The organism is Nitratireductor pacificus pht-3B (genome assembly GCF_000300335.1).
In the GTDB taxonomy this organism is placed as follows: Bacteria; Pseudomonadota; Alphaproteobacteria; order Rhizobiales; family Rhizobiaceae; genus Nitratireductor; species Nitratireductor pacificus.
Genome location: NZ_AMRM01000004.1, coordinates 55855 through 110341, shown reverse-complemented (window position 1 = coordinate 110341; position 54487 = coordinate 55855). Strand labels below are relative to the sequence as shown.

Sequence of the window (54487 nt, the reverse complement as noted above, 5' to 3'; positions counted from 1 at the left end):
GCCCATCATCAGCAGGGTCGGCCCCTTGCGGTAATCGACCGTGCGGTAATCGACCGAGCCTTCGAGATGCGTGCCGACCATGCGCCCCGCATAGCCGCGCCGCCAGGCGAGGAACGCCTCCGGACTGGCGCGGACGATCGGCACGGCGAAGATCGAGCCCATCGTGGCGCGCACCGTCTCGATGGAGAACGAGTCCGTGCAGTCACCGACGAGGATGACGCCCTTGGCGCCCACCGCATCGGCGGTGCGCAGGATGGTTCCGAGATTGCCGGGATCGCGCACCCGGTCGAGCGCCACCCAGACATCGGCGTCAGCCGGCCTGACCGCGTCGAGCGGGAGCGTCTTCTGCTCGAACACGCCGACGACCATCTGCGGGTTGTCGCGCCGAGTCACCGCCGAAAGAACTTTCTCGCTGACCACGAGCACCAGGCCGCCGGCGGCGACGGTGCGGGCGGCCAACCTTTCCACCGCGTCGTTGCCGCGGCCGGCCTTGGCGTAGAGCAGCGTGCGGATCGTCCAGCCGGCCTCGAAGGCATCGATGACCAGCTTCAGACCCTCGGTCATGAAGAGATGCTCACGGTCGCGGAATTTCTTCAGCGCCAGGGCGCGGATATCCTTGATGATCGGATTGGTCAGGCTGGTGACTTCCTTCACCTGCCCCGGCGCCCGCCGCTCTCTTTCATGCCCGCTCATGTGGCCACCCAGCGCGAGAACAGGGAGGTCGACAGCGCGCGGCCCGCCGACTGCTCGCGGATCACCAGCTCGCCCGATTCCACGCAGCCGCCCATGCCGGCGAAGGTGTCGCGCATCAGCGCGTGGATGGCGAAAAAGGACGCCCGGATGGAATAGGCGGTGAGCACCACGGCCAGCGGCTTCGGCGTCAGGATCGAGCGGCAGAGATTTGCCAGATAGGGCAGGTCTTCGAACAGCTGCCAGACCTCGCCCTTGGGTCCACGCCCGTAGGCCGGCGGGTCGAACAGGACGATGTCATAGGCATTGCCGCGCCGTTCCTCGCGCTCGGCGAATTTTACCGCATCCTCGCAGATCCAGCGGATCGGCCTGTCCGAAAGGCCGGCCATCTCCTGGTTCTCGCGCGCCCAGCCGATCGCCTTCTTCGACGCGTCCACATGAGTCACCTCGGCGCCGGCGCGCGCCGCGACGAGCGAGGCAAGACCGGTATAGCCAAACAGGTTCAGGACCTTGACGGGGCGCCCCGCCCCGCGCACCAGCGTTTCCATATGCGACCAGTGCGTCGCCTGCTCTGGGAAAACCCCGACATGGCGGAAAGAGGTGAAGCGGCCGAGATAGTCGATCCCGTCATGGCGCATCGGCCAGGTTTCGCCGAGCGGTTCGCGCGGGAAGCGCCAGCGGCCCATGCCTTCCTCGTCCGTGTCGCCGGTGAAGACGGCATCCGCTTCGTTCCATTCGAGCGGGCCCAGCGCCGGCTGCCAGATGGCCTGGCCCTCGGGCCGGACGATGCGATAGGGACCGTACTGCTCCAGCTTGCGCCCCGCGCCGGAATCGATCAGCGCATAGTCCTCATTGGGCAGCACTTCGAGAATGACCGGAAGGCGCTCGTCGGGCAGCTTTCCGGCACGGCGCGGCGGCGCCGGGCGCGCGCTCTGCTCGGCCTGCCGCTGCGGCTTCTCGCGCGGCTCCGGCGATCTTCGGGGTTCGCGCCGGTCATTCCGGTGCTTGGCGCGCGCAGGCTTCAATCGGGTCTCCGGGGTCCTAGACCCGTCCACCGTTCACGGAAACGCTGAACGGGTCAATCTCGTTGTTTTTCCGCGTTTATGCAGACGTCAGGTGATTCCACCTGACTGCAAAACGCCATAGCCAATCCGGTGTCATCGCCCGCGCTTCTGCCACAGGCCACGCCGGCAGGCAACACGCCTCACGTGCGGCTGCACCGCTCGTAAACGGCGATGCCGGCCGCCAGATCCTCGATCGCCGCCCCGACCGACTTGAACAGCGTGATCTCGTCCGCGCTTTTGCGGCCCGGCTTCTCGCCGCGCGTCAGCTCGTAGAGATCGCCCCTGATATCCTCTTCCTTCAGCGCACCCGACTTGAGTGCCTGCACGATGTCGCCCGCTTCCTTGACCGCCGCGGCGCGCGTATCGACGAACACGGCCGCGCGGGCGACGGCCTCGTCATCGCTCTCGCGCATCGTCGGCGTGAAGGCGCCGATGAGGTCCACATGCGTTCCGGGCTTCAGGACGGCGCCGCGCACCAGCGGCGTCGAGGACAAGGTGGCGCAGGAAACGATGTCGGCCTCCGCGACCGCCCGGTCGAGATCGTCCACGGCTGCGGCATCCATGCCTTCGTCGCGCAGCGCCGCCGCGACCTTGACCGCATTCTCCGGAGAACGGTTCCAGATGCGGACGGTGCGGATGGGACGAACCGCGGAATGGGCGCGCGCGAGCAGCGGCGCCAGCGCGCCGGCGCCGACGATCAGCAGCCGCGAGGCGTCCTCGCGCGCCAGATACGAGGCGGCGAGCCCCGAAGCGCAGGCTGTGCGCCAGACCGTCAGGCTCTGGCCATCGATCAACGCCAGCGGCTCGCCCGTCTGGCCGTTCATCAGCAGATAGACCGCCATCACCGCCGGCTTGCCGATGGCGTTGTTGTCCGGCGAAACCGTCGCGATCTTGACGCCGACATAGCCGTTCTCCCCGCTCGAGACGGTGGAGAAGTCGCTCCAGGCGGGCATCAGGAGCAGCGTCGAATCGCTGCCTTCAGGCCGTTCAACCGTATGATGATGCCGCACGGGCTGCACCGCGCCCTTGCGGAAGGCCGTGCGCAGCGTTTCGACCAGATCCGCCGAAGTCAGACAGGCATCGACCTGGGCCGCCGAGATATTCAGCATCAGTAACCTCTATCGTTCTGGGGGATCTTTGACCGGAATGATCGCTTCATGGAAACGCCGGGCGGTTCGCCGGCGCTGTAACACTTTGAAATGATGCACGTTCGTTGTCTTTCAAATGAATTCATTTGAAAGCGACATGCATCAGGAAGAATGCGGCAGTTGCGGCATGCCGCCGGCGCGGGCGGGCGCTTCGCGCAGCTTGTCGACTTCCTTCTTCCGTTCGCGCGCGATGCGCCGGTAGCGCCCCTGGCGCAGCCAGGTGGCCATGCTGCCGATGACGATGCCCAGACCGAGCGCGGCGAAAAGATAGATGAACAGCGGCCACTCGATGGTGAGAAGCGGATTGCCGGGATTGAAGGGATCGAGCGTGAAAGGCGCGGCGCCCCGGTTGGCGACCGCCAGGGCGATGATGATCACGGCCAGCGGCACGAGAACGACGACAAGAAGAATGCGATTGGCCATTGGGCGTCCATTGCTGGATTGGTCATCCCCGCAGGGATGCTATTTCTCGAGGTTGAGCCGCTCGCGCAATTCCTTGCCGGTCTTGAAGAACGGCACCCACTTCTCCTCGACCTCGACCGATTCACCGGTGCGCGGGTTGCGCCCGACGCGAGCCGGGCGGTTCTTGACCGAAAAGGCGCCGAATCCCCTCAGTTCGACACGATTGCCGTCCGCTAACGCATCCGAGATCTCCTCGAAGATCGCGTTGACGATGTTTTCCACGTCACGGAGATAGAGATGCGGATTGCGGTTGGCGATTGTCTGCACGAGTTCCGACTTGATCATGGATTCTGTTTCCGCCGCTGGATTGGACTTGTTCCCGTCGCCCTGATTGCCTGGCACTTGGATGATTTTGCTTGGTTTTTCAGTCAGGCTAATTGTTATTTTCAGGTTGCCAGACCGATAGCAGACCGTCAAGGAACATGCGATCCGCGCCGAGTTCGCGAAGGATGTCGGCGGCGTTCAGCGGGGAACCGAAAAGGCGCGACGCCATCTCGGGGAGGAAGAAGCCGCCGCCGATCTGGCTTTCCTTCCATTCGACGATTTCCAGCCTGTCGCTGACGCCCTTCGACACCAGCCAGGCCTTCGCCTCGCGCTCGCCGCCCAGTTCATCGACCAGCTTGCGTGTCGCCGCCTGACGTCCGGTGTAGACCGCGCCGTCGGCCAGCTTCAGCACTTCCTCGCGCGACAGGGGACGCCGCTCCGCGACCAGATCGACGAACCAGTCATAGCTGTCGAGGATCATCGAGCGGATCATGGCGCGCTCCTCCTCCGTCGTCGGGTTGAACGGCGAAGGCTCCGCCTTCATGGGCGACGACTTCACCTCTTCCAGCTTGATGCCGAGCTTGTCCATCAGGCCGGTGACATCGGGGAACTGGAACAGGACGCCGATGGAACCGACGATGGACGACTGGCGGGCGACGATGTGGTCGGCCGCGCTGGCGATCATATAGCCAGCGGAGGCAGCGAGCGTGCCCACCTGCGCCACCACCGGCTTTTCGGCCGCGACGCGGCGGATTTCCTCATAGATCGCCTCGCCGCCGGCGGTGGTCCCGCCGGGCGAATCGATCGTGACGATCAGGCCCTTCACCGAAGGCGCCTTGCGGATGCGGTCGAGCCGCTCCAGCAATGCGTCGTCCTCGAGGATCGTGCCGGTGATCTTCACCTGAGCGATGTGGTCCGACGAGACATCGACCGAGCCGCCCAGCAGACGCTGCGTCGCGAAGGCGATGGCGAGCACGATCACCGCCAGCGCGACGACGCGCCAGAAGGTCAGCTTTCGCCTGAGACGTCGCCGGTCGATCAGGTCATCCGCTCGAATGGACATATCCGCCTCGCTTGCAACGGGAATGATGATTGTGGACCAGCGCCTTGTAGTCGAAACGGCATTTAGGGGCTACCGCCTTTGTGCAAGAATCCGGTCCGGCAGGCCCAGGTTGCATGAAATGCACGAAATGCGCGCCAAAGCGCGGCAAACCGCGCCTAAATCATTGTCGTTAATCAAAAAATAGCCATATTGGGGTGAAAATCAAACAGCGATGGCGTACTGAGGGTCTGGAATTTTCCCGCCACGCATACCAGGTTTATCGTCGGCGAACGCTTGCTGACGCCATGGGCTTCGTGTTTTCGAACCGGCAGCGACGCCGATGGCGCTCATCGCATGTTTGATCTGGCCTCGCCATGGTGCCCGGCCCCGAATGAGCGGAACTGCAGTATGAGCCATCCAGTCACCGGTGATGCCCAGGGGCGCGGCGACGACGCCCGAAGCCAGGCGATCCGTGGTAGCGAGCGCGACGACGCCGCCTTTGCGCGCGCCGCGCGCCACTCGGACCGCGTGCGGCTCCTGAAATTCCTGCTGCCGGCATTGGCGGCCGTCATCAGCATCGCTTTCGTCGGGTATTCCTTCTTCGCATCGGCGCCGCGCGGCGCGGTCGATCTTGCTTCCGCCTCGATCGAGGGGGGCTCGCTCGTCATGTCCAGCCCGGAGCTGAACGGTTTCACCAACGACGACCTGCCCTACAAGATGACCGCCGAGCGCGCACGGCAGAAGATCGGCGGCCAGGACATCATCGAGCTCGAGGGCATCCGCGCGCATGTGCCGGTGGACAAGGAGACCTTCGCCACCATCGAGGCGGCGGACGGGGTCTACAACCGTGGCGAGAACCGCCTCGACATCGACAGCCCCATCTCCCTGAAAACCACCTCCGGCATCACAGCCATCCTTCAGTCGGCGCAGATCGACATCGAGGGCAGCAGCCTCGAATCGTCGAAGCCGGTGGAGATCGAACTTGACGGGACGCGCATTGCAGCCGATTCATTCGCCGCAAGCGAAGGTGGAAAAGTGTTCGTTTTCGACAAGCGCGTGCGTGTGACCATCGATCCGTCGCAGGTCCGACAGACCGCGCGGTCTGCCAATCAGGGCAATTAAGGGGAATATGATGCGCATCAACCAGCTCTCCCGGGCGCTTCTCGGACTGGGCCTTCTGGCCGGCCTTCCGGCAGCAGCCCTTGCCCAGGACGCGCAGAGTCGCCTGACCGGCCTGCAGCTTTCCGGAGACCAGCCCATCCAGATCGAGAGCGAGAGACTGGAAGTGCGCGAAGGGGAGAGCGTCGCCGTGTTCTCCGGCAATGTCTCCGTGGTGCAGGGGGCGACCCTGCTGAAGGCCGGCACGATGACCGTCTACTACCTCAAGGACGGCGGCTCGGCAGCCACCGGCAGCGCCAATATCGACCGGCTGGAAGTGGCGGGCAACGTCTATCTCAAGTCCGAGAAGCAGGTGGCGACCGGCGACCGCGGGACCTTCAACATGAAGACCGAGGTCCTCGAGCTTTCCGGCAAGGAAGTCGTCCTTTCGGAGGGCGAGAACGTGATCGTCGGCTGCAAGCTGACCGTGCAGATGAAGAGCGGGCTGGCGAAGCTCGACGGGTGCAAGGGCGGCGGTTCCGGCGGGCGCGTCAAGATGCTGCTGACCCCAGGCTCCCAGAACAATCGGTAAGCGGCCTTGATTTCCAGAAAACGCAAGCAGCCGACCGCAAAGCCGGCGGCCGAGAACCCGGCCAACGGCACGGCAAACGGCAATGGCCGCACCTACAAGGGCACGCTCATCGCGCGCGGCCTGACCAAGGCCTACAAGGGCCGTCAGGTGGTCAGCGGCGTCTCGATCGGCGTGCGCGCCGGCGAGGCCGTCGGCCTCCTGGGTCCCAACGGCGCCGGCAAGACCACATGCTTCTACATGGTCACCGGCCTGGTGCCGGTCGACCAGGGCACGATCCACATCGACGGCCATGACGTGACGTCGATGCCGATGTATCGCCGCGCGCGGCTGGGCATCGGCTATCTGCCGCAGGAGGCGTCGATCTTTCGCGGCCTGAGCGTCGAGCAGAACATCCGCGCCATCCTCGAAGTGGTGGAGCCGAGCCGCAAGGAGCGCGAGAAGAACCTCGATTCCCTGCTCGAGGAGTTCAACATCAGCCATTTGCGCAAGTCGCCCTCGGTGGCGCTTTCGGGCGGCGAGCGGCGGCGGCTGGAGATCGCCCGGGCCCTTGCCAGCCGGCCAAACTTCATGCTGCTCGACGAGCCGTTCGCAGGCATCGACCCGATCGCCGTCACCGACATCCAGCAGCTGGTGCGGCATCTCACGGCGCGCGGCATCGGCGTCCTGATCACCGACCACAATGTGCGCGAGACGCTCGGTCTGATCGACCGCGCCTACATCATCCATGCCGGCCAGGTGCTGACCCATGGCCGGCCCAACGACATCGTCGGCAATGCCGATGTGCGCCGTCTCTACCTGGGCGAAGGTTTTACCCTTTAGGCAAAAGCGGCGCCCGGCTGGCCCCTACGGCCAGTCGCCTGCAGCAGGCGGCGGTAACGGTTTTCTCCCATAGCGCTTGACAAGCAAAAGTCGGGCCAATTGAATCCAGCCCTGTTCCGGCATTGCCCGCCGGATGAAAGGGGCCTTTTCGCCGATGGTGCTTGCGCCGAAACTCCACCTGCGTCAGACGCAATCGCTGGTCATGACGCCGCAATTGCTGCAGTCGATCCGGCTGCTGCAGATGACGCATCTGGAGCTGACGCATTTCCTCGACAGCGAGATCGAGCGCAATCCGCTCCTCGAACGGCAGGAAGACGGCGACCGGGCCGGCGAATGGCGCGAGCAGGAAGCCACCGGAAAGACGGGAAACGATAGCCCGGCGGACAATACCGCCGAAGCCATCTCCGGCAAGCTCGACGCCTCCCTGGAGAATCTCTTTCCCGACGATCCGGGAACCCATGATCGGATCGGCCCCGATCTTTCCGCGCAGTGGAAATCCGCCGGCGGCAACGGCCTGCAGGCCGCGGGCGGCGGTTCCTATGACCTCGAGGACACGACGGCCGCGGCCCGCACGCTGCGCGACCATGTCAACGAGCAGATCGCGCTGGCTTTCACCGACCCGGCGCAGGTTCTGATCGCGCACGAACTGGCGGAGGGGCTGGACGAGGCCGGCTACATGCTGGCAGATCTCGACGAGATCGCAGAGCGCATCGGCGCCGCGCGGCCCCAGATGGACGCCGTTCTGGCGACCTGCCAGACCCTCGACCCGCCCGGACTGTTCGCCCGCAATCTGGCCGAGTGCCTCGCGCTGCAGCTCATCGCGCGCGACCGGTACGACCCGGCGATGCGGGCGATGGTCGACAATCTCGACCTCCTGGCGAAACGCGACTTCCAGGCGCTCGGGAGGCTGTGCGGCGTCGACGCGGAGGATCTGGCCGACATGCTTGCGGAGATCCGCACGCTGGACCCCAAGCCCGGCATGGCCTTCTCCACCGGCACCGCCGATCCGGTCGTGCCCGATGTGATCGTCAAGGCGGCGAGCGACGGCGGCTGGTCTGTCGAACTGAACCCGGAGACCCTCCCCCGTGTGCTGGTGAACGAAGCCTATTACGCGCGGGTTTCGACGCAGACGCGCGACGACGACCGGCATTTCCTGACCGAGTGCCTGCAGAACGCCAACTGGCTGGCGCGCAGCCTCGACCAGCGGGCCAAGACGATCCTCAAGGTGGCCTCGGAAATCGTCCGGCAGCAGGACGCGTTCCTGGTCGGCGGCGTCAGCCATCTGCGGCCGCTCAACCTGCGCACCGTGGCGGACGCCATCGGCATGCACGAATCCACCGTCAGCCGGGTGACGGTCAACAAATACGTGATGACGCCGCGCGGTACGTTCGAGCTGCGCTACTTCTTCTCGTCGGCCCTGGCCTCGGCGTCGGGCGGCGACGCGCACTCCTCGGAGGCGGTGCGCGGGCGCATCCGCCAGCTGATCGACGAGGAGCGGCCTGACGCCGTCCTTTCGGATGATGCGCTTGTGGATATGTTGCGTGGGGAAGGCATCGACATTGCCCGGCGCACCGTCGCCAAGTACCGGGAAGCACTCAACATTCCGTCGTCGGTGCAACGCCGCCGCGAGAAGAAGATGCTGGCCGCAGCCGCGCGTGGCGGACGCAGCGCCGCGTGATCCGGCCGGCCTGTCGATTGACAAGCACAGCCGAACTCACTAGAAGCCCGCCGGCATAAGGCTTTGAGCCGAAACGGGCCCGAACAGGGGTCGCTGGCGCTGAACATCGGAAAAGGAAAACGCGGCCGAAACGAACATCACAATCCGCCGCGGCACCTTGTACATGCAAGCCACACGTATAAACTCACACCGTTCGATGTCTGATCAGGAAAGGTCTGTTTTCAGATGAGCTTACGCATTTCCGGGAAGCACATGGACATCGGCGAGACGTTTCGCTCGCGCATCGAGGAGCGGATCGGTGAGGCCGTCGACAAGTATTTCGATGGCGGGTTTGCCGGCCGCGTTACCGTAGAGAAGGCAGGATCCCGTTATTCCGCCGATTGCATGGTCCATCTCGACACCGGGATGGTGCTGCAGGGGACCGGCGAGGCACAGGATCCGCAGTTCGCATTCGACGCCGCCGCAGAGCGGATCGAGAAGCGGCTGCGCCGCTACAAGCGCCGGCTGAAGTCGCACAGCCCCGGCCAGGGCGCCAACCCGATGGACATCGCCTACCGCGTCATGGCGGCGGTTGCCGACGACGAGGACGAGGTGCCCGAGGATTACGCGCCGACCGTGGTCGCCGAATCGACCATGGCCCTCAGCACGATGTCCGTCGCCTCCGCGGTCATGGAACTCGATACCAAGGACAATCCGGTTTTTGTCTTTCGCAATGCGGCCAACAACGAGGTGAACATCGTTTACCGACGCGCCGACGGCAATATCGGCTGGATCGACCCTTCCGCGGTAGCGCACGCATAGGTTCCGAGCCGGGTCACCACCGGTGAAAGCCGGTGGTAAGACAAGAGCAGAGGATGCATAGACATGGATCTGAGCGATCTGATCGAGCCAAAGGCAATCGTGCCGGCTTTGAAAGCGAATTCCAAAAAGCAGCTGTTGCAACTCCTGGCCGAGAAAGCGGCCAGCGTTACCGGGCTGCCCGAGCGGGAGATCTTCGACACGATCCTGCAGCGCGAGCGGCTTGGGTCCACGGGCGTCGGCAATGGCATCGCCATTCCGCACGGAAAACTGCCCGGGATCGAGCGCATCACCGGCGTTTTCGCCCGGCTTGAGACACCGGTGGACTTCGAAGCGATCGACGACCAGCCGGTCGACCTGATCTTCCTGCTGCTGGCGCCGGAAGGTGCCGGAGCCGACCATTTGAAGGCCCTTTCGCGCATCGCCCGCGTGCTGCGCGACGCCGATACGATGGCCAAGATCCGCGGCACGAAGGATGCCGCGGCAATCCACAGCTTCCTCGCGGAAACGCCGGCTTCCAACGCCGCCTGAAGGGCTTCGCGCTCAGGCCGGAATGGCCTCCTGCGTGACCATGACATCGATCGCCGAGAACGGCCCTGCCGGGTCGTTGCCGCGCCGGATGTGCATGCGGCGGGCAGCCAGATCCATGGCAATGGTGCAGACCGTTCCCTTACGACCGAGAAAGCCGGTGCTGTCCGCATAGGGCGCGAGGATGGCGTGCTTGTCATGTTGCCGGTCCGACAGCACCTCCTTGAGGCGATCAAGGCCGGCCGGCGTGCCGGGCGCGGTCAGCGTTCGGATGCGCGAGAGGCGCGCCGAGGAGTTTTCCAGAAGCTCCGGATCGACCGGCGCGATGCAGGTCAGATAATGGTTGGTATGCGTCGTGGCGTGAACGCCCGGTTTCAGACGCCGCGCGACATCCCCCTCGTACTCTATGTTGATGCCCCGCCCGTCGCTGCCGGCGATCAGGAGATTGAGCGAGCGGCCGACGCCCGCGCGGGCAAGAACATCCTCCACATCCTCCCATGAACGCGCCTCCAGCAAGGCGCGCAGTAGGACGTGCGAGGGCAGGCCGAGTGTCGGCTTGGGGGTCGGCAGGAAGTTCAGGCAGACGGCGAAACCGGCATCGTTGAGGCCGATCTTCGCCAGGATGCCGGGTTCGGTCATGGTCAGGAAACGGCGTCCCTGCTCGTCCTCGCTGCGGATCAGCACCACCAGCGCCTCGAGCGGCTCGGCCCAGTCCCAGTTTTGCCCCACATGTGGCGTGCCGGTGTAGTGGACCGCCGTGCATTCGCCGGCGGACAGCGCCGACAGGAGTTCGCTACGCGCGTTGAGCGCGTAGATCCAGCGCGGATCCACATCGGCGCCGAAGGCGATGCCTTCGATTTCATCGCAAAGCCGCCCATCGAAGGCCGCGATGCCGGTGCGATAGCGGTCGGCAACAGCAAAGATCTCCGCTTCCGGCCGGGCGAAATAGGCCTGATAGATGGAGACGGTGCGCGCGATGCGATCCGCGAAGGCCGCGCCGATCTGCTCGCCGCGACGGCGCGAGCTTCCCCGGACGTCGAGAAGTGGAAATTCCGCGTTGCTGCTGGTCATGGCTCGCTCCCGGACAGGATGACGCCGCTTCTTGCGTTCATCCGTCCTCGCCGCGATGCCGGGCGGTGTCAAGGTCCAGCGGCGGGACCTTGACCGGCCAGAAGCCTCTGGCGCGAGGCGGGCGGCGGGATGCGCCCGGAGCCGTTCATCGCTTCCCGCATTCATGCGGACGCCGGGTGATCCCGCCCGGTTGCAAGTGCTTTAATGCAGGCTGACCGTCTCCAGATCGTTCTGGAAGGCGCCGGCCAGCGCCGCGTCGCGCGCATCGGCGAGCAGGATCGGCTGGCCGTTGGCGGCGAACAGCGCCCATAAGCGCGTGCCCGGCGTCAGGTCGGGCATGCCCGGGAACTTGCCCTGCAGATCCTCGGCATCCATTTCGCGCATGTAGGCGACGGCGCCCTCGCCGATATGGGCGAGCTGCTGCCGGGTGATGGCGATCTTGCGTTCGTGCTCGGTCATGTCAGCCTCCTTAGCGCGGGTGTTTCATCCAGAAACCTGCCCGCTGAAGAGCCCAGGTTCCGGCCGGGTCAGCCCGTCCGGTTTCCTCCCGAATAAGACCAGTGTGTTAGTCTTTCACGGAAATGTTTATTTTTTGTACCAGCCGTTCCGGTTCCGGCCTGTCGAGATCGATGGAGAGAAGTCCGTTCTTCAGGTCGGCGGAGATCACCCGCATGCCCTCGGCCAGCACGAAGATGCGCTGGAACTGGCGCGCCGCGATGCCGCGGTGCAGGTATTCCCGCTCGACTTCCTCGCCCTGCCGGCCACGGATGACGAGCTGGTTTTCCTCGGTCGTCACATCCAGGTCCTCGGCGCTGAAGCCTGCCACGGCCAGCGTGATACGCAGGGTCTCGCCACGGCCCTCGACGGCTCTGATCCGCTCAATGTTGTAGGGCGGGTAGCCATCGCCCGATTTGGCGATCCGCTCGAGGGTCTTCTCCATGCTGTCGAACCCGAGAAGGAGCGGATTCGAGAAAGGCGTCATACGCGTCATTTTCGTGTGTCCTCAAAGAGCGACGTGGATGGAAGAAAACCCTTGCGGCATTCCCTTCGACTTCTCTGATATGGTTGCTAACAATATCTCTTTCAAGCATTTCAGGGGGCCACCGCATGACGGCAGCGCGCAAGATCATCATCGACACGGATCCGGGCCAGGACGACGCCTTGGCCATATTACTGGCGCTGGCAAGCCCGGAACTCGAGGTCGTCGGCATCACCGCCGTTGCCGGAAACGTGCCCCTTGCGCTGACCGAGAAGAACGCCCGTAAGATCTGCGAGCTGGCGGGACGACCCGACACGCCGGTGTTCGCCGGCGCGGAGCGGCCTCTGCTGCGCGATCTGGTGACGGCGGAGCATGTCCATGGCCGCACCGGCCTCGACGGACCCGACCTGCCGGAGCCACGGATGGCGCTGCAGGAGCAATGTGCGGTCGATTTCATCGTCGAGACGCTGATGGCGCATGACGAGGACGAAATCACGCTCTGCCCGCTGGGGCCGCTCACCAACATCGCATTGGCGCTGATCCGCGAGCCGCGCATCGCGCCGCGCATCCGCGAGATCGTGCTGATGGGCGGCGGCTTCTTCGAAGGCGGCAATGTCACGCCCGCCGCCGAATTCAACATCTATGTCGACCCCCACGCGGCCGAAGTGGTGCTGCGTTCCGGCGTGCCGATCGTGATGATGCCGCTCGATGTCACGCACAAGGCGCTGACGACGCGCAAACGCGTCGAGGCGCTGCGTGACATCGGCACACCGGTCTGTCTGGCGGCGGCGATGCTGCTCGATTTCTTCGAGCGCTTCGACGAGGAGAAATACGGCACGGATGGCGGGCCGCTGCACGACCCCTGCGTCATCGCCTATCTGCTGCAGCCCGACCTGTTCCGCGGGCGCACCTGCAACGTGACCGTCGAGACCGGCTCGGAACTGACGATGGGCATGACGGTGATGGACTGGTGGCGCGTGACCGAACGGCCGCAGAACGCGCTCGTCATGCGCGATATCGACGCCGACGGGTTCTTCGCCCTGCTCACAGAGCGGCTCGCGCGGCTCTGATCAGCGGGCCCGCGACAGCGCAATCCACAAGCCGCCGCCCATGAGGAAACCACCGCCGATGCGGGCGATCTGGCGCATGCGGCGCGGCGTCAGGCGCTGGCCGATGCTGCCCGAGGCGACGGCGTAGCCGCCGTCCGAAGCCGCCGAGAACAGCAGAGCCGTCACCCCCATGATGGCGATCTGCACGGCATGATTGGCGGCGGGATCGATGAACTGGGGCAGGAGCGCGCCGAAGAACAGAAGCTGCTTGGGATTGCCCATCGAGACCAGAAAGCCCTGCATGAAGAAGCCGCCGCGCGGCGCGGCGCGCTGCTGCCCCTCCGCCACGCCTTCGCCGCTCGCCCGGATCATCTTCCAGCCGAGCCAGCAGAGATAGGCCGCACCGATGAGCTTGACCCATTCGAACCAGTGGCCCGCCACCTCGATCAGGGAGGTCAGGCCGATACCGGCGATGGCGATCATGATCGTCAGGGAGACAAGCGTCCCGGCCACATTGAGCAATCCCGCGCGCATGCCGTGGCGCATTCCGTTGGCGACGATCAGCATGTTGGTCGGCCCCGGAACCACCGTCGCCACAAGGCAGACGACGAAGAAGGCGGTGTAGGTCTCAAGCGACATCGGCATTTCCTCCACGCTTATAGTGTTTGCAGTCAGGTGGAATCACGTGACGTCCGCATAAATGCGGAAAAAACAAACAGGTAGAGCGTCCTTGTGCGTCCAAATGGACGCACAAGGACGCTCTAGAATGCACGCCGCCACCGGCGCGTCCAGCCCTCACGCGAGGGCGGCATCGACCTCCGCCTTCAGGGGAATGGCAGGCTGCGCGCCCGGTTTCAGGCAGGCGAGCGCACCGGCCGCCGCGGCGCGGCGCATGGCCTCTTCCAGCCCGAACCCCTCGGCCAGGCCGGCGGCGAGATAGCCGCAGAACGTATCGCCGGCCCCGACCGTGTCGACCGGCGTGACCTGAATCGTCGGAACGGTCAGGAAACCGTCCGGCGTCGCCGCCCAGGCACCGTCCGGGCCGAGCGTCACGATCATCACCCGGCCCGTTCTGCGGGCAAAGTCCTGCATCCGCGCGCGCCGGTCCGCGCCGTCGAGTTGCAGGAGCCCCGCATAGAGATCGAACTCGGTCTCGTTGGCGATGACATAGTCCGCCCTTCCCAGAAGGGCGGCCGCGTCGGGCCGGTAGGGCGCGGTGTTGAGCAGCGAGAAGGCGCGCGCTTTGGCGGCCGCATCGAGCGCCGCCTCGACGGTCTCAATGGGAATCTCCAGCTGCAGAAGCAGATGATCGCCCCCGGCAAGACCCGCGTCCGCCACGTCGGCAGGCCGGACTTCGGCATTGGCGCCCGAAATGACGGCGATGACGTTCTCCCCTGCCCGCTCGACCAGGATATGCGCCGTGCCGGTGGCGCTCCGCGCCGTGCGGACCGCCGAAAGATCGACCCCGTCCTCCTTCAGGAGGGCCAGCGCCTCGTCTGCGTAGGGATCGTTTCCAGCCGCCCCGACCATCCGGGTCCGCGCGCCGGCGCGGCGGGCCGCCAGCGCCTGATTTGCGCCCTTGCCGCCCGGCGCGGTGACAAAACTGTCGCCGGGCACGGTCTCTCCGGGCCTCGGCAGGCGTTCGACGGTGGCGATCAGATCGAGATTGATGGAACCGACGACGACGATCAAGGCAGTCTCCCACGCTGTTGGCGTGGGAAACTATCTGCTGGATCAGCGCTTCGCCAGCCTCAAACGGCCTGCGAGAGCTGGCCGGCCTCCCAACCGAGGATGGCGCGCTTGCGCGTCAGGCCCCAGTGATAGCCGGTGAGCGCCCCGGACTTGCCGACCGCGCGATGGCAGGGCACGACGAAGGAAACCGGGTTGGCGCCCACGGCGGCGCCCACGGCGCGCGATGCGGTCGGGTTGCCTATGTCGGCGGCGATGTCGGAATAGGCGCAGGCCTTGCCCATGGGAATTTTCAAGAGCGCGTCCCAGACGCGGACCTGGAAATCCGTGCCGATCAGCACCACGCGCAGCGGCTCCTCGGAGCGCCAGCGGCTCGGGTCAAACACCCGCGCGGCATAGGGCGCGGTCGCGCCGATATCCTCGATGAACTCAGCATTCGGCCAGCGCGAGGCCATGTCCTCGAAGGCGGCCCGTTCGCCGCCGGGATCGCAGAAGGCGAGCCCCGCAAGGCCGCGATCGGTGACCATCACCAGCGCCATTCCGAAAGGCGAGATGTGGATGCCGTGGCGAATGACGAGACCGGCGCCCCGCGCCTTGTACTCACCGGGCGAGATCGCCTCGTGGGTGACGAAAAGGTCGTGCAGGCGGCCGGGACCGGACATGCCAAGCTCGAAGGCGGTGTCGAGCAGGGGCAGGCCGGAATCGAGCAGCCGGCGCGCATGGTCGAGCGTCACCGCCTGCAGGAACGCCTTCGGCGACAGGCCGGCCCAGCGCGTGAAGAGCTTCTGCAGGCCGGTCGGCGTGTCACCCACTTCGGCGGCTATCTCCTCCAGCGAAGGCTGGTCGCGATAGTCGAGGCTGATCTTCTCGATCACGCGACGAACGATCTCGTAGTCGCCGCCCTCCGGCGTGACGTCGCGCAGCATCCGGGCTGTCTGCATGTTCATGGTTCTCGCTCCTGGCGCCTCTTCCCTTAGGAGCGGCGCGCATTCCGTTCATTCTTGGCATGAACATGCCCCGCCCGGCGGCGCCAAACCACCCGATTCCTGCCGAGTTCAGCGTCCTTTCGCGGTCGCCAGCGCACGGCCGAAAGCCGTCGCGAAACGCTCCCGGTCATCGGGGTTGAGGAAGCTGCCGAGCGATACGCTGCGGTCGCGCATTTCCACCGCCATGCCGGTAATGCCGATCTCATCGTGGCGGCTGACACGGAAACGCGTCCAGAACGGGTTGAAACTGTGCTCTTCGGCGCGGCCGGAGGCCGGCACCTTGCAGATGTCGAGGCTGGTGCGCGACAGGCGCACCTCCTCCCGGACCCGCGCGGCGCGGTAGTTCAGCCGGAACGCGATGTAGATCGCCAGCACGTCGAGGCCGAAGAAGCAGAACACCGGCCATGCGCCCATCCTGAGGAACACCGCGCCGAGCGTCAGCCAGACCAGCAGCAGGACACCCATGAGCAGCGCGAACCCCCGTCCGCTCAGCGAGCGATAGGGCTTGAGCAGCGCCTGGAACAGGGGCGCATCGCCAAAGTCGGGCGCGATCGTGTTTGTTTCGGCCATGAAGACGATTATAGAAGACGCATGGAAAAGCCCAAGAGCAAAATCGCCGCGCCACGCCGCAGGCCGGCCCGTCCGGCCAAGTGGAAAACGGCCTATACGCCGGAGGAAATTCACGAGATCTTCCGCCGTTTTTCGGTGCAGCGGCCGGAACCGCGCGGCGAGCTGGAACATGTCAACGCCTTCACGCTGCTCGTCGCCGTGGTGCTTTCGGCGCAGGCGACCGATGCCGGCGTCAACAAGGCGACGCGCGCCCTGTTCAAGATTGCCGACACGCCGGAGAAGATGCTGGCGCTCGGCGAGGCGGAGGTGGGCAACCACATCCGCACCATCGGCCTGTGGCGCAACAAGGCGAAGAACGTCATCGCACTCAGCGAGGCGCTGATCCACGATCACGGATCGGAGGTGCCCGGCAACCGCGAGGCGCTGGTGACCCTGCCGGGCGTCGGCCGCAAGACGGCCAATGTGGTGCTCAACATGGCCTTCGGCCAGCCGACCATGGCGGTGGACACGCATATTCTGCGCATCGGCAACCGGCTGGGACTGGCGCCGGGCAAGACGCCGGAGCAGGTGGAGGACACGCTCGTCCACATCATCCCGCCGGAGTTCATGCGCCATGCGCATCACTGGCTGATCCTGCACGGCCGCTATGTCTGCAAGGCGCGCAAGCCGGACTGCCCGGCCTGCGTCATCGCCGATATCTGCAAGTCGGCGGAGAAGACCAGCGAGATGCCCGCGCCGCTGGTCGAGATTGTCGAGGCCGCACAGTAGCGGCGGCGCCTTGTTTGCCCAGGGTCAGCGCGGCGCCGTTTCCCCGTCCTTCTGCGAAATCATCTTGTGCAGATGCACCATCATCGCCGCCGCGAACAGCGGCGTCAGCAGGTTGAGCAGCGGCACGGCCAAGAAACCGGCGATCACCAGCCCCGCCAGGAAGATCGTGCCGGCATGGCGCCGGCGCAGCGCCTTGGCCTCCATCTCCGGGCGGAAGCGCATGGCCGCGAACTCGAAGAACTCGCGGCCGAGCAGATAGCCGTTGACCAGAAAGAAGGCGAGGATGTTGACGCCCGGTACCAGCAACAGGAAAAGCGCGACGATGTTGCCCAGAATGACCACCCCGAAGAATTTCAGCGACATGGCGATGGCCGGAAGCAGGGGCAAGGGCTTGCCGGGCGGATCGTCCGGATAATCCTCCTTCTCGACCACCGCCGCCACGTCGTCGAGGAAAAGGCCGGCGATGACGGCGGTCACTGGGCCGATCAGCAGGGCAAGGCCGACGGCGAGGCCGAGGCCGGCGGCGATGGCCGCCACGAAGCTCAGCCAGCCCACCCAGGACGGGAGATCCGGGAAGAACGCGTCGAGCCATGGCAGGGCGAAATATTCGAACACTTCCTTGAAGCCGAACCAGACGCCGGCCAGCACCAGCAGGGTCAGGCCCAGCGTCTTGAAGAAGACGGCGCGGAACTCGCGCGAGAAGAGGCGGCTCATGGCCGCGCGGGCGGCGTCAAGGATCATGCGGTCGTTCTGCCCTTATCTGCGGCATCGTTGCCGTCTCGACATAGGAAGCAGCGGCGGCATGCGCAACCCGGCGCTGCGACGCTGAATGCTTGCAAATCCCGCCCAAACCGCTAAACCGCGCCAGACCGAACGAAAATCCTCCCCGAACATCCGACCCTGCATATCTGGAGACCCGATCTTGAGCGAATATGACGTGCTGTGCATCGGCAACGCCATTGTCGACATCATCGCCCGCTGCGACGAAGCGTTCCTCGAGGACAACAACATCATCCGCGGCGCGATGAACCTGATCGACGTCGACCGCGCCACGCTGCTTTACGAGCGCATGGGGCAGGCCATCGAGGCCTCCGGCGGCAGCGCCGGTAACACGGCGGCGGGCATCGCCAGCTTCGGCGGCAGGGCCGCCTATTTCGGCAAGGTCAGCAATGACACGCTCGGCGGCATCTTCACGCACGACATCCGGGCACAAGGCGTCGCCTTCGACACCCGGCCGCTCGACGGCAATCCGCCCACGGCACGGTCGATGATCTTCGTCACGCCGGACGGCGAGCGTTCGATGAACACCTATCTCGGCGCTTGCGTCGAGCTGGGGCCGGAGGACGTCGAGGAGGAGAAGGCCAAAGGGGCCAAGGTCTCCTATTTCGAGGGCTATCTGTGGGATCCGCCGCGCGCCAAGGAGGCTATCCGCATGACGGCGGATGCCGCGCACGCCGCAGGGCGCGAAGTGGCGATGTCGCTCTCCGACCCGTTCTGCGTCGACCGCTACCGCGACGAGTTCCTCGAACTGCTGCGCTCGGGCCGCGTCAACATCGTCTTCGCCAACGAACACGAACTGCTGTCGCTCTACCAGACATCCTCGTTCGAGAGCGCGCTTGACGCCATCCGGAAGGATTGCCGCCTGGCCGCCGTGACCCGCTCGGAGCGCGGCTCCATCGTCGTCAGGGGCGAGGAAACCGTCCCGGTGGACGCGATCACGATCGACGAGGTGGTCGATACGACCGGCGCGGGCGATCTCTATGCGGCAGGGTTCCTCTATGGCTACACCAGCGGGCGCAGCCTTGCCGATTGCGGACGGCTCGGCTCCCTTGCCGCCGGTCTCGTCATCCAGCAGATCGGCCCTCGCCCGCAGAAGAACCTGCGCTACGAAGCCGAGCAGGCGGGCCTGCTATAATTCTTCCGGCGGACGTCCCGGTCGCGATCTGTAGCGCGGGAAGGTCCAGCCGAACTTCAGCGCCCCGCCACGCACAAGGAACGCGGCCGCAATGGAGATCAGCGCGGCCAGCGTCCCATCAAGGCCGGAAATGTCGGCGACGGTGAAGACCCCGGCGCCGACCAGCGCCGCCGTCACATAGACTTCCGGACGCAACAGCACCGAGGGTTCGCCGGTCAGGACATCGCGCAGCACGCCGCCGAACGTCGCCGTCAGCATGCCCGTCACCAGCGCGATGGTCGCGGAGCCGGTGGCGGCAAGCCCCTTTGCCGCTCCCAGCACCGAATAGGCCGAAAGCCCGGCAGCATCGAGCCACAGGAGCAGCCGGTAGCGGTATTCCACCAGCGGTGCGGCGAAATAGACGATGATCGCCACCGCCGCGCAGACGATGATGTAGGTGGGGTTCCAGATCCAGAAGACGGGTGCATCCAGCACCAGGTCGCGCAGCGTGCCGCCGCCCATGCCGGTGATGCCGGCCAAGAAGATGAAGCCGATGATATCGAGTTCCTTGCGCGAGGCGGCGAGCGCACCCGTCGCCGCGAACACGGCCACGCCGGCATAGTCGAGAAGCTGGATCGGGTTCATCGGGTCCTCCGGCATTCTGGATAGCCGAAGGGTGCCGGTATGGGAAGCGGGGCCGCATTGCGCGCCCCGCATCGATGGTCAGGCGTCGCGTTCGGCCTGCGGGTTGGGCGGACCGGGCTCTGCGGTGGCCTCGCCGTTCTTCACGGCCGCCATCTTCGGGCCGCCCTTGGCGACACCGACCATGGCCGGGCGCAGGACGCGCTCGCCGATGACGTAGCCGCGCTGTACCACCTGAACGACGGTGCTCTCGGGCACGCTCGGGTCCGGCACCTCGAACATGGCCTGGTGGAAATGCGGATCGAAGCGCTCGCCCTGCGGGTCGATCTGCTTGACGCCGTGACGCTCGAGCGTCGACAGCATCGAGCGCTCCGTCATCTCGACACCCTCAACCAGCGCGACGAGGCCCGCATCGCCGCTCGCCTGCGCATCGGACGGCACGGCGTCCAGCGCGCGGCGCAGATTATCCGAGACGGTCAGCATGTCGCGCGCGAAGCCGGCGATCGAATAGCTGCGCGCCTCGACCACATCGCGAGCGGTGCGTTTGCGCAGGTTCTCCATCTCGGCGGCGATGCGCAGGGCGCGGTCCTTCAGTTCCTCGTTTTCCTTCGCCAGCCGCAGGAGGACGTCTTCTTCCGAAACGGCCTCGCCGTCACCGGCTGCGGGCATCACGATGTCCTGCTCCTCGGTCGGCTCATTCAGGGGCGCGTCGTTGTCCTTGGCATGATTGGTCATTGCGGTCCGTCTGTGATTTCACGATTGTTCGATGTTTGCGCCCGATATCGAGCTTCGGGGCCGCAAAATCAAGAGGCGAGGCCGACACCGCCCACCGGCTCGGTGCGCGTGCTGGAATCGAAACCGGCGATCAGCGGCCGCGCCTCGGCGATGGCGGCCTGCACGGCGGGAAGCGACAGCGATGCCCGGTGGCTTTCCTCGCGGTCCCAGACCTCGGTGATCCAGATCGCGTCGGCATCCTCCGGATCGCGGGCGATGATGTAGCTGAGGCAGCCGGGCATCGCCTCCGTGCCCTGCGCGAGGATGTCGAGCAGCGCATCGCGTTTGCCCGGCTGGGCGCGCATCTTGCCGATTAGGCCAAACATGGTTCCTCCACTATGAAACGGTCCTCTATCTGAGCAGTCGGCCGACGATCTGGGCGGTGTAGTCGACCATCGGCACAATGCGCGCATAGTTGAGCCGCGTCGGACCGATGACGCCGAGCGCGCCGATGACGCGCGATTCCTGATCGCGGTAGGGTGCCACCACCAGCGACGAGCCGGACAGCGAGAACAGCCGGTTCTCGGAACCGATGAAGATGCGCACGCCCGGCCCTTCCTCGGCCACGTCGAGAAGCTGGATCAGGCCTTCCTTGGTCTCCAGATCCTCGAACAGGCGGCGCAGCAGCTCCAGGTCGGCCTCGGCGGTCAGGTTCTCGAGGAGATTGGCCCGGCCGCGAACGATCAGGCGGGCGGGTTGGCCGCTCTCGGCACCGGCCCAGACGGCCAGCCCCTTCTCGACCAGTTCCTCCGACAGCGTGTCGAGCGCGGCGCGCGTCTCCTCGCGCAGCCGGGCGATCTCGGAGCGCGCCTCGGTCAGCGTGCGGCCGCGGATATGCGCGTTGAGGAAGTTCGACGCCTCGTGCAGTTGCGAGACCGTCACGCCGGCAGGAAGGTCGACGACGCGGTTCTCCACATCGCCATTCTGCGAAACGAGAACGGCTAGCCCCTTGCGTGGCTCGAGCTGGACGAACTCGATATGCTTCAGCGCTGCCTCGGACTTGGCGGCCAGCACGACGCCGGCGCCGCGCGACAGGCCGGAGAGAAGCTGGCTCGCTTCCGTCAGCATGTGGTCGAGCGACTGGCCGCTGCTCGACGCCTTGACTTGGGTGTCGATCATGCGCCGCTCGTCGTCGGAGAGATCGCCGATCTCCATGAAGGCGTCGACGAAGAAGCGCAGCCCCTGCTGGGTCGGCAGGCGGCCGGCCGAGATGTGCGGCGCGTAGATGAGGCCGAGATGCTCCAGGTCGCTCATGACGTTGCGGATCGTCGCCGGTGAAAGCTGGGTCGGCAGGATGCGGGAGAGGTTGCGCGAGCCGAGCGGCTCGCCGTCGCGCAGGTAGGATTCAACGATGAACCGGAAGATCTCGCGGGAGCGGGCGTCCAGCGAGCGCATGGCCTGTTCCTGAAACTCTTTGTCGAAGACGGGCTTCGTCATGGCATACCTCTACCCCGGAATATAAGCGGCGTGCGGGGGAACACAACTCTTCCGGAACCGTTGCGCACACGCTGTTTTTCTTTGCTTTCGGGGTGTGCGAAAGCTACAAGCCGCCAACCATCAAGCGACATCGGAGAGAACCAGCCCATGCGACCATCGAAACGGGAACCGGACGAAATGCGCGCCGTCAGCTTCGAGCGGGGCATTTCCAAGCATGCGGAAGGTTCCTGCCTGGTGCGCTTCGGCGACACGCATGTGCTGTGCACGGCGAGCCTCGAGGAACGCGTTCCGCCATGGCTGCGCAATTCCGGCAAGGGCTGGGTGACGGCGGAATACGGCATGCTGCCGCGCTCGACCGGCGACCGCATGCGCCGCGAGGCCTCCTCCGGCAAGCAGGGCGGCCGCACGCTGGAAATCCAGCGCCTGATCGGCCGCTCGCTGCGCGCGGTGATCGACCTGCAGGCGCTGGGCGAACGGCAGATCACCGTCGACTGCGACGTGATCCAGGCCGATGGCGGCACCCGCACGGCGGCCATTACCGGCGGCTTCATCGCCCTCAGCGACTGTCTGTCGTGGATGGAAGCGCGGCAGATGATCAGCCGCGACAAGGTGCTGAAAGACCATGTGGCGGCCATCTCCTGCGGCATCAGCGGCGGCACCCCGGTACTCGACCTGGACTATGTGGAGGACTCGGCGGCGGAGACCGACGCGAATTTCGTGATGACCGGCAAGGGCGGCATCGTCGAGATCCAGGGCACGGCGGAGAGCGAGCCGTTCTCGGAAGAGGAATTCGCCGCCCTGATGGGACTGGCGCGCAAGGGCATCACGCGCTTGGTGGAACTGCAGAAGCTGGCGATCTCCTGACGCTTTCGCCGGCCGGCGGAATCGCCTAGCTTCGCCAGACGCGGAGCGGATAGCGGCATGACGATGCAACCTTCGGCCCTTCTCGAAGCGGCGCTCTATGTCCGTGACCTGGACGAGGCCGAGCGCTTCTACGGCGGCACGCTCGGCCTGAAGCGCATCGCGAAGGCCGAGGGCCGGCATGTGTTCTTCCAGTGCGGGTCCTGCGTTGTGCTGCTCTTCAACGCCGAGGCCACAAAAACGCCGCCGGAGCCGGGCGCCAATCTGCCCGTGCCGCCGCACGGTGCCCATGGCGAGGGGCATCTGTGCTTCGCTGCGACCGGCGAGGAGATTGCGCGCTGGAGGGCGCATCTGGAGAATGCCGGCATCGCCATCGAGGCCGATTTCGAGTGGCCGAACGGCGGCCGGTCGATCTATTTCCGCGATCCTTCCGGCAACTCGCTGGAATTCGCCGAACCACGCATCTGGGGCCTGACGTCCAGGAACTGACCGGAGACCGAATTGAGACCGATCGACAACAAGACCTTCGTGCTTGCCAGCCACAACAAGGGCAAGCTGCGCGAATTTTCCGACCTGCTCCGCCCGTTCGGCTACGCCGTCCGGTCCGCCGCCGAGCTGGGTCTCGCCGAACCGGAGGAAACCGGCACCACCTTCGAGGAGAACGCCTATATCAAGGCCCATGCCGCCGCCCAGGCGACGGGCCTGCCGGCGCTGTCCGACGATTCCGGCCTGTGCGTCGATGCGCTGGACGGCGCGCCGGGCGTCTACACCGCCGACTGGGCGACCACGGAAGACGGCAGCCGCGACTTCATGATGGCCATGGAGAAGACCGAAGCGCTCCTGCGGGAAAAGGGCGCGAATGCGCCGGAAAGGCGCACCGGCCGCTTCGTCGCCACGCTGTGCCTGTGCTTCCCCGACGGCGAGGCCGAGTATTTCCGCGGCGAGGCGGAAGGCCATCTGGTCTGGCCGCCTCGCGGAACGGACGGGTTCGGCTACGATCCCGTTTTCCAGCCCGAAGGGTTCGACGTGACGTTCGGCGAGATGACGGCGGAAGAGAAACACGGCTGGAAGCCCGGCGACGAGGAAGCGCTGTCGCATCGCGCCCGTGCCTTCCAGAAATTCGCCCGTGCCAGGCTGGGGGTTGCGTGAACGCCGATGGCGACAGGACGCCGGGGTTCGGCGTCTACCTGCATTGGCCGTTCTGCGCAGCCAAGTGCCCCTATTGCGACTTCAACAGCCATGTGCGCCACCAGCCGGTGGACCAGCCGCGCTTCGCCGCCGCCTTCCGGCGCGAGATGGCGACGATGCGCGAACGCACCGGCCCGCGCACGGTGACGAGCATATTCCTCGGCGGCGGCACCCCGTCGCTGATGGAACCCGGCACGGTCGGCGGGCTGCTGGATGCGGTTGCGGAACACTGGGACGTGCCCGACGGGATCGAGGTGACGCTGGAGGCCAATCCCAGCTCGGTCGAGGCGGACCGGTTCCGCGGCTATCGCGCCGCCGGCGTCAACCGGGTGTCGCTCGGCGTTCAGGCGCTGAACGACCGCGACCTGAAGTTTCTCGGACGGCGGCACAACGTGGCGGAGGCGCTGAAGGCGATCGAGCTGGCCCGGTCCACCTTTCCGCGCCTGTCGTTCGACCTGATCTATGCCCGCCCCGGGCAGGACGAGGCGGCATGGGCCGCCGAGCTGGAACAGGCGATCGACCATGCCGCCGACCATCTGTCGCTGTACCAGCTGACCATCGAGGACGGCACCCGCTTCCAGCTCCTGCACGAGGCCGGCAAGTTCGTCATGCCCGATGCCGACCACGCCGCGCGGCTCTACGAGATCACCCATGCGGTGACCGAAGCGCGCGGCCTGCCCGCCTACGAGATTTCGAACCATGCGCGCCCCGGCGCGGAAAGCCGACACAATCTCGTCTACTGGCGGTATGGCGAGTATGTGGGCGTCGGCCCCGGCGCGCACGGACGCTTCGTGCAGGACGGGCGCAGGCACGTCACCTTCACCGAGAAGATGCCGGAAGGCTGGCTCGACCTGGTCGAGGCGAAGGGGCATGGCGTCACGGGCGGCGAGATCCTGACCCGCAGCGAGGAAGCCGACGAACTCCTGCTGATGGGCCTGCGGTTGACCGAGGGGATCGACCTGCCGCGCTATGAAGCGCTGTCGGGCCGGCCGCTGTCAGGACGCCGCATCATGGATCTGCAGGACGAGGGGCTTGTCGAGCCGATCGGCAACACCCACCTGCGCGCCACGGCGCGCGGCATGATCGTGCTCGACGCCGTGGTCGCCGACCTGGCGCGCTGACAACAACGCCTGAGCGTTCACCCGACAACAAGCGCTTCAACTGCCGCCGGCAAACCGCGTCGGCGCCGGATCGATGATCTGCGCTGCGCCGTTCCTCACCTCGTAGACCGCATAGCCCCGTTCGGTCGCTCCGTCGCGCGAGAAGCGGAAGACGCCCGTGTAGCCGGAGAAACCGACGGGATTTTCGATGGCGTTGCGCGGGATGCCGCCGGCGCCCTTGGCAATGTTGGCGACGAGAATCACCGTGTCGTAGGCAAGCGCGGATGTCAGCGACGGCTCCGCGCCGAAGCGCGCCTGGTAGCGCTGCCTGTAGCCGGCGACGCGCCCCTGATCCGTGTCGGCGAACCAGGCCCCCTGCAGGCCGGGATCGCCAAGATTGGCCGTGGTCCACTGGCCGGTTCCCAGCAGCTTCTTCTGCGAAAGGTCGATGCCGGATTCGGTCATGGTGGAGACGATGGTCGCCGGGCTGGTGCCGCCGTCGGGAATGAACACGGCATCCGCCGCGCGGACCGCGTCAGCCACGCTGCCAACCGCTTCATAGACGGAGGCATTGTCATAGGCGTAGCGCGCCACGGCGGTCAGGTCGCCACCGGCCGACAACAGGGTCCGGCGGGCCTCTGCCTCGGCGATGTCGCCGGCCGGCCCGTTGGGCAGGATGGCGACGACGCTGCGCACGCCCTGCCCTGTGGCATAGCGCAGGGTCCTCTCCACGACGCCCTGCGGCAGGAAGGCGTTCAGATAGACGCCAGGGGCAGCCGCGGCACGGTCCGAGGAGAAGGCGATCATCGGGATCCCGGCGGAGGAGAGCGCCGGTGTGGCGGCGCGGACATTCGCCGAGAAGAGCGGCCCCAGGACCGCGGCCGATCCCTCCGCTACCGCCTGCGCGGCGGCGGCACCCGCGCCCTCCTGCGTGCCGGACGTATCCTTGATGACGAGTTCGAGCGCCTCGGGACCGACGTCGCCCATGGCGAGAACCGCCGCGTTCTTCAGTTCGGCGGCGATGCGCGCTGCGTTGCCCTCGCCCGACAGCGGCAGGAGCAACGCGACGCGGGTGGCGCCGGAGCCGACGATCTCGCCTGTCGCGGGCAGGCGCGGTCCGGGCGCGGCGGGCTGTGGCGCGAGCGTCTGCTGGCTATCCGACGCCGGAAGTCCGTAGGGCACATCGCCGCCGACGCAGCCGCCAATGCCAAGAAGCCCCGAAAGCACAGCCGCCAGGGCAACCTTCCGGCGGCCAGCCGAATTCCAAACGCTCATCTGCCGCATCATCCTTAACTTTGCGCGCGACTTTGCAACCGCTATGCCGGCATGTCAAAGAGATGTGCGAACAAGGACGGTCTGGCTTATGGAAAACCCGCGCGGAGAGAAGAGTTTCGTCGTCGGCGCGGCGCGCATCGGTGCCGGCCCGCTGGAACCCGGCCTCTATCTGGTGGCGACGCCCATCGGCAATCTCTCCGACATCACCCTGCGCGCGCTGGAGGTGCTGGCGGCGGCTGATATCCTCGCCTGCGAGGACACACGCACCTCGCGCGTTCTCACCGCCCGCTACGGCATCAGCCGCGCCATGACCGCCTATCACGAGCACAATGCGCGCGAGGCCGGGCCGCGCCTGCTGGCGGCCATCGAGGCAGGGCAGAGCGTTGCACTCATCTCAGATGCCGGCACTCCGCTTGTCTCCGACCCGGGCTACCGCCTGGTGGAGCAGGCGGCGGAAAAGGGTCTCCGCGTGGTCCCCGTGCCCGGTCCGTCGGCCGTGCTGGCGGCGCTCTCCGCCTCGGGCCTGCCGACAGACGCGTTCCTGTTTGCCGGCTTTCTTCCGGTGAAGGACGGCCAGCGGCGCAGGCGCCTCGATACCTACCGGCAGACGCCGGCCACGCTGATCTTCTTCGAATCGCCGCGCCGGCTGACCGAAAGCCTTGCCGCGATGGCGGAGGTTTTGGGCGGGGAACGGCAGGCTTGCGTGGCGCGCGAGATCACCAAGGCGTTCGAGGAGATGCGGCGTGCCACGCTCGCAGACCTGGCCGCGCATTATGCCAAAGCCGGCGCTCCGAAGGGCGAAATCGTCGTCTGCATCGCGCCTCCCGGCGCGCCGGAAGAGGCGAGCGCCGAGGACACCGACCGCCTGCTTCTGTCGCTGGCCGCCGAGATGCCGGCGGCCAAGGCCGCCGGCGAGGCGGCGCGCATGACCGGCGGGCGCAAGTCCGATCTCTACCAGCGCCTGCTCGCGCTGAAAGAGAAGAGCGATGCCGGCTAAGGAGCGGCTCAAGGCCTATCGACGTGGGCATCGCGGCGAATGGCTCGCCGCCCTCGCCCTCATACTCAAGGGCTACCGCATCGTCGCGCGGCGTCACCGAACGAGGCTCGGCGAGATCGACCTGATCGCAAGGCGCGGCGATCTCGTCGCCATCGTCGAGGTGAAGGCAAGGCCGACGCTGGAGCAGGCGATGGAGGCCGTCGGCCTCGCCGCGCAGATCCGCATCGCGCATGCCGCCGACCTTTGGCTTGCCCGCCAGCCGGACTATGCGCGCTTGTCGCTGCGCTTCGACCTGATCGCGGTGCTGCCGCGCCGATGGCCGGTGCATGTGGAGAACGCATTTTCCGGAGGCCGGTAGCCCCTCCGGGTCCTACCGCCGGCTCACCCGCATCGGCAGGCCGCCCTGCGGCTGTGTCGTCAGCTTCTGCACCGGCCACGGTCTGGTCTCCGGCAGCGTGTCGAACCGGTAGCGCCCAAGCAGGACGGCAAGCGCGATCACCGCTTCCTGCATGGCGAACGTGGCGCCGATGCAGACCCGCGGCCCAGCGCCGAAGGGCAGGTACTGATAGCGATCCAGCCGGTCGCGGTTCTCCGGGTGGAAGCGCTCGGGCATGAAGGCTTCCGGGTTCTCCCAGAGCCTGCGGTGGCGATGCACGGTCCAGGGCATGACGAGAACCTGCGCGCCCTTGCGGATGGTGAAATCCCCGTAGCGGTCTTCCGCCAGCGCCTCGCGGTTGATCGACGGCGCCGGCGGGTAGAGCCGCATGGCCTCCTCGAAGGCGGCGCGCGTGAAGGGCATCGCGTCGAGCCATTTCACCGGGTCCGGCTCGCGCGCCAGCACGGCATCGATCTCGGCCTCGATCCGCTCGCGCTCCCACGGCGCTTCGGCAAGACAATAGATGGTCCAGCCCAGCGCGCGGGCCGTCGTCTCATGGCCGGCGCCGATGAAGGTGATCAGATTGTCCTCGATCTCCTGACGCGTGAGGCCGTCAGGTCCCTCGGCGCGCAGGAGCAGGGTGAGGAAATCCTCGGGCACATCGTCGTCGCCCTCCATCCGCCGCCGGCGCATGTCCATGGTCTCGGAGACGATGTTGCGGAAGAAGGCGAGCGAGTTGCGGCCGAGCAGCCGCATGATGCGCGGCAGCCAGTCTGGCGCGCCGAGCAGGTCGAGCGGATCGACGCGGCCCATGGTCTCGAACAGGCGATCAACCTGATGCGCGAAATTGCCGGGATCCCCGGCGATCTCATCTGAAAACAGCGTTTCGGCGAGGATGTCGAAGGTCAGCAGCGTCATGTCGCGCGAGACATCGACCGGTGCGGCCTGCTCCGCGTAGCGGCCGGCGAAGGCTTCCGTCCGCGCTAGCATCGGGACGGCAAAACCGGCGATGTGGCGTGGCGTGAAGACCGGAGCCATGGCCTTGCGCGAGCGGCGCCAGACCTCACCCTCGGCCGTCAGCAGGCCGTCGCGCAGGATCGGCCGCAGGATCTTCTGGCGCACGCGCGCCATCTTGTAGTTCCTGGCATTGTCGACCAGCACGTGGCGGATGAGGCCCGGATCGTTAGCGATGACAAGCGGGCCGCCTATGCCACCCTCGATGGAGATCCACGGCTCGTTGTAGGAAGGCTCGCCCCACAGTTCGAGCGGGTTGCGGTAGACGATCCGCATCATCTGCAGGGTGGAGGGCGGCTTCGTTCGCGGACGCGGCGCAGGCGGTACGAAGGGCGCGGGAATGGTCTCCATCGGACATCCTTTCGCGCTCAATCTAGGGTCTGTCGAACCTTCCTTCAATTCCGGCCTTCAATTCCGGCCTTCAGTTCCGGCAACGTGATCGACGGGAGGGGAACCACCCGGCGGCTGGCGCATTATCAAGCCACCTAGGCCCAATCGAAACAATCCGGAGTGCACTCCGCCCAGATGCGGAAGGAACAGTCATGAATTGGAATCAGATCGAAGGAAACTGGGAGCAGTTCAAGGGCAAGCTGCAGCAGCAGTGGGGCAAGCTCACCAATGACGACCTGGACGTGGTGCGCGGCAACCGCAAGGAACTCGCAGGAAAGCTGCAGGAGCGCTACGGCAAGGCCCAGGAAGACGCCGAACGCGAAATCGACGACTGGCTGGCCCGCCACTAGATCGCCGCGCGTGCCTCCGGGCGCGCAAAGGACGATCTGGATCATCGATGGAGCATCGGCCGGGAAAGGCCGTAACCGGCTTTTCGCCTTCCGATGCGAATGAAGAAAGCCCCGCCTCGCGCGGGGCTTTCTCGTCAGGGTTCCCGGTCAGTGGTTCTCGTGCGCTTCGCCCGAGCCGCCGACCGCGACGATGTTGTAGGGCATGCCCTCGACCGCGATCGAGCGCTCCGCCGCGAATGCCTTGGCGTCCACCACATGGATCGTGCTTTTCAGCGGATCCGTCACCATGATGTCATCGCCGGCCACGGCGATGCGCGGGCGCGGCAGCGACCAGTGACCGTCCATCGAATAAGGCTCCGTCAGCGCCAGCGAACGGTCGACCTCGCCGGCAAGGACGTTGATGCGGTTGAGCTTGCCGTCTTCGGTGAAGACATAGGCGAATTTCGGCCGAACCGGGTCCACCACGAAGTCGACGCGCCGCGTGGGAAGCTCGATCAGACGGAACGCCTGGTCGTCTTCCGGGTCGATCAGCACCACGGCGGACGGGCCGAAATTGCCGAGGAAATACTGCAGCGCCTTGCCGCCGCGAAGCGTGGACACCTTCGTGTCGTCGGGCAGGTCGTCCGCATAGGGCAGGTGCGTGATCTCCGGCACCGCGCTGCGGCCACCCTTGACCAGCAACAGGCCGGTGTCGCAGGCGATGGCGGTCAGGTCGCCGGAGGTCGCCTCGCCGTGCAGGCCGGGGCAGGCCGCCACATCGCCGACGGGGTTGCCCTTGGCGTCGAGAATGCGAACGCCTTCGGGAAGTTCCTTCGGATCGACGCTGTTGGGCACGGTGATCAGGGCATGCGCGCCGAAGGGAATCGCGACGCCATGATGCGGCGCGCTGGTCCTGAGTTCACGGACGTCTGGCTTGCCGTCGCCGACCGCCTTTTCGGAAACCACGCGGGCTACCCCTTCGCCGTCGAAGAAGAGCGCCACTTCGCCGTGATGAGCGACGAAATGCACCGGGCGATCGCCGTCAACGGACCCGTCGAGGGCCTTCGGCGCCGCGACGTCGATATCGGCGTGGTCGCCATGATCGTCGAAACGGATGCCGGAGGAAAAGGCCGTGACGGTGTTCGCGTCGCGCTGCACGGCAAAGACCGTGCGCCCGGTCTCGGTGGCATAGATGCGCGCCGGCGCCTTCAGGGAATAGGTTTCAAGCGTCTCGCCCTTCCCGGCATCCAGCACGCGAAGCACCGGGGCGGTGTGGTCCGCGACGAACAGCCTCCACGCTTCCTTCTCGTCGGCCGCAGCCGTCTGCATCGCGGCCAGGATCAGGCCGGCGCTGCAAAGCAGGGTCTTGGTTCGCATGATCATTCTCTCCTTTATGTGCTAACGTAACAATCTGAACTGAAAATGTGCCGCGCCTTCCGTCCACCTTTCGGAAGGGAGGCGGGCCGGGCGCGAAGAATGCCGCCCGGCCAGGCGCGGGATCGCGCTGTTCATCCCCTGGCCGACAGGCAGTCCTTCAGCGAAGTGGCCATGTTGCGGATCAGGTCGAAATAGAGTTCCGGCCCATCGGCGAGATCGGCGCCCAGCGGGTCGAGAACGCCGGACCGCGCATCGGTCCCCTCCGTCACGACGCTGATCAGGCGCGGCTCGAACTGCGGCTCGGCGAACACGCAGGCGGCATCGAGCGATTTCACCTTGGTGCGGATCTCGTCGACGCGCTGCGCGCCGGGAATCACTTCCGGGCTGACGGTGATCGAGCCGGCCGCGGCAAGGCCGAAGCGCCGCTCGAAATACTGATAGGCGTCGTGGAAGACGATGAACGGACGCTCCTTGACCGGCGCCAGTTCCGCAGTGACCTCTTCCTGTAGCGCATCGAGCTTTTCGCCCAGCCTGGCCGCATTGGCCGCATAGGTCGCGGCGTTCTCCGGATCGGCTTCCGACAGTGCCTCGACGATGGGACCGACCATCAGCCTGGCGTTCTGCGGATCCAGCCACAAATGCATGTCAGGCCCGTGATCGTGCCCATGATCGTGATCGTGATGCGCCGCTTCTTCATGCCCGTGCGCCTCGCCGGCGTGATCGTCCTCGTCGCCGTGCGAATGCGCCTCGAAGGCGCCGCCCTCGCGCATCTCCAGCAGGTCGAGGCCGTCCGTTTCGCCGAGGGTGACCAGCCTGGCTTCGCCAGCCAGCGTTTCCAGCGGCTTTGCCAGAAACACCTCCATTCCGGGGCCGACCCAGAAAACCACATTGGCGCCTGCCAGCATCCGTGCCTGGGAGGGACGCATCGAATACGTATGTGGCGAGCCGGAGCCTTGCAGGATTAGCTCCGGCTCGCCGACGCCCTCCATCACCGCCGCCACCAGGGAGTGGACAGGCTTGATGGACGTGACGACCCCTTCCGCCGCCCCGGCGGCAGCGCCTGTCAATGCCAGCAGAGAAACGGCAAGGGACAGGCTACGCAGAGATTTCATCGTTGATTTCCTCTTGTTGCGAACACGCAGGACAGGCGGGGCGCGACTGGCGCCGGCCCGGTCGTTGCCAGGCCGGCGCCAACGCATTATATGTTATGACATTACATCAATTGCGTTATGCTATAACGTGTGCCATATGCGTTGGCAAGCTGGAAAAATCAGATGCCTGAAAATCACGCTCACTCCTCTTCCCGAACCACCACGCCGCTTGTCGAGATGCACAATGCCGGCGTTTTCCGCGCCGGGCGCTGGCTGGTGCGCGGGGTCGATCTCTCCGTCCGGCGCGGCGAGATCGTGACGCTGATCGGCCCGAACGGTTCGGGCAAGAGCACCACCGCCAAGACGGCAATCGGCGTCATCAGGCCGGATGAGGGGCATGTCCATCGCGCGCCGCGCCTCAGGGTCGGCTACGTGCCGCAGAAGGTGGCGCTCGACTGGACGCTGCCGCTCAGCGTGGCGCGGCTGATGACGCTGACCGGCCCGGCAGAGCCGGCGGCCATGCGCGCCGCCCTCGAAGCCGCCGGCGTGGCGCATCTCGCCGACCGGCAGGTACAGGGCCTTTCCGGCGGCGAGTTCCAGCGGGCACTGCTCGCCCGCGCGCTGCTGCGCGAACCGGATCTGCTGGTCCTAGATGAGCCGGTGCAGGGCGTCGACTTCACCGGCGAGGTGGCGCTTTACGAACTGATCCGCGACATTCGCGACCGCACGGGCTGCGGCATTCTGATGATCTCGCACGACCTGCACATCGTCATGGCCGACACCGATACCGTGATCTGCCTGAACGGCCATGTCTGTTGCCGCGGCGAACCGCAGAGCGTGATGGGCAGCCCGGAGTACCGGAAGCTGTTCGGCGCGCGCGCCGCCGAGGCGCTGGCGCTCTATCGGCACCATCACGACCACACCCATCTGGCCGATGGACGGGTGCAGCACGCCGACGGCTCCATCACGGAGCACTGCCATGCCGAGGACGGGCACCACCACCATTCCCACGACGCCGTGACGGGAGAGCCCGATGCTCGATGACTTCTTCATCCGCGCCCTTCTGGCCGGCGTCGGCCTGGCGCTGGTCACGGGGCCGCTCGGCTGCTTCGTCGTCTGGCGGCGCATGGCCTATTTCGGCGATACGATGGCGCACTCGGCGCTGCTCGGGGTCGCGCTGGCGCTGGTGCTCGAGATCAACCTGATGATCGGCGTGTTCCTCGTCGCCGCCCTGGCGTCGCTCGCGCTGCTCGTCCTGGAGCGGCGCGGCGCGCTGTCCACCGACGCCCTGCTCGGCATTCTGTCGCACTCGACGCTGGCGCTCGGCCTCGTCATGGTGGCGTTCATGACCTGGGTGCGGGTCGACCTGATGGGCTTCCTGTTCGGCGACATCCTCGCCGTCTCGCGGCTCGACATCGCCATCGTCTACGGCGGCGGCGCTGCCGTTCTGGCGCTGCTCGTGCTGCTCTGGCGCCCGCTCCTGGCCGCCACGGTCAATGCCGACATCGCCCGGGCGGAAGGCCTGAACCCGGAACGCTCGCGCCTCATCTTCATGCTGCTGATGGCTGCGGTGATCGCCATCGCGATGAAGATCGTCGGCATCCTGCTGATCACCGCCCTGCTGATCATCCCGGCGGCCACGGCACGGCGCTTCGCAAACGGGCCGGAAATGATGGCCGTTCTTGCCGGCGCGATCGGAGCCGCTTCGGTGGTCGCCGGCCTGGGGGGGTCGCTCCGCTTCGACACGCCCTCCGGCCCGTCCATCGTCGTGGCGGCGCTGGCTCTTTTCGTCCTCAGCCTTGTTCGCCTTCCCCTGCCCCGGCACGGGGAAACCGCCCCGCCAACGGAGGAACGGTCATGACCGCCGATCTCACCCGCAACCAGAACCTGGTGATGAAGACCCTGTCGGGCGCCGAGGGGCCACTCAGCGCCTATACGATCCTCGACCGGTTGCGCGACGACGGGCTGCGCGCGCCGCTGCAGGTCTACCGCGCGCTCGACAAGCTGTTGGAGATGGGGCTGGTCCATAGGCTGGAGAGCCTCAACGCCTTCGTCGCCTGCGCGCATCCGCACTGCCACGAGCAGGAACTGATCGCCTTCGCGATCTGCGATGGCTGCGGCAAGGTCGAGGAATTCTCCGACGACGTCGTCAAGGAACGGCTGGACGGCTGGGCGACCTCCCACAGGTTCAGGGCAGCCAAGACGACCATCGAGATCAGGGGCGATTGCGGCGGCTGCACCGACAGGAGCTGACCGTGACTTTCGCAATCAAGGCCGACATTCCGGATCCGTCGGCGCCTGTACTGACCTTCACCGCGCAGAAGACGATGTATGGCGGAAAGCACATTGCCGAAGGCGACGAGATCTTCCTCTTCGCCAGCGAGAACGAAGGCGGACCGGGCCTCGTTGCATGCGGCGTGGTCATCGCCGCGGAAGCGGTCGCCAGACTGCCCTCCGTCGCCCGCCAGACGCCCCGGGTCAGCATCTCCGTGCGCTGCACGGCGCGGGCGGAAAAGGCGCTCGGGCGGCGCGAGCTGAAGCCGTTCATGGACTGGCAGGACGGCCGACCGGAAACCGAGCTCAACTTCAAGTTCTACCGGCAGGCGACCGACAAGATCGTCGGCCTCTCCGACGAAGCCGCCGCCTATCTGCGCACCTTGTTCTAGGCCCGCTCAAGGTTTCACAGGAACGCTGAACGGACCTATCTCCTTATTGTACCGCGTTTATGCGGGCCATCAGGTGCTTCCACCTGACTGCAAAATGCTATCGACCTGGTCGAACCGCACCCCGTTCGACAGGACGCCGAAGCGGATCAGGCGGCTGTCGGCGACGGCGGCCTGCCGGTGCGCCATCGCCTCCCGGTAGCCCGGGTCGCACAGCATCTCGGTGAAGGCCTCGGGGCTCGGATATCCCGCGATGAAGCAGATGTCCCAGGTCTCGTCGGCGGGGCCGATCATCGACAGTTCGAACCTGCCGCGCCAGCAGATGCGGCCACCCGCCCGGGCGAAGGCCCGCGCGCTCAGGCGCCCGTAGGCTTCGTAGGCCTCCTGGCCGCTGACCGTCCGCCCATCGGGATAGCGTGCCTGCGGGTGGAGTCTGATCAGGTTGAGCATGTGGACAGGACCGGCGCGCCCGTCGGCGCGAAAGGCGGCGAAGGTCTCCTTCGAGAAGGTGGTGTAGGCGTCAGGCATCCTGCACCTCCGCGGCAGCGGCCGACCCGCCGGTCCATGCATGGGAATAGTTCGGTCTGCGCCGGGCAATCCATGCGTCCAGCCCCTCGCGCAGGTCCGGCGTCGGCACCATGCGGGCGAACTGTTCCCCCTCGACCGCGAGGCCTTCCGTGATGCTCATGTTGACGCCGCGCGTGACGGCAGTGAGGATGGCGCCCGCGGCGAGCGAGGAATGACGCATGATGCGGTCGGCGAGATCGAGAGACGCGGCGATCAGATCGCCATGCGGCACCACCTGGTTGACCAGCCCGATCTCATGCGCCCGCTGCGGCGAGAACGCGTCACCGGTCAGGAGCATCTCGAGGGCGCGCTTGCGTCCGGCGAGGCGCGGCAGCCGCTGCGTGCCGCCAAAGGTGGGCGGCATGCCCAGGTTGATCTCCGGCTTGGCGAACAGGGCGCGCTCGCTGGCGATCGCCAGCGGCACGGCCTCCGTGATCTCGCAGCCGCCGCCGAAGGCGAGACCGTTCACGGCGGCGATGACCGGCTTCCGGTAGGCTTCCAGCCTTGCCGTCAAGCCCTGCCCGCGGCCCACGAAATCGCGCAGGGCGGTCTCCGGACCCCGCGCCACGCTCCGCGAGAACTCATGGATGTCGCCGCCCGCGGAAAAGGCGCGTTCGCCGGCCCCGGTAAGAATGATGACCCGAGCGGTCCCGTCGGTCTCCAGAGCGTCAAGACGCGCCGTCAGGCGGTCGATCAGCGCATAGTTCAGGGCATTCAGCTTCCCGGGCCGGTTCAGGGTCAGAACCACGACGGCGCCGGCCCGCTCGCGGTGGCAAAGTACGAGATCGGTCACATCCTTGTCCTTTCGTTGCTCGGGTCGAAGGATGGCGGGTCCCGGCCATTGTGTATATACACTAGTCGGTATACATGGAGGAATGACCAGAGCCGCAAGCACCACGCGCGATCGCATCGTCTCGGCAGCCGCCGCGCTGTTCTACGGCGAGGGCGTGAGGCGCGTGAGCGTCGACGCCGTCGCCGAAAAGGCCGGCGTCACCAAGCGAACGCTCTATTACCATTTCGCGAGCAAGGACGATCTGGTCGCCGCCTATCTGGATGGGCGCGACCAGCCGAGCCTCGCCCTGTTCAGGCGCTGGTTCGCGGAAGCGGAGGGCGACGCCGCAGACCGGGTTCGCGCGGTCTTCGCCAATCTCGCGCGCTCGGCCAGCCACCGGAAATGGAAAGGCTGCGGTTTCCTGCGCACGACGGCGGAGCTGGCGAGCTTGCCCGGCCATCCGGCGGTCCAGGTGGCGCGCCGTCACAAGAAAGCCGTGGAAGACTGGCTTGCGGACGCATTTGCACAGGCGGGCCTCGCCGGCGAGCCGGCCGCACTTGCACGACATGTCATGCTCCTGCTGGAGGGTTCGTTCGCCCTCGTCCTGCTGCACCGGGATCCGCGCTATATGGAGGCCGCCGGCGAAGCGGCGGCAGGGCTGGTGCGGGCGGCAATGCGAGAGCCGGGACCCTCCTGACGGGTTTTGCGGCTTGCCGGCAGGAAACGGGTGGTTTCGGCCGCCATGCTTCCTAGGATGCGCGCTGTTTCGCCGGGAAAGCCCAGATGACACATATCAGCAGACTGACCCTGTCGGCTTATGGGATGAACATCGCCGACCAGATCGCGCTCGTCGCGGTTCCGATCATCGCCGCCACCGTGTTCGGCGCCTCCGCCGCCGCCATCGGCGTTCTCGTCGCCTGCCAGTCGATGGCCCATCTCGTCGGGTCGCTGCCGTTCGGTCTGTTGGTCGACCGCCTCCAGCTGCGCAGCCTCGTCATCCTGTCGGCGCTGATGTCGATGGCCGGTTTCGGCGGTGCTGCCCTGGCCATCCCGGCAGGCAGCCTCACGCTGTTCGGCGCGTTCATCGCCACCGCCGGGCTTGGGATCGTGCTGTTCGGCCTCGCGAGCCTCTCCATTCTCCCCCTGCTCACCGACAGGACCGGCCTGGCGAAAGCCAATGCCCAATTGTCGCTGCCGCGCTCGGTCGCGTCGTTCTTCGTGCCCCTTGGCCTCGGCGCCGTGCTCTCCGTGCAGACCTCGGGCATGGCGTTCTGGGCCGCTGCGGGCTTCTCTCTGCTCGCTCTTGCCGTGCTGCTGAAACTGCCGCGCTTTGATCGGCCGCCGGCCAATCCCGATTCCATTCTCAAGCGGCTGATCGAGGGTGGGACCTATGTGGCGCGCAGCAAGATGCTTCGGCCGATCTCCCTTTGCGCCATCTTCTGGAATCTCGCCTTCGCTATCCTGATGGTGCTCATGGTGCCGGTGATCGTACAGGTCTATCGCGCGGATCCGGCCATTTTCGCGCAGATCATGGCCGCCTTCGGTCTTGCGGCGATCCTCGGAACATGGGTGGTCGCGCGCCTGCCCGCCACGATGCCGCCAAGCATCGTCCTCCTGTTCGGGCCGGGATCCTCCGTGATTGCGGCCGCCATGCTTCCCATCGCCCGCGAGGGGGCGACGCTCCCCCTGCTCCACGCCGCCTTCTTCCTGATGGGGTTCGGCCCTTCCATGTGGCTGGTCACGCAGAACACGGTTCGCCAGCTCGCGACGCCGGCGGCCATGCTCGGCCGGATCAACGCCGTCATCCAGACGGCGATCTACGGCGTTCGCCCTCTTGGCGCCTTCGCCGGCGGCGCCATCGGCAGCTACGTGTCGCTCGAAGCCGGGTTATGGGTGGTCATCGGGCTGTACGGTGCGTCGTTCCTCGCCGCGGCCTGCAGCGCGCTGCGCTCGGTTTCGCGCTGGGAGGATATCACGGTGTAGCCGCGCATGAGGACTCCGCCGACGCGCGCCTACCCCTCCTTCGTCAGGTGATTGTTCCGCAGCCGGGTCACGGCGTTGCCATGCGCGTCAAACCCTTCGTAGCGGGCGAAACGCAGCGTGTGCGGCGCCATTTCGGCATAGCCCTGCGCCGTCACATGGCCGATCGACGTGGTCTTCATGAAATCATGGACGCCGAGCGGCGAGTGGGCGCGCGCCATGCCCGACGTGGGCAGCACGGCGTTCGGCCCCATCGCGTAATTCGCCATCGACCCCGGGGCATACTCGCCGAGCAGAATCTCGGAGGCGTTGCGCACTTTCGACAGATACTCGAACGGCGTCTTCGACAGGATCTGCAGGTGCTCCGGAGCGTAGTCGTTGATGAACGCGAAGGCCTGTTCCGGGGTGTCGGCGAGCACGATGCCGCCGCTGGTTCCCCCGAGCACGTCCGACGAATAGCGCACGCGCTCGGCGTTCATCTCCGCCCAGAATTTCGGCAGCGCCGCGCGCGCCTTCTCGGCCACATCGCGCGACCAGGTCACCAGGAAGTTCGAGCTGTCGCTGCCATGCTCGGCCTCGATCAGCAGGTCGAGCGCGGCGATCTCCGGATCGGCGGTCTCGTCGGCAAGAACGATGCACTCGGTCGGGCCGGCGGGCAGGCGCGAGGCGATCTGGCCCTGCAGCAGCCGCTTCGCCGCCGCGATCCACGGGCTGCCCGGCCCTTCGAACCTGGCGCAGCGCGGCACGGTCGCCGTGCCGTAGGCGGCGGCCGCCACGGCTTGCCCGCCGCCGGCCTTGTAGACATGCCTGACCCCGGAAATCCTCGCGGCGACCAGCGTGGCGGCATCGACCTTGCCGTCGGGTCCGGGCGGGGTGAGCACGATGGGCAGCGGCACGCCGGCCACGACCGCGGGGATCGCGGTCATCAACGTCATCGACGGAAACGTGCCCTTGCCGCGCGGTGAATAGAGCGCCACGCTGTCGACGGGCGTCGCCCGCTCGCCGACCAGAACGCCGGGGCGGATTTCCTTCATCCACATCTCCTGCGGACGCTGCGCCTCGTGGAAGCGGCGGATGTTGTCGGCGCAATATTCGAGCGTCTCGATCATCTCGCGGTCCAGGCTGTCGAAGGCCGCGTCGAAATCGGCTTCCGTCGCGGCGATCTCGCCGACATCGACCGGTGCCTTGTCGAACAGGCGGGCGAAGCGCGACAGCGCCACGTCACCCTCCTCACGCACCGCCTCGATGATCGGCGCGACGTTCTCGAGGAAATGGGTGAGGTCGTCCTCCGTGCGCGTGAGCAGCGTCTTGCGCTCCGCATCGGACAGTTTCGACAGTTCGTGCCAGGCTACGCGGTTCGACATTTCCACCCACCAGTCTCAAGAGTGCGTTTCCGGTGGCACGTATAGATGATTTTCGCCCGAGGCATAGCCCCCGGAGCGGGCCGGCGGCACGGGCCAATCAGCGCAGCATGCCCTCGTAGATGCCGGGGTCGGAGCCAGGTATCTCGATCGCTCCGCACTGCCGCTTGTAGAAATCCACGGGGCCGGCGGCACCAATGACCGCGTAGGCATAGCCGGCATGCCGCATCGCATGGAGTGTCGCCATCAGGAGGCCCGCGCCGACACCGCGGCCGCGCGCCGCCTCCGCCACCCCGGTGGGACCGAAGAAGCCCTTCGCCGTCGCGTCGTAGCAGGCAAAGCCGAGCAAGGCCCCGTCCTCGACGGCGATCAGCACGCCGGCGGGCTGCGCCGCGAAGGCGACGGCGCATTCGCTCGCCCAGTTGCGGCCGAAATGTTGTGTGGCGAAGTCGCAGACCACATGCATTTCCGGCGTGATGGCGCGGCGAATGACGACGCCGTCCTCGCGTGGGGCTTCCGCCGCCAGCTTGTAGAGCGGCACGATCAGGTCAGGCATTCTCCGCCTCCGCATAGGCAACGAAATGGCCGGGCGCCACTTCCCGGTAGCCCGCCACCGGGCGGGCGGCGCTGGCGCGGACGGCCTCGGCCTGCCGGGTGAAGGCAAGCGCGTCATCCGCACCGGCGTCGAAGCGGCGGGCGGGGTCGGGCACCGCCGAGATGAGCAGCTTCGAATAGGCGTGGCGCGGGCTGCTGATGACCGCATCGGAGGGGCCGCGCTCCATCACCTGACCGGCGAACATCACGGCCGTCTCCTCGGCGATGTAATGCGCCGTGGCGATGTCGTGCGTGATGTAGAGGAAGGCGATGTTGCGCTCCTCCTTCAGGCGCCGCATCAGGTCGAGCACGGATTTGCGGATCGAGACGTCGAGCATGGATGTCGGCTCGTCGGCGACGATCAGCTCCGCGCCGACCGCCAGCGCCCGCGCGAAACTGACCCGCTGGCGCTGCCCTCCGGAAAGCTGGTGCGGGAACTTCTCGAGCGTCGTCGCCGGATCGAGTTCGACATCCGAGAGGATCCCGCGCAGACGCGCCTCGAGGTCGCCCGGGCCACCATGCAGGCGCAGCGGACGCTCCAGATGGTGGCGGATCGTGTGGGTCGGGTTGAGCGAGGCGAACGGATCCTGGAACACCATCTGGACGGCCCGCAGATAGGCGCGGTCGCCCTGGCGCGTCCAGCCCTCGAAAATGTCCTCGCCGCGAAAGCGGATCGTCCCGGCGCTCGGTTCGAAATGGCGGATGACGGCCCGCCCGCAGGTGCTCTTGCCCGAACCGCTCTCGCCGACCAGCGCCAGCGCACGGCCGGGATCGACGGAGAGCGTGACGTTGCGCAGCGCCTCGACGCGGCGCACCGCGCCGAGGACGGGGCGGACATGAAACGTCTTGGAAACGCCTTCCAGGCTCAGCAGCGGTGCGGTCATGCGGCGTTCCCCTCGATGCGCGGCATGGCCGCCCAGAGCTTGCGCGTGTAGTCGTGGCGCGGGGCGGCGACCAGCGCCGCCGCCGCACCCTCCTCGACGATGCGCCCTTCCAGCATGATGGCGATGCGGTCGGCGAACTGCGCCATCAGCGCCAGATCATGCGTAATGAAGAGCACCGAGAAGCCGAGCGTGCGGCGCAGCGCGACGATCTCCTGAAGGATCTCCCGCTGCACCACCACGTCGAGCGCCGTCGTCGGCTCGTCCATGATGACCAGGCGCGGGCGCAGGGTCAGCGCCATGGCCAGCACGACGCGCTGGCGCATGCCGCCGGAAAGCTGGTGCGGGAAGGCGTCGAGCCGGTCGGCGGGCAGGCCGACCATGGCCATCATCTCCGCCGCCTTGGCGCGCGCCGCGTCCCGGCCCATCCGCTCGTGGCGGGCGAGCATGTCGCGGAACTGCTCGAAGACCGTCAGCACCGGGTTCAGCGAGTTCATGGCGCTCTGGAACACCATCGACGTGCCGCTCCACCGCCAGGCCTCCAGCCTGCGGCGCGGGAAGGCCAGAATGTCCTCGCCGTCGAACAGGATCCTGCCCTCGCTGATGAAGGCCGGCGGGCGGTGCAGCCGCATCAGGGAAAAGGCGATGGTGCTCTTGCCGCAGCCGCTTTCGCCCGCAAGCCCGACGATCTCGTTGCTTCCGATGTCGAGCGACACGTTGCGCACCGCGCGGAACGTGCCGGTCGGCGTCAGGTAATCGACGCAGAGATTTTGCACCGACAGAAGCGGTTTCGGCGCGCTCATGCCTCTTTCTCCATCAGCCGTTCGCGGTCGAGCCTCTTCTGCAGCTTCATCGCCTTGCCGATGGCGCCCAGCGTGCGCAGGCGCGGGTTCGATATCTCGTCGACGCCGAAATTGAGCAGCGACAGGCCGATGCCGATCAGGACGATCGCCGCGCAGGGCGCCGCCATCTCCCACCACGCGCCGACCGTGATGGCCGAGGCATTGTTGGCGTTGTAAAGCATCGTGCCCCAGGAGACGGACAGTGGATCGCCCAGCCCGAGAAACTCGAGCGTCGCCTGGGTGATGATGGTGAAGATGACGCTGCCGATGAAGTTGAAGCAGATGATCGACAGGAGGTTGGGCAGCATCTCGACCAGGATCATGCGCCAGACCGGCTCGCCGATCAGTTCGGAGGCCTGGATGAACTCGCGGTTCTTCAGCGTCATCGCCTGCGCCCGCGTGACGCGCGCCCCCCAGGCCCATGAGGTCAGGCCGATGATGACCGCGATGGCGAGCGGCCCGACCTGGCCGAGGAAAGCCGCCAGCACGAGCAGCAGGGGAAGCTGCGGCAGGACGAGCACCACATTGGTGGCGAAGTTGAGCGTTTCGTCAGTGGCACCGCCGTAGTAGGCGGCTGTCAGGCCGACGACGGTGCCGATCAGCGTGACGATGAAGCCCGCCAGTATGCCGACCATCAGCGAGGTGCGCGTTCCCCAGACGAGCTGCGTGTAGACATCGCGCCCCATGCGCGTCGTGCCCATCGAATATTCGATGCTCGGCGGCTGGTGCGGGCGGCTGACGCGCTTGTTGGGATCGTGGCTGGTAATCAGCGGCGCGGCCAGCGCCACCACGACATAGAAGACCACGATCAGCAGGCCGGCGGCCGCCTTGCGGTTGCGGATGAATATCTTGAGGAGATCGAGCATCAGGCCCTCCGGAGGCGCGGGTCGAGCGCCACATAGGCGAGGTCGACGGCGAAATTGGCCGCCAGCATGGCCAGCGTCATGATCAGCAATTGTCCCTGGATCAGCGGGAAGTCGCGGGCGATGACCCCCTGGTAGAGCAGGTTTCCGAGGCCCGGATAGTTGAACACCACCTCGGTGATGAGCGAGCCGCCGAAGACGGAGCCGAGGCTGATCGCGAAGGCGGTGATGGAGGGCAGCAGCGCGTTGCGGGCGGCATAGTTGTAGCGCACCCGCGCGTCGGACAGGCCCTTGGCCTCGGCCAGATGCACATAATCCTCGCCGAGCTGGCCGATCATGTTGTTGCGCATGGTGACCAGATAGCCGCCGACCAGGACGAGGCCGAGCGACAGGACCGGCATCAGCGCGTGCTTCAAGGTGGAGGAGAGGAATGTACCGTCGAGCGAAGGCTCGAGCGACGGGTCGTAGGCATAGCCCGTCGGCAGCCAGTTCAGGGAGACCGCGAAGACGAACAGCGCGGTCAGCGCGATGACCACTGCCGGCACCGACTGGAGCGCCAGCGCCATCGGCGAGATCACGCTGTCGAAGCGCCCGCCGCGCTGCCAGGCGGCGCGAATGCCGAACAGCGTGCCGAGCGCATAGGCGAGCAGCGTGGCCGTTCCGGTCAGGAACAGCGTCCAGGGCAGCGCCCGCGTCAGAAGGTCGATCACCGGGGTCGGATAGTATTTGACCGAAAGCCCGAAATCCCAGGTGAAGATCGAGGCGAGATATTTCAGATACTGCAGGTGGAGCGGTTCGTTGATGAAGCCGAACGTCGCCATCAGCGCCTCGCGGGCCTCGGGCGGTATGGTTCCCTGAGACTGCGCCAGCATGATGTCGGCCGGATTGCCGGGCATCAGCCGCGGGATCAGGAAGTTGAAGGTCGCCGCCACCAGGAAGGCAACCAGATAGAATGCGAGCCGACGCAGAACGAAGCGCATTGGATCCCCTATTCGCCGCGCCGTTCACATGGGTTTGCCCACGCCAGCGCCTTCTTGTGTCTGCAGTCTAGCAAACTTGTGTTCTTCTCGAACCTTCCCGGAACCTTCTCCCCGCGGACGGGGAGAAGGCGGGAGGAGGCGACCTTGAAGACGGGTGGTCAGTCTTCCACGGGCCGCAGCGCGAGCAGGTGAAGCAGACGCTCGGGCGTCTCGTCATGGATGACGGGCTTGGCGACCGGGTTTTCGGCGCTGAAGAAGCCCGTGAAGCGCTTGGTGTTGTACTGGTACCAGAGCGGGTTGTTGAAGATGGCGATGTAGGGCATGTCGCGGCCGATCTCCATCTGCATCTCGTTCATGACCTTGCGCTGTTCCTCGACATCGCCGGTCTTGAAGAACCCGTCGAGCAGCTCGTCGAGCTTTTCGTTGTAGTAGCGCGTCGCGCCGAAGCGGGTCTTGCCCTGATGGCGGGAATGAAGGCCGAGATCCATGTGGTATTGCGGGGTGACGCCGGTGAAATAGGCGTTCATCGCCATGTCGTAGTCGCCGTTAATCAGGCTTTCCGACCACACCGCCTGCTCGGGCGTTGCGACCTGTGCCTGGACGCCGACCGCCGTCAGACCCTCGACGGCGAGCTGCACCGTGTTGACCCAATCGGTCCAGCCGTTCGGCACGATGATGTTGAAGGAGATCTTCTTGCCGCTCGGCGTCTCGATACGGCCATCGCCGTCCGTGTCCTTGTAGCCCGCTTCTGCCAGCAGCGCCTTGGCGCCCTCGACATCGTAGCGCGTGTACTTGCCGTACTGCGCGTCCACCTCGGGATTGTTCCACGAGTGGAAGGCCTGGCCGAGGCCGGAGGGATACTGGTTGATCGTCGGATAGCCGTAGCCGGCGATGTCGACCATTGCCTCACGGTCGATGGCCATCGAGACGGCGCGGCGGAAGTTCACGTCGGTGAAGGCCTCGCGGTTGCCCTCGTTCTTCGCTTCCATGTTCATGTTGAAGGCGACGAGTGAGCCGGCTGGGAACCAGTATTTGTGGTTCTCGGGATCCTGCGCGACGAAGGTCTTCTCGATGTCGGGCAGGAACGACCCCATCCAGTCCAGCTCGCCGCGCGCCGCCGCCGCAAGGGCCTGGTCGTTGGTGCCGATCTGCGGGAAGCGCATGCAGTCGACCTTCAGCGTCTCGGCATCCCAGTAATTCTCGTTGCGGCACTGGATGTATTCCTGCGGCGTGAAGCGGCGGATCGTCGTGAGCGGGCCGCTGCCGACCGGGTTCGGATTGGTGAAGGTCACCGGGTCCTCGACGCTTGCCCAGACATGCTCGGGCACCACGGCAAGGCGGACGATCTGGTAGTGCGCGCCCGAATTGGCGTCGGTCAGGTTGAAGCGGATGGTCTTGTCGTCAACGACCTCGGTCGAGGCGACGATCTTGTCGAGGCCGTAGATGTCGAGCGCCTTGTGCTTCTTGACCAGGTCCAGGGTGAAGGCGACGTCCTTGGTGGTGAATGGCTTGCCGTCAGACCAGGTGACGCCGTCGCGCAGGGTAAAGGTCAGGCTCTTCAGATCGTCGGCATATTCATAGGCGGTCGCCAGGCGATAGTTCGCCTCGCCGCCCTTCAGCGTGTTGAAGATGATCAGCGGCTCGTAGATGAAGTCGTTGACCGATGGCAGCCTGGTGGACTGGTTGAACGGATTGTAGTTCTCGATCCACGCCGTGCGCTGCACCGGCAGCGCCGTCAGCACGGCTTCGGCCATCGCCGATGGCGCCTGCACCGCACCCGCGGCCAGGATCAGCCCGGCCGTCAGAAAATGTCTCATCGTTTCCTCCCTCAAGAAAGCAGGCGGACCATCCGCCTCCGCGCCACGCCCCGCGCCTCCTCCGGCCAATGGCAGGCCCGCGCTCTGGTGCAGCAAATCTAGTGTGATGGAACAGACCAGTTTAATGCCACCCTCTTTTTCGTAAATTTCGTCAGTTTCGTCGCATTCGCCGAATCCGGCGGCGCGCGGTCTTGGCGAAGCCGCCCCGTTTCGCTAGCCTGACCCCAGTCGATCGGCTTTTTACGCCGGTCCGGGAGGATTCATGCATTGGCGCCGTCTGGTTCCGGCGGGCTTTCAGGCCCGGCTGCTGACAGTCCTGCTGGTGGTATCCATCATACCGCTGGCCGTCAGCGCCATGGTTTTCTTCTCACTGGTTAATGCCAATATCGCGCGGGAGACGTTCGAGAGAATCGCCTTCGCGCGCGATGCCAAGAAGAGCGAGGTGACCCAGTACATCTCGTTCGCGCGGCGTCAGGCGGAGAGCCTCGCCCAGACCAACATCGCCCGCTATTCGATCGGCGACTTCTACGGCTTCAGCTACGCGATGAGCCAGATGGCGCCCGAAGCGGAAACCGCAGCGGCGAAGCTGCGCGAGCTGTTCGGCGTTACGGGGGACGGAAGCGAAAGCCCCGACCCGCTGAACTATGACCGCCTGCTGCGCGAGGCGCTGGCCTATGCCAATGCGCACAACCAGTTTCACGAGGAATACCAGACCTTCGTCGCCAGCTCGGAATTCGACAATGTCTATCTGGTCAATGCGCGCGGTCGCGTCGTCTACTCCGTCCTGAAAGACGACTATCTGGGCCGGCTCCTGCCGCGAGAAGACACCACCCTGTCGCGCGCGCTGGCGGCGCTGGCGGATAATCCGGACGACAACGGCATCGTCTTCTACGACTTCTCGCGCGACACGCAGACGGGCCGCTTCTCCGCCTATTTTGTCGCCCGCGTGAACCTCTACCAGCGCTCCAGCGGCGCGGCGATCCTGCGCCTGCCGGCGGAGAAGCTGGCGGCGTTGATGGGCGGGCGCGAGGGAGCCAACGGCACGCTCAGCCTGATCTCCTCCCGCGGGACGGTGATCGCCTCTTCCGCCCGGAACGCGCTGCCTCCCGGCGAACCGGTGACGGTCCCCGCCGACATGGAGACGCCGAGCGCGGTGGCGATGCTCGATACGGGACTGCTCGGCGCGCCGGCCCTGTCCGCCTGGACACATCTGCGCCTGCCGGACGCAAGCTGGCTGCTCGCGGTCGATGCAGACGCCGCCTCGGCCTTCGCCGCCAGCAGGCAGCTTCGCGACATCATCCTGACCGTCGGCGCGCTGGCCCTGCCGGTCATCCTGCTCCTGTCCCTGTTCCTGGCGCGCTCACAGACGCGGCCGCTGAAATCGGTCACCGACGCCGCCGAGGCGGTCGCCGCCGGCGCGCTCGACATGCGGCTGCCACGGTTCGACCAGCCGACCGAGTTCGCCCGACTCTCGCAAGCCGTCGGCCGGATGCGCGACGCGCTGCGCGAGCAGGTGAAGCTGATCAGCCAGAAGAACCGCGAGCTGGAAGAGCATATCAGCCAGGTCGCCGAGAAGAACGTCGCGCTGGAACAGGCCGACCGGATGAAGGACCAGTTCCTCGCCAACACATCGCACGAACTGCGCACCCCGCTGAACGGCATCATCGGCATTTCGGAAACGCTGTCGGCGGGCGCGGCAGGCGACATCGCTCCCGCGCAGCGCAACCAGCTGCAACTCATCACCTTCTCGGCACGCCGCCTGTCGCGGCTGGTGGACGATCTGCTCGATCTCTACCGTATCCGCCAGGGCCGGATGCGCCTCGACATCCAGGCGGTCGACGTGGCCACCGGCGTGCGGCAGGTCCTGCTGCTTTCGGAGCCGCTGCTTTCCGGCGAGCCGGTCAGCCTGCGGGTCGATATTCCCGACGAGACGCCGCCGGTGATGGCCGACCCCGTGCGCTTCGAGCAGATCCTCTACAACCTGATCGGCAACGCCATCAAATATGTCGATGACGGGCATATCCATGTCACCGCCTGGCAGGACGGCGATGCGGTGGCGGTTGCCGTCGAGGATACGGGGCGCGGCATCTCGCCGGACAATCTCGAGCGCATCTTCCAGCCGCTCGAGCAGGCAGACAACATCGACATCACCCAGAAGAAGAGCGGCACCGGGCTGGGCCTCGCCATCGCCCGCAATCTCGCCGCCCTGCTCGGCGGCACGCTGACGGCGACGAGCGAGGTCGGCCAGGGATCGCGCTTCGTGCTGCGCCTGCCCGCCGCCGGCGCCGACGCGGCCGAACAGGCGCGCGGCAAGTATCCGGGCGGCCTGCACCAGACCATCAACCCGCTCGACGCGTTCGAAACGCCCGCTCCGTCCGACGGCGGCGCCGACGCGCCGACCATCGTCGTCGTCGACGACGAGCCGATCAATCTGCAGGTGCTGCGCAACGTGCTTCTGCCGCAGGGCTACCGCGTGATCAGCGCCGACAACGGCCGCGCCGGCATAGAGGCGGTGCGCGAGAACAAGCCGGACCTCGTCATCCTCGACGTAATGATGAACGACATGTCCGGGCTGGAGGTGGCCAGGGCGCTGCGCCGGCAGCACTCGCTGATCGACCTGCCGATCATCATGGTCACGGCGCGCAGCCGCACGCGCGACATGATCTCCGGTTTCGAGGCGGGCGCCAACGACTATGTGGTCAAGCCCTTCGTCAAGGACGAGCTCCTGACGCGCATCTCGACGCTGATCGAGGCCCGCCGCGCGCGCAGCCGGGCCGAGGAGAACCTGGCGCTCCGCGACGAGGTCGACCGGCGCATCCAGGTGGAAGACGCGCTCAGGCTTTCCCAGCGGCGTATGGCACGCCTGCTCGACGCGCTGGAAGCCGGGCTCGTCTGCGTCAACGACAAGAGCGTCGTGACCTATGCCAACCGGGCGGCGGAGACGATCTTCGGCAAGCCGCTCGACCGTGCCACGCCGCTTGCCTCCCTGCTGCCCGCCGATATCGTCAACCTGCTCGACAGCCAGTGCCGCGCGGACGGCGAAAGCAGCGCCACGCTGCACCTGGCAGGACGCGAGTTCAGCATCAACGCCTTCGAACTGGAGCCGGAAGCCGGATCCGGCATGGCGCTGGTGTTGAGCGACGCCTCGATCGAGGCCGAAAGCCTGCTCGTCTCCGTGCGCGGGGCCATCGACAGCGCCCTGCCGATCATGGCGCATGAGGAGCGCAACGAACCCGTTTCGGCCGCCGCCGTCGACGAGGCCTATCGCGCGCTGATCGTGCAGGTCATGGCGGGCAGCCTCAATCTGTGGCGCCGCGCCAGCGGCAAGGATCGCATCGAGTTCGCCGAGGAGAGCGGCATCTGGCGCGTCAGCCTCGACAAGACCTCGCTGCAGACCCGTACGCTCGACAAGTATCTGCTGATCGAGACCCTGCCGCTCAACCCGCGCTGGCGCGACGTGATCCGCTCAGCCGAATTCGCGCTGTCGCGCGGCGAGGCACTGGGCAGGGACGCGGACGCCGAGCAGATCGCCGTCCGCCTCGCGGCGGACCTCGCCCGCCTGCGCGAACATCTTCGCCTGACCGCCGCGCCGAAACAGCGGCACGACCAGCCGCATGACACGCCGTCCTGACATCCGAACACATCCCATTCTTCCCGGAGGAGAGACAAACATGACCACCCACGACGCCTGCCGCCTTTACTCCGATTGGAACGAGAAGGACGGCGTGATCGAGCTGACGCTGCAGAACACCGGTCCCGTCGCGCTCAGCGGGGCGAAACTCGCCACGACCTCGCTGTTCCGCATCCATCCCGAATGCGAGATCGAGGGCGCGACGCTGTGCGGGCAACTGTCGAACTATCACGTCTTCGCGCAGCCGAAGGACGCGCAGCTCCGGCCGGGCGAACGCTGGGTCATTCGCGCCAACCGGCTGAGCCATGTGCTGCGTCACTACACCTATGGCGTCAAGAGCGCCTTCATGGTTCTCGAAGACGGTTCGACCGTGCCGGTGGCCGTGGAGCCGATGACGCGCAACGGCCTGACGGGCGCGCCGCGATGGGAGACGACCGGCCGCCATTCTCTGCCCGAAGGCGCGGAACCGCTTTCCGTCATACCGGCGGTTCTGCATGCCGATGTCGAAGGCTTCCGCGACCCTCTCCTGCCGCTGGTGATCTCGGCGGATGCGCCCCTGCCGGCGCAGAAGGCGTTTTCCGCCGTCCGCGCGCTGGCGGCACGTCTCTTCGCCGGCGACGAACCGCTTTACTGCCATGGCGAAGGGCATGCCGTGGCCGCCGAAAGCGACCCGGCCCTGCCCGACGGAGCCTACCGCATCGCCTTCGCTCCGGCCGGGATCACCCTTACCGCCGCCGGCGAGGACGGCTTCCGCCACGGCCTTGTCACGCTCGGGCAGATGCTGCGCGGCGCGCGGCTCAGGCCCGGCGATTTCGCGCTGCCTGAAACCGGCACGATCGACGACAGTCCGCGCTTCGGCTGGCGCGGCGCCCATCTCGACGTGGCGCGCCAGTTCTACGCCATGCAGGACATCATCGACTTCCTCGACTGCCTTGCCTGGAACAAGCTGAACCGCTTTCACATGCATCTGAACGACGACGAGGCGTGGCGCCTGGAGATCCCGGGCTGGCCGGCGCTGACGGAGAAGGCGGCCTTTCGCGGCGTCGGCGAGATCCTGCCGCCACTGCTCGGCGCGCCCGCGGAGAGGACCGGCGGTTTCTACACCGGCGACGACATCCGCGCGCTGGTCGATCACGGTGCGGCCCTGGGCATCGAGATCATCCCCGAGATCGACGTCCCCGGCCATTGCCACTGCGTGCTGGAGGCGCATCCGGAACTGCGCGATTCCGGCGAGACCGGAATCTACCGCTCGATACAGTACTTTCCGAACAACGCGCTCAATCCGGCCGTCGAAGCGACCTGGGATTTTCTCGGCAACGTGTTTGACACGCTGGTCGAGCTGTTCCCGTCCCGCTACATCCATGTCGGCGGCGACGAGCTTGCCGACGGTGCCTGGATGGGATCGCCGAAAGCCATCGCGCTGGGTGAGCGGCTGTACGGCAAGGCCGAGACCTTCACCCTCCAGTCGCATTTCCTGAAACGCGTGCAGGCGATGCTCCGCGAGCGGGGCCGCGACACTGCCGCATGGGAGGAAGCAGCACTCGGCGGCGGGCTGGAGATCGACGGCGTCCTGCTGATGGCGTGGAAGGAATCGAAATCCGGCCGCGCGCTCGCCGAACAGGGCTATCAGGTCGTGCTCACGCCCGCCCAGCACTACTATTTCGACATCGCCCGTTCGACCGAGTGGTGGGAGCCCGGTGCGAGCTGGGCCGGCACCGTGCAACTCAGCGACACCTACCACTACGATCCGGGCAGCGACTGGCCGGAAGCGCTCAGGGCACAACTTGCCGGTGTGCAGTCCTGCCTTTGGTCGGAGAATCTGTCCATGCCGGGACTGTTCCGCCATCTCGTCTTTCCGCGTCTTTCCGCCATGGCGGAGGGCGCCTGGTGCGCCTCCGAGCGAAAGGATTTCGAGCGGTTTCTCGCCATCCAGGACCTGATGCCGACATCGGCCAAGAGCTGAAAAACATTGGTCTGGCCCAGTTCTGAGAGGACGCCGGCACGGCATTTCGCCTGAGCCGGCGCTCCGCCATTCCCTGAACCTTCCCAACGGGAGCGGTCCGCCGCTCCCGCTTTGCCTGCTGGCGCCCTTACCGGTGGTTGCTTGACAAGCACAAGCAGGCGCATTGTTATTCTTCAATTGTAAAGTCTATTCCATAATTACGAAAAGGGGACAAGCAATGCGTCCATCAACGTTTGCCTTTCTTCTCGGCGCAGCGGTGCTGGGGCTCATGCCCGCCGCGTCGGCCCAGGAGAAGGGCGGGGTCATCGACGTCGCAACCATCGGCGAACCGCCGACACTCGACGCCATGGTCAGTTCGACCGACATCGTCGGCATGATTTCGCAGCACATCTTCGAAACCCTGTTCACCTTCGACAGCGACTGGAACGTGGCGCCGCTTCTGGCCAAGTCGCTTCCGACGATCTCCGACGATGCGCGAACCTATACGATCACGCTGCGCGACGGCGTCAAGTTCCACGACGGTTCCGTGATGGCGGCCAGCGATGTCGTCGCCTCCCTGAAGCGCTGGATGGTCGTCGGGGGCCGCGGCAAGCAGGTCGCCGAGAACGTCGCCTCCGTCGAGGCGGTCGACGGCAACGCAATCCAGATCACGCTGAAGGAACCCTATTCCCCGCTGCTCTCGCTGCTCGCCTTCAACAACTCGGCGGCGATCATCATTCCGGAGAAGACGATCCCGCAGGACGGCGGCGTCACGCCGCTGGCGACCTTCGTCGGCACCGGTCCCTACAAGCTGCAGGAGCACAAGCCGGACCAGTACATCCAGCTCGTCCGCTTCGACGACTACAGCATGCGCGACGAGGAGCCTTCCGGCTTCGCGGGCGCACGGCACGCCTATCTCGACGAGATCCGCTTCGTCCCCGTGCCGGACATCAACACCCGCACCGAGGGCGCCATCGCCGGCCAGTTCGCCTTCGCCGACACGCTGCCGGTGGAATCCTACGAGCGTCTCGAGGCGGGCAAGAGCGAACCGGTGCTGCTGGAGCATTTCGGCTGGCCGATCTTCGTGATGAACACCAAGGAAGGCCTGCTCAGCGACATGCGCGTGCGCCAGGCCCTGCAGGCCGCGCTGAACACCGGCGACATGCTGGCCGCCGCCTTCGGCGACACCAAGTTCTATGCGGTCGACGGCCCGATGTATCCGGCCAACTACGCGTGGCGGACGGATGTCGGCGTGGAGCTCTACAACCAGGGCAACGCAGAGAAGGCGAAGGAACTGCTCGCCGCCGCCGGCTATGACGGCAAGCCGCTGCGCATCCTCACCTCGCGCCAGTACGAGTTCCATTACAAGATGGCCCTGGTCGCCCAGGCCTATCTCGAACAGGCCGGCTTCAAGGTGGACATGCAGGTGGTCGACTGGGCAACCCTCGTCCAGCGCAACAAGAAGCCTGACCTCTGGGAGATCTTCATCACCCACAGCCCGTTCCTGCCCGAACCGGCGCTGAACTTCATCCTGTCGAAGTCGGCCGGCGGCTGGTGGGATTCGCCCGAGAAGGAGAAGGCGATGGCCGCCTTCACCAGCACCAGCGACCTGGAAGAGCGCAAGGCGCACTGGGAAGAGATCCAGAAGCTCATCTTCGAGCAGGCGCCCATCGTCAAGGTCGGCGATTTCGCCTCGCTCTCCGCCAAGTCTCCGGCGCTGGAAGGCTTCCGGCCAAGCCCGTGGCCGGCGTTCTGGAACGTTTCCCTGAACGACAAGCAATAACGGGCGGTACAACTCAGGCGGAGCCGTCCTCGCGGCGGCTCCGCTCCTTTTCCAGGCATCGGCAACAGGCGGGCGGACGCGAAATGAGCATTTCGACCTATATCGACGGGCTTTTCTCCGAGTGGAACAACGCGCAATCGCCCGGGATGATCGTTGCCGTCGCGCGGGGCGACGAGGACCTTCACCGCGGCGCCTACGGCATGGCCGACCTGGCGCATGCCGTCCCGATGGACTTCCGAACCGTCACGCGCATCGCCTCGCAGAGCAAGCAGTTCACCACGCTGCTGACGCTGATGCTCGAGCAGGACGGGCTTCTCTCGCTCGATGACGACATTCGCGACCATCTCGACTACCTGCCCGACTACGGCGCCCGCGTGACGGTCCGGCATCTGGCCAACAACACCAGCGGCCTGCGCGACATTCTCGACATGATGATCATCGGCGGAACGCCGATCACCGCGCCCTCCTCGCGCGATCTCGCACGGCGCACGGCCAGCCGCAGCGCCGCGCTGAACTTCGCGCCGGGCACGGAACTCCTCTACAGCAACACGAACTTCCTGTTTCTCACCGAGATCCTGGAGAAAGTATCCGGCCAGCGCTTCGAAACCCTGCTCGCCGAACGGCTGACCGGGCCGCTCGGCATGGACGACACGCGCCTGATGGTGCGCGACGACGCGATCCTGCCCCGGCTCGCCGTTCACCACCGGCGCGGACCGGACGGCGGCTGGCTGCGCGCCGCCTGGGGCATCGCCATCGGCGGCGAGGGCGGCCTCGTCTCCAGCGGGGACGACATGCTGCGCTGGCTGCGCCATCTGGCGCGGCCGACCGTCTGCGACCCGGCGCTGATCGCCCGCATGGAAGCGCCGAGCGCGACCATCCACGGCCTGCCCTCACCCTACGGGTTCGGCTTGATGAGCGCCGTTTGCGCGGGACATCGCTGCATCGGGCATGGCGGCTGGATTTCCGGTTCACGCTCCCAGTCGCTGCGCTTCCCCGATCAGGACATCGCCATCTCCATCCTGTCGAACCACGACGATTTCTCCCCGGTGGTGCTGATGGAGAAGATCGCCGCGCATGTGCTCGGCGACAGGAGCACCAGGGCCGCCACGCGTCCCGCCGCCCTGTCCCCGGGAGCCTACCGGCAGGCGGATGGCGACGAGATCTTCATCATCGACGACGGCGACAGGCAGCAATCGCTGACCACGGGCATGGGGTCGGCGCCGCTTGTCGAAAGCCCCGAAGGCCGCTGGGTGCCGCATTCGTCGATGCCGCCGTTCGAGCTTTCCGCCGGCAAAGACGGCACGGTGGTCACCGAGCATTTCGCCCGCCAGAGGGTTTTCCGTCCGGCCGGGGCCGGCGCTCCTCAGACGCTGAAGGACGGGGCCGCCTATGCCTCCGCGACCGAGGGCCTCTCCGCGACCCTGGAGCGGAACGGGGACGGGTGGCGGCTGCGTCTGGACTCCGCCGGCGACGCCAGCCTCCTGCGGCTGGAACATCGCGACGGGACACTGTTCACGGCGCATCCCGCCGAGACGGACCCGCATGACCAATGGCGCTTCGCGCCCTGGGTGCTGCCCTGGCTGTTCACCGTGCGGATCGAGCCGGACCGGCTGGTGATCAACAGCGACCGCACCCGCAACCTCGTTCTCGACGCCCGCTGAGACCTCAGATGCTTGACTTCTCTCACCCATTGCGTACTATTCTCTTATAACAAATTAAATTTCATAATAAGGGAACAACAGAGAGAGGAGAAGTCATGCATCGTTTCAAG

The 54487-nt window shown here is 66.3% G+C and carries 58 protein-coding genes (2 of these 58 running past the window's edge); 27 read left to right on the top strand and 31 right to left on the bottom strand.

Features of this window, described 5'->3' with window-relative positions; genetic code table 11:
- The 6 genes from NA2_RS04805 to sppA form a co-directional block, all read right to left on the bottom strand.
- A protein-coding gene (locus NA2_RS04805) for a TrmH family RNA methyltransferase (RefSeq protein ID WP_040676773.1) crosses the window boundary here: on the bottom strand, nucleotides 1–693 show its 5' portion. 168 nt of this gene lie to the left of the window's left edge; 693 of the gene's 861 nt are visible here — the first part of the coding sequence; it begins with the start codon at nucleotides 691–693; its stop codon lies off the left edge, out of view.
- Nucleotides 690–1715 (bottom strand): RsmD family RNA methyltransferase, encoded by a 1026-nt coding sequence (locus NA2_RS04800; protein WP_008594795.1) that lies wholly within the window; start codon nucleotides 1713–1715, stop codon nucleotides 690–692. The genes NA2_RS04805 and NA2_RS04800 overlap by 4 nt, the downstream gene beginning before the upstream one ends.
- A gap of 179 nt (nucleotides 1716–1894) precedes the next feature.
- Nucleotides 1895–2863, bottom strand: a complete 969-nt coding sequence (gene lhpI, locus NA2_RS04795) for a bifunctional Delta(1)-pyrroline-2-carboxylate/Delta(1)-piperideine-2-carboxylate reductase (RefSeq protein WP_008594793.1) — start codon at nucleotides 2861–2863, stop codon at nucleotides 1895–1897.
- Between the two features lie 141 nt (nucleotides 2864–3004).
- On the bottom strand, nucleotides 3005–3325 hold the full coding sequence (locus NA2_RS04790; protein ID WP_008594789.1) for a LapA family protein: 321 nt from the start codon (nucleotides 3323–3325) through the stop codon (nucleotides 3005–3007).
- A 39-nt stretch (nucleotides 3326–3364) separates the two neighbouring features.
- A complete protein-coding gene (locus NA2_RS04785) occupies nucleotides 3365–3649 on the bottom strand; it encodes an integration host factor subunit beta (RefSeq protein WP_008594786.1) in 285 nt (94 codons plus the stop codon).
- 88 nt (nucleotides 3650–3737) lie between these two features.
- The gene (gene sppA / locus NA2_RS04780) at nucleotides 3738–4691 is read right to left on the bottom strand and encodes a signal peptide peptidase SppA (protein WP_008594784.1); all 954 of its coding nucleotides are present in this window, start codon (nucleotides 4689–4691) and stop codon (nucleotides 3738–3740) included.
- A 387-nt stretch (nucleotides 4692–5078) separates the two neighbouring features.
- Here sppA and lptC point away from each other — a divergent pair, with 387 nt between their 5' ends.
- From lptC to ptsN, 6 genes are all read left to right on the top strand, one after another.
- A complete protein-coding gene (lptC, locus tag NA2_RS04775; protein WP_008594782.1) occupies nucleotides 5079–5792 on the top strand; it encodes an LPS export ABC transporter periplasmic protein LptC in 714 nt (237 codons plus the stop codon).
- Between the two features lie 7 nt (nucleotides 5793–5799).
- The gene (locus NA2_RS04770) at nucleotides 5800–6360 is read left to right on the top strand and encodes an LptA/OstA family protein (protein WP_008594780.1); all 561 of its coding nucleotides are present in this window, start codon (nucleotides 5800–5802) and stop codon (nucleotides 6358–6360) included.
- A 6-nt stretch (nucleotides 6361–6366) separates the two neighbouring features.
- Nucleotides 6367–7179: an LPS export ABC transporter ATP-binding protein gene (gene lptB, locus NA2_RS04765; protein WP_008594778.1), complete on the top strand. Its 813-nt coding sequence runs from the start codon at nucleotides 6367–6369 to the stop codon at nucleotides 7177–7179.
- 154 nt (nucleotides 7180–7333) lie between these two features.
- Nucleotides 7334–8857, top strand: a complete 1524-nt coding sequence (gene rpoN, locus NA2_RS04760) for an RNA polymerase factor sigma-54 (protein ID WP_008594776.1) — start codon at nucleotides 7334–7336, stop codon at nucleotides 8855–8857.
- 225 nt (nucleotides 8858–9082) lie between these two features.
- Nucleotides 9083–9658: a ribosome hibernation-promoting factor, HPF/YfiA family gene (hpf, locus tag NA2_RS04755; RefSeq protein WP_008594774.1), complete on the top strand. Its 576-nt coding sequence runs from the start codon at nucleotides 9083–9085 to the stop codon at nucleotides 9656–9658.
- A 63-nt stretch (nucleotides 9659–9721) separates the two neighbouring features.
- Complete coding sequence (ptsN, locus tag NA2_RS04750; protein WP_008594771.1) at nucleotides 9722–10186, top strand: PTS IIA-like nitrogen regulatory protein PtsN; 465 nt, start codon at nucleotides 9722–9724, stop codon at nucleotides 10184–10186.
- 12 nt (nucleotides 10187–10198) lie between these two features.
- Here the strand turns inward: ptsN and NA2_RS04745 are convergent, their stop codons facing one another.
- From NA2_RS04745 to NA2_RS04735, 3 genes are all read right to left on the bottom strand, one after another.
- A complete protein-coding gene (locus NA2_RS04745; RefSeq protein WP_008594768.1) occupies nucleotides 10199–11254 on the bottom strand; it encodes a C45 family autoproteolytic acyltransferase/hydrolase in 1056 nt (351 codons plus the stop codon).
- A gap of 201 nt (nucleotides 11255–11455) precedes the next feature.
- Entirely contained in the window at nucleotides 11456–11713 is a 258-nt protein-coding gene (locus NA2_RS04740; protein WP_008594766.1) for a BQ00720 family protein, read from the bottom strand.
- A gap of 106 nt (nucleotides 11714–11819) precedes the next feature.
- Nucleotides 11820–12245 (bottom strand): Hsp20 family protein, encoded by a 426-nt coding sequence (locus tag NA2_RS04735; protein ID WP_008594764.1) that lies wholly within the window; start codon nucleotides 12243–12245, stop codon nucleotides 11820–11822.
- A 116-nt stretch (nucleotides 12246–12361) separates the two neighbouring features.
- On the opposite strand from NA2_RS04735, the gene NA2_RS04730 reads away from it, so the two are divergent.
- Nucleotides 12362–13303, top strand: coding sequence for a nucleoside hydrolase (locus NA2_RS04730; protein ID WP_008594762.1), 942 nt, complete (start codon nucleotides 12362–12364; stop codon nucleotides 13301–13303).
- On the opposite strand, the gene NA2_RS04725 is transcribed toward NA2_RS04730, so the two are convergent.
- The 4 genes from NA2_RS04725 to NA2_RS04710 form a co-directional block, all read right to left on the bottom strand.
- A complete protein-coding gene (locus NA2_RS04725; RefSeq protein ID WP_008594760.1) occupies nucleotides 13304–13921 on the bottom strand; it encodes a LysE family translocator in 618 nt (205 codons plus the stop codon).
- Between the two features lie 156 nt (nucleotides 13922–14077).
- The gene (locus NA2_RS04720) at nucleotides 14078–14974 is read right to left on the bottom strand and encodes a ribokinase (protein ID WP_008594758.1); all 897 of its coding nucleotides are present in this window, start codon (nucleotides 14972–14974) and stop codon (nucleotides 14078–14080) included.
- Between the two features lie 59 nt (nucleotides 14975–15033).
- Nucleotides 15034–15918 (bottom strand): methylated-DNA--[protein]-cysteine S-methyltransferase, encoded by an 885-nt coding sequence (locus NA2_RS04715; RefSeq protein WP_008594756.1) that lies wholly within the window; start codon nucleotides 15916–15918, stop codon nucleotides 15034–15036.
- A gap of 108 nt (nucleotides 15919–16026) precedes the next feature.
- On the bottom strand, nucleotides 16027–16527 hold the full coding sequence (locus NA2_RS04710) for a DUF2244 domain-containing protein (protein WP_008594754.1): 501 nt from the start codon (nucleotides 16525–16527) through the stop codon (nucleotides 16027–16029).
- A 21-nt stretch (nucleotides 16528–16548) separates the two neighbouring features.
- Between NA2_RS04710 and nth the strand changes: the two genes are divergently transcribed.
- Nucleotides 16549–17295: an endonuclease III gene (gene nth / locus NA2_RS04705; RefSeq protein ID WP_008594752.1), complete on the top strand. Its 747-nt coding sequence runs from the start codon at nucleotides 16549–16551 to the stop codon at nucleotides 17293–17295.
- Nucleotides 17296–17319: 24 nt separating this feature from the next.
- Here nth and NA2_RS04700 read toward each other — a convergent pair whose 3' ends face one another.
- A complete protein-coding gene (locus NA2_RS04700) occupies nucleotides 17320–18036 on the bottom strand; it encodes a sulfate transporter family protein (RefSeq protein ID WP_008594750.1) in 717 nt (238 codons plus the stop codon).
- A gap of 181 nt (nucleotides 18037–18217) precedes the next feature.
- On the opposite strand from NA2_RS04700, the gene NA2_RS04695 reads away from it, so the two are divergent.
- Entirely contained in the window at nucleotides 18218–19210 is a 993-nt protein-coding gene (locus NA2_RS04695) for an adenosine kinase (protein ID WP_008594747.1), read from the top strand.
- Here NA2_RS04695 and NA2_RS04690 read toward each other — a convergent pair.
- From NA2_RS04690 to hrcA, 4 genes are all read right to left on the bottom strand, one after another.
- The gene (locus NA2_RS04690; RefSeq protein WP_008594746.1) at nucleotides 19205–19834 is read right to left on the bottom strand and encodes a trimeric intracellular cation channel family protein; all 630 of its coding nucleotides are present in this window, start codon (nucleotides 19832–19834) and stop codon (nucleotides 19205–19207) included. The genes NA2_RS04695 and NA2_RS04690 overlap by 6 nt on opposite strands.
- 78 nt (nucleotides 19835–19912) lie before the next feature.
- Nucleotides 19913–20566, bottom strand: a complete 654-nt coding sequence (gene grpE / locus NA2_RS04685; RefSeq protein ID WP_008594745.1) for a nucleotide exchange factor GrpE — start codon at nucleotides 20564–20566, stop codon at nucleotides 19913–19915.
- Nucleotides 20567–20634: 68 nt separating this feature from the next.
- The gene (locus tag NA2_RS04680; protein WP_008594743.1) at nucleotides 20635–20931 is read right to left on the bottom strand and encodes a putative quinol monooxygenase; all 297 of its coding nucleotides are present in this window, start codon (nucleotides 20929–20931) and stop codon (nucleotides 20635–20637) included.
- Between the two features lie 25 nt (nucleotides 20932–20956).
- Nucleotides 20957–22042, bottom strand: coding sequence for a heat-inducible transcriptional repressor HrcA (gene hrcA, locus NA2_RS04675; RefSeq protein WP_008594741.1), 1086 nt, complete (start codon nucleotides 22040–22042; stop codon nucleotides 20957–20959).
- Nucleotides 22043–22189: 147 nt separating this feature from the next.
- Here hrcA and rph point away from each other — a divergent pair, with 147 nt between their 5' ends.
- The 4 genes from rph to hemW all read left to right on the top strand — a co-directional run bounded on the left by rph (nucleotide 22190) and on the right by hemW (nucleotide 25212).
- Nucleotides 22190–22906, top strand: a complete 717-nt coding sequence (gene rph, locus NA2_RS04670; RefSeq protein ID WP_008594739.1) for a ribonuclease PH — start codon at nucleotides 22190–22192, stop codon at nucleotides 22904–22906.
- Nucleotides 22907–22969: 63 nt separating this feature from the next.
- Nucleotides 22970–23392, top strand: a complete 423-nt coding sequence (locus NA2_RS04665; RefSeq protein WP_040676803.1) for a VOC family protein — start codon at nucleotides 22970–22972, stop codon at nucleotides 23390–23392.
- Nucleotides 23393–23404: 12 nt separating this feature from the next.
- Nucleotides 23405–24052, top strand: coding sequence for an RdgB/HAM1 family non-canonical purine NTP pyrophosphatase (rdgB, locus tag NA2_RS04660; protein WP_008594736.1), 648 nt, complete (start codon nucleotides 23405–23407; stop codon nucleotides 24050–24052).
- A complete protein-coding gene (gene hemW / locus NA2_RS04655) occupies nucleotides 24049–25212 on the top strand; it encodes a radical SAM family heme chaperone HemW (protein ID WP_008594734.1) in 1164 nt (387 codons plus the stop codon). The genes rdgB and hemW overlap by 4 nt, the downstream gene beginning before the upstream one ends.
- Before the next feature lie 36 nt (nucleotides 25213–25248).
- Here hemW and NA2_RS04650 read toward each other — a convergent pair whose 3' ends face one another.
- Nucleotides 25249–26466 (bottom strand): penicillin-binding protein activator, encoded by a 1218-nt coding sequence (locus NA2_RS04650; RefSeq protein WP_040676801.1) that lies wholly within the window; start codon nucleotides 26464–26466, stop codon nucleotides 25249–25251.
- Nucleotides 26467–26554: 88 nt separating this feature from the next.
- On the opposite strand from NA2_RS04650, the gene rsmI reads away from it, so the two are divergent.
- Together rsmI and NA2_RS04640 are read left to right on the top strand one after the other, a co-directional pair.
- Nucleotides 26555–27463 (top strand): 16S rRNA (cytidine(1402)-2'-O)-methyltransferase, encoded by a 909-nt coding sequence (rsmI, locus tag NA2_RS04645; protein ID WP_008594729.1) that lies wholly within the window; start codon nucleotides 26555–26557, stop codon nucleotides 27461–27463.
- A complete protein-coding gene (locus NA2_RS04640) occupies nucleotides 27453–27821 on the top strand; it encodes a YraN family protein (RefSeq protein WP_008594727.1) in 369 nt (122 codons plus the stop codon). The genes rsmI and NA2_RS04640 overlap by 11 nt, the downstream gene beginning before the upstream one ends.
- Before the next feature lie 12 nt (nucleotides 27822–27833).
- Here the strand turns inward: NA2_RS04640 and NA2_RS04635 are convergent, their stop codons facing one another.
- Nucleotides 27834–29204 carry a cytochrome P450 gene (locus tag NA2_RS04635; protein WP_008594725.1) on the bottom strand — a complete coding sequence of 457 codons (1371 nt, stop codon included), beginning with the start codon at nucleotides 29202–29204 and terminating at the stop codon, nucleotides 27834–27836.
- A gap of 191 nt (nucleotides 29205–29395) precedes the next feature.
- Between NA2_RS04635 and NA2_RS04630 the strand changes: the two genes are divergently transcribed.
- Entirely contained in the window at nucleotides 29396–29593 is a 198-nt protein-coding gene (locus NA2_RS04630; RefSeq protein ID WP_008594723.1) for a CsbD family protein, read from the top strand.
- A 147-nt stretch (nucleotides 29594–29740) separates the two neighbouring features.
- Here the strand turns inward: NA2_RS04630 and aztD are convergent, their stop codons facing one another.
- Nucleotides 29741–30955 carry a zinc metallochaperone AztD gene (gene aztD / locus NA2_RS04625; RefSeq protein WP_008594720.1) on the bottom strand — a complete coding sequence of 405 codons (1215 nt, stop codon included), beginning with the start codon at nucleotides 30953–30955 and terminating at the stop codon, nucleotides 29741–29743.
- Between the two features lie 125 nt (nucleotides 30956–31080).
- Complete coding sequence (znuA, locus tag NA2_RS04620) at nucleotides 31081–32061, bottom strand: zinc ABC transporter substrate-binding protein ZnuA (protein WP_008594717.1); 981 nt, start codon at nucleotides 32059–32061, stop codon at nucleotides 31081–31083.
- Nucleotides 32062–32223: 162 nt separating this feature from the next.
- Between znuA and NA2_RS04615 the strand changes: the two genes are divergently transcribed.
- From NA2_RS04615 to NA2_RS04600, 4 genes are read left to right on the top strand one after another with little or no spacing between them, the layout of a single operon-like run.
- On the top strand, nucleotides 32224–33084 hold the full coding sequence (locus NA2_RS04615; protein WP_008594715.1) for an ATP-binding cassette domain-containing protein: 861 nt from the start codon (nucleotides 32224–32226) through the stop codon (nucleotides 33082–33084).
- Nucleotides 33074–33901 carry a metal ABC transporter permease gene (locus NA2_RS04610; RefSeq protein ID WP_008594712.1) on the top strand — a complete coding sequence of 276 codons (828 nt, stop codon included), beginning with the start codon at nucleotides 33074–33076 and terminating at the stop codon, nucleotides 33899–33901. The genes NA2_RS04615 and NA2_RS04610 overlap by 11 nt, the downstream gene beginning before the upstream one ends.
- Nucleotides 33898–34293: a Fur family transcriptional regulator gene (locus NA2_RS04605; protein WP_008594710.1), complete on the top strand. Its 396-nt coding sequence runs from the start codon at nucleotides 33898–33900 to the stop codon at nucleotides 34291–34293. The genes NA2_RS04610 and NA2_RS04605 overlap by 4 nt, the downstream gene beginning before the upstream one ends.
- A 2-nt stretch (nucleotides 34294–34295) precedes the next feature.
- Nucleotides 34296–34706: a hypothetical protein gene (locus tag NA2_RS04600; RefSeq protein WP_040676769.1), complete on the top strand. Its 411-nt coding sequence runs from the start codon at nucleotides 34296–34298 to the stop codon at nucleotides 34704–34706.
- Between the two features lie 69 nt (nucleotides 34707–34775).
- Here NA2_RS04600 and NA2_RS04595 read toward each other — a convergent pair whose 3' ends face one another.
- Both NA2_RS04595 and NA2_RS04590 read right to left on the bottom strand, forming a co-directional pair.
- Complete coding sequence (locus NA2_RS04595) at nucleotides 34776–35231, bottom strand: DUF1330 domain-containing protein (RefSeq protein WP_008594705.1); 456 nt, start codon at nucleotides 35229–35231, stop codon at nucleotides 34776–34778.
- Nucleotides 35224–36063, bottom strand: a complete 840-nt coding sequence (locus tag NA2_RS04590; RefSeq protein ID WP_008594703.1) for a crotonase/enoyl-CoA hydratase family protein — start codon at nucleotides 36061–36063, stop codon at nucleotides 35224–35226. Before NA2_RS04590 ends, NA2_RS04595 begins: the two co-directional genes overlap by 8 nt.
- Before the next feature lie 82 nt (nucleotides 36064–36145).
- On the opposite strand from NA2_RS04590, the gene NA2_RS04585 reads away from it, so the two are divergent.
- Both NA2_RS04585 and NA2_RS04580 read left to right on the top strand, forming a co-directional pair.
- Nucleotides 36146–36739, top strand: a complete 594-nt coding sequence (locus tag NA2_RS04585; RefSeq protein ID WP_008594700.1) for a TetR/AcrR family transcriptional regulator — start codon at nucleotides 36146–36148, stop codon at nucleotides 36737–36739.
- An 86-nt stretch (nucleotides 36740–36825) separates the two neighbouring features.
- Nucleotides 36826–38025, top strand: a complete 1200-nt coding sequence (locus NA2_RS04580) for an MFS transporter (protein WP_008594696.1) — start codon at nucleotides 36826–36828, stop codon at nucleotides 38023–38025.
- 29 nt (nucleotides 38026–38054) lie between these two features.
- Here the strand turns inward: NA2_RS04580 and hisD are convergent, their stop codons facing one another.
- From hisD to NA2_RS04545, 7 genes are all read right to left on the bottom strand, one after another.
- Nucleotides 38055–39386, bottom strand: a complete 1332-nt coding sequence (gene hisD, locus NA2_RS04575) for a histidinol dehydrogenase (protein WP_008594693.1) — start codon at nucleotides 39384–39386, stop codon at nucleotides 38055–38057.
- A 97-nt stretch (nucleotides 39387–39483) separates the two neighbouring features.
- Nucleotides 39484–39939 carry a GNAT family N-acetyltransferase gene (locus tag NA2_RS04570; protein ID WP_008594691.1) on the bottom strand — a complete coding sequence of 152 codons (456 nt, stop codon included), beginning with the start codon at nucleotides 39937–39939 and terminating at the stop codon, nucleotides 39484–39486.
- The gene (locus tag NA2_RS04565) at nucleotides 39932–40861 is read right to left on the bottom strand and encodes an ABC transporter ATP-binding protein (RefSeq protein WP_008594688.1); all 930 of its coding nucleotides are present in this window, start codon (nucleotides 40859–40861) and stop codon (nucleotides 39932–39934) included. Before NA2_RS04565 ends, NA2_RS04570 begins: the two co-directional genes overlap by 8 nt.
- Complete coding sequence (locus tag NA2_RS04560; protein ID WP_008594686.1) at nucleotides 40858–41661, bottom strand: ABC transporter ATP-binding protein; 804 nt, start codon at nucleotides 41659–41661, stop codon at nucleotides 40858–40860. The genes NA2_RS04565 and NA2_RS04560 overlap by 4 nt, the downstream gene beginning before the upstream one ends.
- The gene (locus NA2_RS04555; protein WP_008594683.1) at nucleotides 41658–42566 is read right to left on the bottom strand and encodes an ABC transporter permease; all 909 of its coding nucleotides are present in this window, start codon (nucleotides 42564–42566) and stop codon (nucleotides 41658–41660) included. Before NA2_RS04555 ends, NA2_RS04560 begins: the two co-directional genes overlap by 4 nt.
- Entirely contained in the window at nucleotides 42566–43543 is a 978-nt protein-coding gene (locus NA2_RS04550) for an ABC transporter permease (RefSeq protein ID WP_008594682.1), read from the bottom strand. Before NA2_RS04550 ends, NA2_RS04555 begins: the two co-directional genes overlap by 1 nt.
- A gap of 158 nt (nucleotides 43544–43701) precedes the next feature.
- Entirely contained in the window at nucleotides 43702–45360 is a 1659-nt protein-coding gene (locus tag NA2_RS04545) for an ABC transporter substrate-binding protein (protein ID WP_008594680.1), read from the bottom strand.
- A 262-nt stretch (nucleotides 45361–45622) separates the two neighbouring features.
- Between NA2_RS04545 and NA2_RS04540 the strand changes: the two genes are divergently transcribed.
- The 5 genes from NA2_RS04540 to NA2_RS04520 form a co-directional block, all read left to right on the top strand.
- Nucleotides 45623–48991: a hybrid sensor histidine kinase/response regulator gene (locus tag NA2_RS04540; RefSeq protein WP_008594678.1), complete on the top strand. Its 3369-nt coding sequence runs from the start codon at nucleotides 45623–45625 to the stop codon at nucleotides 48989–48991.
- 40 nt (nucleotides 48992–49031) lie between these two features.
- A complete protein-coding gene (locus tag NA2_RS04535) occupies nucleotides 49032–50954 on the top strand; it encodes a beta-N-acetylhexosaminidase (RefSeq protein ID WP_008594676.1) in 1923 nt (640 codons plus the stop codon).
- A gap of 217 nt (nucleotides 50955–51171) precedes the next feature.
- Entirely contained in the window at nucleotides 51172–52716 is a 1545-nt protein-coding gene (locus NA2_RS04530) for an ABC transporter substrate-binding protein (protein WP_008594675.1), read from the top strand.
- 83 nt (nucleotides 52717–52799) lie between these two features.
- On the top strand, nucleotides 52800–54377 hold the full coding sequence (locus tag NA2_RS04525; RefSeq protein ID WP_008594672.1) for a serine hydrolase domain-containing protein: 1578 nt from the start codon (nucleotides 52800–52802) through the stop codon (nucleotides 54375–54377).
- A gap of 95 nt (nucleotides 54378–54472) precedes the next feature.
- Nucleotides 54473–54487 carry the 5' portion of an ABC transporter substrate-binding protein gene (locus tag NA2_RS04520; protein WP_008594670.1) on the top strand. The gene runs 1515 nt beyond the window's last position, so the window shows 15 of its 1530 coding nt (coding positions 1–15); its start codon is at nucleotides 54473–54475; its stop codon lies beyond the right edge, outside the window.

What these genes read in the sequence shown, in the direction of transcription:
- lhpI (WP_008594793.1), bottom strand. Translation starts at nt 2,863, where the DNA reads ATGCTGAATATCTCGGCGGCCCAGGTCGATGCCTGTCTGACTTCGGCG.
- NA2_RS04790 (WP_008594789.1), bottom strand. Translation starts at nt 3,325, where the DNA reads ATGGCCAATCGCATTCTTCTTGTCGTCGTTCTCGTGCCGCTGGCCGTG.
- NA2_RS04785 (WP_008594786.1), bottom strand. Translation starts at nt 3,649, where the DNA reads ATGATCAAGTCGGAACTCGTGCAGACAATCGCCAACCGCAATCCGCAT.
- sppA (WP_008594784.1), bottom strand. Translation starts at nt 4,691, where the DNA reads ATGTCCATTCGAGCGGATGACCTGATCGACCGGCGACGTCTCAGGCGA.
- lptC (WP_008594782.1), top strand. Translation starts at nt 5,079, where the DNA reads ATGAGCCATCCAGTCACCGGTGATGCCCAGGGGCGCGGCGACGACGCC.
- NA2_RS04770 (WP_008594780.1), top strand. Translation starts at nt 5,800, where the DNA reads ATGATGCGCATCAACCAGCTCTCCCGGGCGCTTCTCGGACTGGGCCTT.
- rpoN (WP_008594776.1), top strand. Translation starts at nt 7,334, where the DNA reads ATGGTGCTTGCGCCGAAACTCCACCTGCGTCAGACGCAATCGCTGGTC.
- hpf (WP_008594774.1), top strand. Translation starts at nt 9,083, where the DNA reads ATGAGCTTACGCATTTCCGGGAAGCACATGGACATCGGCGAGACGTTT.
- ptsN (WP_008594771.1), top strand. Translation starts at nt 9,722, where the DNA reads ATGGATCTGAGCGATCTGATCGAGCCAAAGGCAATCGTGCCGGCTTTG.
- NA2_RS04745 (WP_008594768.1), bottom strand. Translation starts at nt 11,254, where the DNA reads ATGACCAGCAGCAACGCGGAATTTCCACTTCTCGACGTCCGGGGAAGC.
- NA2_RS04740 (WP_008594766.1), bottom strand. Translation starts at nt 11,713, where the DNA reads ATGACCGAGCACGAACGCAAGATCGCCATCACCCGGCAGCAGCTCGCC.
- NA2_RS04735 (WP_008594764.1), bottom strand. Translation starts at nt 12,245, where the DNA reads ATGACGCGTATGACGCCTTTCTCGAATCCGCTCCTTCTCGGGTTCGAC.
- NA2_RS04730 (WP_008594762.1), top strand. Translation starts at nt 12,362, where the DNA reads ATGACGGCAGCGCGCAAGATCATCATCGACACGGATCCGGGCCAGGAC.
- NA2_RS04725 (WP_008594760.1), bottom strand. Translation starts at nt 13,921, where the DNA reads ATGTCGCTTGAGACCTACACCGCCTTCTTCGTCGTCTGCCTTGTGGCG.
- NA2_RS04715 (WP_008594756.1), bottom strand. Translation starts at nt 15,918, where the DNA reads ATGAACATGCAGACAGCCCGGATGCTGCGCGACGTCACGCCGGAGGGC.
- NA2_RS04710 (WP_008594754.1), bottom strand. Translation starts at nt 16,527, where the DNA reads ATGGCCGAAACAAACACGATCGCGCCCGACTTTGGCGATGCGCCCCTG.
- nth (WP_008594752.1), top strand. Translation starts at nt 16,549, where the DNA reads ATGGAAAAGCCCAAGAGCAAAATCGCCGCGCCACGCCGCAGGCCGGCC.
- NA2_RS04700 (WP_008594750.1), bottom strand. Translation starts at nt 18,036, where the DNA reads ATGATCCTTGACGCCGCCCGCGCGGCCATGAGCCGCCTCTTCTCGCGC.
- NA2_RS04690 (WP_008594746.1), bottom strand. Translation starts at nt 19,834, where the DNA reads ATGAACCCGATCCAGCTTCTCGACTATGCCGGCGTGGCCGTGTTCGCG.
- grpE (WP_008594745.1), bottom strand. Translation starts at nt 20,566, where the DNA reads ATGACCAATCATGCCAAGGACAACGACGCGCCCCTGAATGAGCCGACC.
- NA2_RS04680 (WP_008594743.1), bottom strand. Translation starts at nt 20,931, where the DNA reads ATGTTTGGCCTAATCGGCAAGATGCGCGCCCAGCCGGGCAAACGCGAT.
- hrcA (WP_008594741.1), bottom strand. Translation starts at nt 22,042, where the DNA reads ATGACGAAGCCCGTCTTCGACAAAGAGTTTCAGGAACAGGCCATGCGC.
- rph (WP_008594739.1), top strand. Translation starts at nt 22,190, where the DNA reads ATGCGACCATCGAAACGGGAACCGGACGAAATGCGCGCCGTCAGCTTC.
- NA2_RS04665 (WP_040676803.1), top strand. Translation starts at nt 22,970, where the DNA reads ATGCAACCTTCGGCCCTTCTCGAAGCGGCGCTCTATGTCCGTGACCTG.
- NA2_RS04650 (WP_040676801.1), bottom strand. Translation starts at nt 26,466, where the DNA reads ATGAGCGTTTGGAATTCGGCTGGCCGCCGGAAGGTTGCCCTGGCGGCT.
- rsmI (WP_008594729.1), top strand. Translation starts at nt 26,555, where the DNA reads ATGGAAAACCCGCGCGGAGAGAAGAGTTTCGTCGTCGGCGCGGCGCGC.
- NA2_RS04640 (WP_008594727.1), top strand. Translation starts at nt 27,453, where the DNA reads ATGCCGGCTAAGGAGCGGCTCAAGGCCTATCGACGTGGGCATCGCGGC.
- NA2_RS04635 (WP_008594725.1), bottom strand. Translation starts at nt 29,204, where the DNA reads ATGGAGACCATTCCCGCGCCCTTCGTACCGCCTGCGCCGCGTCCGCGA.
- NA2_RS04630 (WP_008594723.1), top strand. Translation starts at nt 29,396, where the DNA reads ATGAATTGGAATCAGATCGAAGGAAACTGGGAGCAGTTCAAGGGCAAG.
- aztD (WP_008594720.1), bottom strand. Translation starts at nt 30,955, where the DNA reads ATGATCATGCGAACCAAGACCCTGCTTTGCAGCGCCGGCCTGATCCTG.
- znuA (WP_008594717.1), bottom strand. Translation starts at nt 32,061, where the DNA reads ATGAAATCTCTGCGTAGCCTGTCCCTTGCCGTTTCTCTGCTGGCATTG.
- NA2_RS04615 (WP_008594715.1), top strand. Translation starts at nt 32,224, where the DNA reads ATGCCTGAAAATCACGCTCACTCCTCTTCCCGAACCACCACGCCGCTT.
- NA2_RS04610 (WP_008594712.1), top strand. Translation starts at nt 33,074, where the DNA reads ATGCTCGATGACTTCTTCATCCGCGCCCTTCTGGCCGGCGTCGGCCTG.
- NA2_RS04605 (WP_008594710.1), top strand. Translation starts at nt 33,898, where the DNA reads ATGACCGCCGATCTCACCCGCAACCAGAACCTGGTGATGAAGACCCTG.
- NA2_RS04595 (WP_008594705.1), bottom strand. Translation starts at nt 35,231, where the DNA reads ATGCCTGACGCCTACACCACCTTCTCGAAGGAGACCTTCGCCGCCTTT.
- NA2_RS04585 (WP_008594700.1), top strand. Translation starts at nt 36,146, where the DNA reads ATGACCAGAGCCGCAAGCACCACGCGCGATCGCATCGTCTCGGCAGCC.
- NA2_RS04580 (WP_008594696.1), top strand. Translation starts at nt 36,826, where the DNA reads ATGACACATATCAGCAGACTGACCCTGTCGGCTTATGGGATGAACATC.
- hisD (WP_008594693.1), bottom strand. Translation starts at nt 39,386, where the DNA reads ATGTCGAACCGCGTAGCCTGGCACGAACTGTCGAAACTGTCCGATGCG.
- NA2_RS04570 (WP_008594691.1), bottom strand. Translation starts at nt 39,939, where the DNA reads ATGCCTGACCTGATCGTGCCGCTCTACAAGCTGGCGGCGGAAGCCCCA.
- NA2_RS04565 (WP_008594688.1), bottom strand. Translation starts at nt 40,861, where the DNA reads ATGACCGCACCGCTGCTGAGCCTGGAAGGCGTTTCCAAGACGTTTCAT.
- NA2_RS04560 (WP_008594686.1), bottom strand. Translation starts at nt 41,661, where the DNA reads ATGAGCGCGCCGAAACCGCTTCTGTCGGTGCAAAATCTCTGCGTCGAT.
- NA2_RS04555 (WP_008594683.1), bottom strand. Translation starts at nt 42,566, where the DNA reads ATGCTCGATCTCCTCAAGATATTCATCCGCAACCGCAAGGCGGCCGCC.
- NA2_RS04550 (WP_008594682.1), bottom strand. Translation starts at nt 43,543, where the DNA reads ATGCGCTTCGTTCTGCGTCGGCTCGCATTCTATCTGGTTGCCTTCCTG.
- NA2_RS04545 (WP_008594680.1), bottom strand. Translation starts at nt 45,360, where the DNA reads ATGAGACATTTTCTGACGGCCGGGCTGATCCTGGCCGCGGGTGCGGTG.
- NA2_RS04540 (WP_008594678.1), top strand. Translation starts at nt 45,623, where the DNA reads ATGCATTGGCGCCGTCTGGTTCCGGCGGGCTTTCAGGCCCGGCTGCTG.
- NA2_RS04535 (WP_008594676.1), top strand. Translation starts at nt 49,032, where the DNA reads ATGACCACCCACGACGCCTGCCGCCTTTACTCCGATTGGAACGAGAAG.
- NA2_RS04530 (WP_008594675.1), top strand. Translation starts at nt 51,172, where the DNA reads ATGCGTCCATCAACGTTTGCCTTTCTTCTCGGCGCAGCGGTGCTGGGG.
- NA2_RS04525 (WP_008594672.1), top strand. Translation starts at nt 52,800, where the DNA reads ATGAGCATTTCGACCTATATCGACGGGCTTTTCTCCGAGTGGAACAAC.